Source organism: Mesorhizobium sp. B2-4-14 (assembly GCF_006442155.1).
Taxonomy (GTDB): Bacteria; Pseudomonadota; Alphaproteobacteria; order Rhizobiales; family Rhizobiaceae; genus Mesorhizobium.
Map to the genome: position 1 here is coordinate 56,496 of NZ_VFVA01000009.1, position 57,443 is coordinate 113,938.

Annotated in this window: 48 protein-coding genes and 1 tRNA gene (2 of these 49 cut by a window edge); 26 read left to right on the forward strand and 23 right to left on the reverse strand. The window is 62.6% G+C overall.

Annotation, left to right across the window (positions count from 1 at the left end; translation table 11 throughout):
- The 3 genes in view from cysD to cysQ are tightly spaced (at most 10 nt apart) and all read left to right on the forward strand, a layout consistent with a single transcriptional unit that may run on beyond the window.
- Nucleotides 1-579, forward strand: the 3' portion of a protein-coding gene (cysD, locus tag FJ938_RS10640) for a sulfate adenylyltransferase subunit CysD (RefSeq protein WP_140610036.1). The gene continues 327 nt to the left of window position 1, outside the view; only the last 579 of its 906 coding nucleotides appear in the window; its start codon lies off the left edge, out of view; its stop codon occupies nt 577-579.
- Between the two features lie 2 nt (nt 580-581).
- Nucleotides 582-2,519 (forward strand): sulfate adenylyltransferase subunit CysN, encoded by a 1,938-nt coding sequence (gene cysN / locus FJ938_RS10645; protein ID WP_181168692.1) that lies wholly within the window; start codon nt 582-584, stop codon nt 2,517-2,519.
- 10 nt (nt 2,520-2,529) lie between these two features.
- Nucleotides 2,530-3,327, forward strand: coding sequence for a 3'(2'),5'-bisphosphate nucleotidase CysQ (gene cysQ, locus FJ938_RS10650; protein ID WP_181169062.1), 798 nt, complete (start codon nt 2,530-2,532; stop codon nt 3,325-3,327).
- A 3-nt stretch (nt 3,328-3,330) separates the two neighbouring features.
- Here the strand turns inward: cysQ and FJ938_RS10655 are convergent, their stop codons facing one another.
- From FJ938_RS10655 to FJ938_RS10670, 4 genes are all read right to left on the reverse strand, one after another.
- Nucleotides 3,331-4,473 (reverse strand): DegT/DnrJ/EryC1/StrS aminotransferase family protein, encoded by a 1,143-nt coding sequence (locus tag FJ938_RS10655; RefSeq protein ID WP_140693481.1) that lies wholly within the window; start codon nt 4,471-4,473, stop codon nt 3,331-3,333.
- Between the two features lie 227 nt (nt 4,474-4,700).
- On the reverse strand, nt 4,701-5,624 hold the full coding sequence (locus tag FJ938_RS10660; protein ID WP_140610033.1) for a carbohydrate kinase: 924 nt from the start codon (nt 5,622-5,624) through the stop codon (nt 4,701-4,703).
- Nucleotides 5,621-6,067 carry an RbsD/FucU domain-containing protein gene (locus tag FJ938_RS10665; RefSeq protein ID WP_140610032.1) on the reverse strand — a complete coding sequence of 149 codons (447 nt, stop codon included), beginning with the start codon at nt 6,065-6,067 and terminating at the stop codon, nt 5,621-5,623. The genes FJ938_RS10660 and FJ938_RS10665 overlap by 4 nt, the downstream gene beginning before the upstream one ends.
- On the reverse strand, nt 6,068-7,294 hold the full coding sequence (locus FJ938_RS10670; RefSeq protein ID WP_140610031.1) for an ROK family transcriptional regulator: 1,227 nt from the start codon (nt 7,292-7,294) through the stop codon (nt 6,068-6,070).
- Between the two features lie 269 nt (nt 7,295-7,563).
- On the opposite strand from FJ938_RS10670, the gene FJ938_RS10675 reads away from it, so the two are divergent.
- The 10 genes from FJ938_RS10675 to FJ938_RS10725 all read left to right on the forward strand — a co-directional run bounded on the left by FJ938_RS10675 (nt 7,564) and on the right by FJ938_RS10725 (nt 23,769).
- Nucleotides 7,564-8,541 carry a sugar ABC transporter substrate-binding protein gene (locus tag FJ938_RS10675; RefSeq protein ID WP_181165605.1) on the forward strand — a complete coding sequence of 326 codons (978 nt, stop codon included), beginning with the start codon at nt 7,564-7,566 and terminating at the stop codon, nt 8,539-8,541.
- 95 nt (nt 8,542-8,636) lie between these two features.
- Nucleotides 8,637-9,719, forward strand: a complete 1,083-nt coding sequence (locus FJ938_RS10680; protein WP_140610030.1) for an ABC transporter permease — start codon at nt 8,637-8,639, stop codon at nt 9,717-9,719.
- The gene (locus tag FJ938_RS10685; RefSeq protein ID WP_181168693.1) at nt 9,695-10,501 is read left to right on the forward strand and encodes an ATP-binding cassette domain-containing protein; all 807 of its coding nucleotides are present in this window, start codon (nt 9,695-9,697) and stop codon (nt 10,499-10,501) included. Before FJ938_RS10680 ends, FJ938_RS10685 begins: the two co-directional genes overlap by 25 nt.
- Nucleotides 10,502-10,634: 133 nt before the next feature.
- Nucleotides 10,635-13,097: a glycogen/starch/alpha-glucan phosphorylase gene (locus FJ938_RS10690; protein WP_140610028.1), complete on the forward strand. Its 2,463-nt coding sequence runs from the start codon at nt 10,635-10,637 to the stop codon at nt 13,095-13,097.
- A 106-nt stretch (nt 13,098-13,203) separates the two neighbouring features.
- Nucleotides 13,204-15,417, forward strand: a complete 2,214-nt coding sequence (glgB, locus tag FJ938_RS10695) for a 1,4-alpha-glucan branching protein GlgB (RefSeq protein WP_140610027.1) — start codon at nt 13,204-13,206, stop codon at nt 15,415-15,417.
- Between the two features lie 20 nt (nt 15,418-15,437).
- Complete coding sequence (gene glgC / locus FJ938_RS10700; protein WP_140610026.1) at nt 15,438-16,703, forward strand: glucose-1-phosphate adenylyltransferase; 1,266 nt, start codon at nt 15,438-15,440, stop codon at nt 16,701-16,703.
- A gap of 100 nt (nt 16,704-16,803) precedes the next feature.
- Nucleotides 16,804-18,249 carry a glycogen synthase GlgA gene (glgA, locus tag FJ938_RS10705; protein WP_140610025.1) on the forward strand — a complete coding sequence of 482 codons (1,446 nt, stop codon included), beginning with the start codon at nt 16,804-16,806 and terminating at the stop codon, nt 18,247-18,249.
- A gap of 3 nt (nt 18,250-18,252) precedes the next feature.
- The gene (locus FJ938_RS10710) at nt 18,253-19,881 is read left to right on the forward strand and encodes an alpha-D-glucose phosphate-specific phosphoglucomutase (RefSeq protein WP_140693487.1); all 1,629 of its coding nucleotides are present in this window, start codon (nt 18,253-18,255) and stop codon (nt 19,879-19,881) included.
- Nucleotides 19,882-20,134: 253 nt separating this feature from the next.
- Complete coding sequence (gene glgX, locus FJ938_RS10720) at nt 20,135-22,135, forward strand: glycogen debranching protein GlgX (protein ID WP_140693490.1); 2,001 nt, start codon at nt 20,135-20,137, stop codon at nt 22,133-22,135.
- On the forward strand, nt 22,135-23,769 hold the full coding sequence (locus FJ938_RS10725; RefSeq protein WP_140693493.1) for an alpha-glucosidase family protein: 1,635 nt from the start codon (nt 22,135-22,137) through the stop codon (nt 23,767-23,769). Before glgX ends, FJ938_RS10725 begins: the two co-directional genes overlap by 1 nt.
- A 45-nt stretch (nt 23,770-23,814) precedes the next feature.
- On the opposite strand, the gene FJ938_RS10730 is transcribed toward FJ938_RS10725, so the two are convergent.
- Both FJ938_RS10730 and FJ938_RS10735 read right to left on the reverse strand, forming a co-directional pair.
- Nucleotides 23,815-25,572, reverse strand: a complete 1,758-nt coding sequence (locus FJ938_RS10730) for a TadG family pilus assembly protein (protein WP_140693496.1) — start codon at nt 25,570-25,572, stop codon at nt 23,815-23,817.
- On the reverse strand, nt 25,573-26,019 hold the full coding sequence (locus FJ938_RS10735) for a TadE/TadG family type IV pilus assembly protein (RefSeq protein WP_140693665.1): 447 nt from the start codon (nt 26,017-26,019) through the stop codon (nt 25,573-25,575).
- A gap of 286 nt (nt 26,020-26,305) precedes the next feature.
- Between FJ938_RS10735 and FJ938_RS10740 the strand changes: the two genes are divergently transcribed.
- The 4 genes from FJ938_RS10740 (at nt 26,306) to FJ938_RS10755 (ending at nt 31,741) form a co-directional block, all read left to right on the forward strand.
- Entirely contained in the window at nt 26,306-27,898 is a 1,593-nt protein-coding gene (locus FJ938_RS10740) for a peptide ABC transporter substrate-binding protein (RefSeq protein WP_140610020.1), read from the forward strand.
- A 168-nt stretch (nt 27,899-28,066) separates the two neighbouring features.
- Nucleotides 28,067-28,990, forward strand: coding sequence for an ABC transporter permease subunit (locus FJ938_RS10745; RefSeq protein ID WP_140693499.1), 924 nt, complete (start codon nt 28,067-28,069; stop codon nt 28,988-28,990).
- The gene (locus FJ938_RS10750; RefSeq protein WP_140693501.1) at nt 28,983-30,104 is read left to right on the forward strand and encodes an ABC transporter permease subunit; all 1,122 of its coding nucleotides are present in this window, start codon (nt 28,983-28,985) and stop codon (nt 30,102-30,104) included. The genes FJ938_RS10745 and FJ938_RS10750 overlap by 8 nt, the downstream gene beginning before the upstream one ends.
- A 17-nt stretch (nt 30,105-30,121) precedes the next feature.
- Complete coding sequence (locus FJ938_RS10755; protein WP_140693504.1) at nt 30,122-31,741, forward strand: ABC transporter ATP-binding protein; 1,620 nt, start codon at nt 30,122-30,124, stop codon at nt 31,739-31,741.
- A 40-nt stretch (nt 31,742-31,781) separates the two neighbouring features.
- Here the strand turns inward: FJ938_RS10755 and FJ938_RS29685 are convergent, their stop codons facing one another.
- From FJ938_RS29685 to FJ938_RS10770, 3 genes are all read right to left on the reverse strand, one after another.
- Entirely contained in the window at nt 31,782-32,126 is a 345-nt protein-coding gene (locus FJ938_RS29685) for a hypothetical protein (protein WP_140610016.1), read from the reverse strand.
- Between the two features lie 180 nt (nt 32,127-32,306).
- A complete protein-coding gene (locus tag FJ938_RS10765; RefSeq protein ID WP_140693507.1) occupies nt 32,307-32,747 on the reverse strand; it encodes a hypothetical protein in 441 nt (146 codons plus the stop codon).
- Nucleotides 32,748-32,751: 4 nt separating this feature from the next.
- Nucleotides 32,752-32,967, reverse strand: coding sequence for a hypothetical protein (locus tag FJ938_RS10770; protein WP_140693668.1), 216 nt, complete (start codon nt 32,965-32,967; stop codon nt 32,752-32,754).
- A 415-nt stretch (nt 32,968-33,382) separates the two neighbouring features.
- Here FJ938_RS10770 and FJ938_RS10775 point away from each other — a divergent pair.
- Nucleotides 33,383-33,459, forward strand: a tRNA-Pro gene (locus tag FJ938_RS10775).
- A gap of 132 nt (nt 33,460-33,591) precedes the next feature.
- Here the strand turns inward: FJ938_RS10775 and betB are convergent.
- From betB to betI, 5 genes are all read right to left on the reverse strand, one after another.
- Nucleotides 33,592-35,055 carry a betaine-aldehyde dehydrogenase gene (gene betB / locus FJ938_RS10780; RefSeq protein ID WP_140693670.1) on the reverse strand — a complete coding sequence of 488 codons (1,464 nt, stop codon included), beginning with the start codon at nt 35,053-35,055 and terminating at the stop codon, nt 33,592-33,594.
- Nucleotides 35,056-35,204: 149 nt separating this feature from the next.
- The gene (gene betA, locus FJ938_RS10785) at nt 35,205-36,857 is read right to left on the reverse strand and encodes a choline dehydrogenase (RefSeq protein ID WP_140693510.1); all 1,653 of its coding nucleotides are present in this window, start codon (nt 36,855-36,857) and stop codon (nt 35,205-35,207) included.
- 3 nt (nt 36,858-36,860) lie between these two features.
- Nucleotides 36,861-37,871 (reverse strand): threonine/serine dehydratase, encoded by a 1,011-nt coding sequence (locus FJ938_RS10790; RefSeq protein ID WP_181169057.1) that lies wholly within the window; start codon nt 37,869-37,871, stop codon nt 36,861-36,863.
- The gene (gene betC, locus FJ938_RS10795; protein WP_140693517.1) at nt 37,868-39,397 is read right to left on the reverse strand and encodes a choline-sulfatase; all 1,530 of its coding nucleotides are present in this window, start codon (nt 39,395-39,397) and stop codon (nt 37,868-37,870) included. The genes FJ938_RS10790 and betC overlap by 4 nt, the downstream gene beginning before the upstream one ends.
- On the reverse strand, nt 39,394-39,984 hold the full coding sequence (gene betI / locus FJ938_RS10800) for a transcriptional regulator BetI (protein ID WP_140693520.1): 591 nt from the start codon (nt 39,982-39,984) through the stop codon (nt 39,394-39,396). Before betI ends, betC begins: the two co-directional genes overlap by 4 nt.
- A 200-nt stretch (nt 39,985-40,184) precedes the next feature.
- Between betI and FJ938_RS10805 the strand changes: the two genes are divergently transcribed.
- Complete coding sequence (locus FJ938_RS10805; RefSeq protein WP_140613456.1) at nt 40,185-41,351, forward strand: acetyl-CoA acetyltransferase; 1,167 nt, start codon at nt 40,185-40,187, stop codon at nt 41,349-41,351.
- 28 nt (nt 41,352-41,379) lie between these two features.
- Nucleotides 41,380-42,384, forward strand: coding sequence for an asparaginase (locus FJ938_RS10810; RefSeq protein ID WP_140693523.1), 1,005 nt, complete (start codon nt 41,380-41,382; stop codon nt 42,382-42,384).
- Between the two features lie 9 nt (nt 42,385-42,393).
- Here FJ938_RS10810 and FJ938_RS10815 read toward each other — a convergent pair whose 3' ends face one another.
- Complete coding sequence (locus FJ938_RS10815; RefSeq protein WP_140693525.1) at nt 42,394-43,746, reverse strand: TIGR03808 family TAT-translocated repetitive protein; 1,353 nt, start codon at nt 43,744-43,746, stop codon at nt 42,394-42,396.
- 116 nt (nt 43,747-43,862) lie between these two features.
- On the opposite strand from FJ938_RS10815, the gene greA reads away from it, so the two are divergent.
- Complete coding sequence (gene greA, locus FJ938_RS10820; RefSeq protein WP_140693528.1) at nt 43,863-44,336, forward strand: transcription elongation factor GreA; 474 nt, start codon at nt 43,863-43,865, stop codon at nt 44,334-44,336.
- On the opposite strand, the gene FJ938_RS10825 is transcribed toward greA, so the two are convergent.
- The 4 genes from FJ938_RS10825 to FJ938_RS10840 form a co-directional block, all read right to left on the reverse strand.
- Complete coding sequence (locus tag FJ938_RS10825; protein WP_140693530.1) at nt 44,333-44,719, reverse strand: type II toxin-antitoxin system death-on-curing family toxin; 387 nt, start codon at nt 44,717-44,719, stop codon at nt 44,333-44,335. The genes greA and FJ938_RS10825 overlap by 4 nt on opposite strands.
- Complete coding sequence (locus tag FJ938_RS10830; RefSeq protein WP_140693533.1) at nt 44,716-44,946, reverse strand: AbrB/MazE/SpoVT family DNA-binding domain-containing protein; 231 nt, start codon at nt 44,944-44,946, stop codon at nt 44,716-44,718. Before FJ938_RS10830 ends, FJ938_RS10825 begins: the two co-directional genes overlap by 4 nt.
- Before the next feature lie 71 nt (nt 44,947-45,017).
- Complete coding sequence (gene scpA, locus FJ938_RS10835; RefSeq protein WP_140693536.1) at nt 45,018-47,141, reverse strand: methylmalonyl-CoA mutase; 2,124 nt, start codon at nt 47,139-47,141, stop codon at nt 45,018-45,020.
- Entirely contained in the window at nt 47,138-48,580 is a 1,443-nt protein-coding gene (locus FJ938_RS10840) for a methylmalonyl-CoA mutase subunit beta (protein ID WP_140693538.1), read from the reverse strand. Before FJ938_RS10840 ends, scpA begins: the two co-directional genes overlap by 4 nt.
- Nucleotides 48,581-48,854: 274 nt before the next feature.
- Between FJ938_RS10840 and FJ938_RS10845 the strand changes: the two genes are divergently transcribed.
- Nucleotides 48,855-50,393 carry a helicase HerA-like C-terminal domain-containing protein gene (locus tag FJ938_RS10845; protein ID WP_140693540.1) on the forward strand — a complete coding sequence of 513 codons (1,539 nt, stop codon included), beginning with the start codon at nt 48,855-48,857 and terminating at the stop codon, nt 50,391-50,393.
- A gap of 87 nt (nt 50,394-50,480) precedes the next feature.
- On the opposite strand, the gene FJ938_RS10850 is transcribed toward FJ938_RS10845, so the two are convergent.
- Together FJ938_RS10850 and FJ938_RS10855 are read right to left on the reverse strand one after the other, a co-directional pair.
- Entirely contained in the window at nt 50,481-51,305 is an 825-nt protein-coding gene (locus FJ938_RS10850) for a L,D-transpeptidase (RefSeq protein WP_140693542.1), read from the reverse strand.
- Between the two features lie 174 nt (nt 51,306-51,479).
- Nucleotides 51,480-52,139: a haloacid dehalogenase type II gene (locus FJ938_RS10855; RefSeq protein ID WP_140693545.1), complete on the reverse strand. Its 660-nt coding sequence runs from the start codon at nt 52,137-52,139 to the stop codon at nt 51,480-51,482.
- A 155-nt stretch (nt 52,140-52,294) separates the two neighbouring features.
- Between FJ938_RS10855 and FJ938_RS10860 the strand changes: the two genes are divergently transcribed.
- The 4 genes from FJ938_RS10860 to FJ938_RS10875 all read left to right on the forward strand — a co-directional run bounded on the left by FJ938_RS10860 (nt 52,295) and on the right by FJ938_RS10875 (nt 55,580).
- Complete coding sequence (locus FJ938_RS10860) at nt 52,295-53,173, forward strand: branched-chain amino acid aminotransferase (RefSeq protein ID WP_140693547.1); 879 nt, start codon at nt 52,295-52,297, stop codon at nt 53,171-53,173.
- Between the two features lie 172 nt (nt 53,174-53,345).
- The gene (locus FJ938_RS10865; RefSeq protein WP_140693549.1) at nt 53,346-53,948 is read left to right on the forward strand and encodes a superoxide dismutase; all 603 of its coding nucleotides are present in this window, start codon (nt 53,346-53,348) and stop codon (nt 53,946-53,948) included.
- 234 nt (nt 53,949-54,182) lie between these two features.
- Nucleotides 54,183-54,620 carry a cytochrome c gene (locus FJ938_RS10870; protein ID WP_140693551.1) on the forward strand — a complete coding sequence of 146 codons (438 nt, stop codon included), beginning with the start codon at nt 54,183-54,185 and terminating at the stop codon, nt 54,618-54,620.
- A 9-nt stretch (nt 54,621-54,629) separates the two neighbouring features.
- Nucleotides 54,630-55,580: a cytochrome c gene (locus tag FJ938_RS10875; RefSeq protein WP_140693554.1), complete on the forward strand. Its 951-nt coding sequence runs from the start codon at nt 54,630-54,632 to the stop codon at nt 55,578-55,580.
- 98 nt (nt 55,581-55,678) lie between these two features.
- On the opposite strand, the gene FJ938_RS10880 is transcribed toward FJ938_RS10875, so the two are convergent.
- Nucleotides 55,679-56,080, reverse strand: a complete 402-nt coding sequence (locus tag FJ938_RS10880) for an SET domain-containing protein-lysine N-methyltransferase (RefSeq protein WP_140611246.1) — start codon at nt 56,078-56,080, stop codon at nt 55,679-55,681.
- A 216-nt stretch (nt 56,081-56,296) separates the two neighbouring features.
- Nucleotides 56,297-57,443 carry the 3' portion of a S9 family peptidase gene (locus FJ938_RS10885; protein WP_140693556.1) on the reverse strand. The gene runs 977 nt beyond the window's last position, so the window shows 1,147 of its 2,124 coding nt (coding positions 978-2,124); the start codon falls outside the window, past its right edge; it ends in the stop codon at nt 56,297-56,299.

Here is a 57,443-nt window from a genome sequence, read left to right on the forward strand (position 1 = left end):
ACCCATGTCATGAAGACGGTGGCGCTGCGCCAGGCGCTCGACAAATACGGTTTCGATGCCGCCTTCGGCGGTGCCCGCCGCGACGAGGAAAAGTCGCGCGCCAAGGAGCGCATCTTCTCGTTCCGCAATGCCCAGCATGTCTGGGATCCGAAGAACCAGCGGCCCGAAATGTGGAAGATATTCAACACCCGCATCGCCTCGGGTGAATCGATCCGCGTCTTTCCGCTGTCGAACTGGACCGAGCTCGATATCTGGCAGTACATCCTGCAGGAGAACATCCCGATCGTGCCGCTCTATTTCGCCAAGCAACGGCCGGTGGTGGAACGCGACGGCATGCTGATCCTCAAGGACGACGAGCGCATGAAACTGCGTCCCGGCGAGATCGTGGAGGACCGGCTCGTGCGTTTCCGCACTTTGGGCTGCTATCCGTTGACCGGCGCCATCGAATCCGATGCCGACACGCTCGAAGCCATCGTTGGTGAGATGCTGACCGCACGCACTTCCGAACGCCAGGGTCGCCTGATCGACCGTGATGAGGCGGGTTCCATGGAAAAGAAGAAGCGCGAGGGGTATTTCTGACCATGCGCCACATCATGGCCAAGAGCCTCGCCCCCACCGACAGCGTTCGCGATTACCTTGCGGCGCAAGAAAAGAAGTCGCTGCTGCGCTTCCTCACCTGCGGTTCGGTCGATGACGGCAAGTCGACGCTGATCGGTCGCCTTTTGTCTGATACCAAGCAGATTTTCGAGGATCAGCTCGCCGCGCTCGAGCGCGATTCGCGCAAGCATGGCACCACCGGCGACGACATCGACTTCGCGCTGCTGGTCGATGGTCTCGAGGCTGAACGCGAGCAAGGCATCACCATCGACGTCGCCTATCGTTTCTTTGCCACGCCCAGGCGCAAGTTCATCGTCGCAGACACGCCCGGCCACGAACAATATACGCGCAACATGGCGACAGGCGCTTCGACCGCCGACCTGGCGATCGTGCTGATCGATGCGCGACAAGGGGTGTTGCGCCAGACCAGGCGCCATTCGATCATCGCCTCGTTGCTCGGCATCCGCCACATCGTGCTTGCCGTCAACAAGATCGATCTCGTCGATTTCGACCAGTTGGTCTTCGACCGGATCGTCGAAGACTACCGGCAGTTCTCACGCGATCTCGGCTTCCAGACCATCGTGCCGATCCCGATGTCGGCTCGCTACGGGGACAATGTCAGCAGCCGCTCTGAAAACATGAAATGGTATTCCGGCCCGACGCTGATCGAGCACCTCGAGACCGTCTCGGTCGAGGAGGCGACCGTCGAGTTGCCGTTCCGTTTCCCGGTCCAGTACGTCAATCGCCCGAATCTCGACTTCCGTGGCTTTGCCGGCACGATTGCTTCAGGTTCGGTCTCGCAGGGCGATGAGATCGTCGTCGCTAAATCCGGCAAATCCTCGCATGTCAAGCGCATCGTCGCTCATGGCGGCGATCTCAAACACGCAGTCGCCGGTCAGGCCATCACGCTTGTTCTTGACGACGAGGTCGAGGTTTCCAGAGGCAACATGCTGGTTTCGCCGGCAGCCCGGCCACAGGTCGCCGATCAGTTCGCCGCCAACATCGTCTGGTTTGACGAGCATGCGCTGTTGCCGGGCCGCTCCTACATCCTGCGCACCGAAACCGACCAGACCAGCGCCACTGTCACCGACCTGAAATACCGCATCAACGTCAACGACTTCGCCCATGAGGCGGCCAAGTCGCTTGAGATGAATGAAGTCGGCATCTGCAACATCTCGGCGCGGGCGCCGATCGCCTTCGATCCTTTCGCCGAGAACCGCACCACCGGCGCCTTCATCCTGATCGATCGCATCAGCAACGCCACCGTCGGTGCCGGCATGATCGTGCACTCGCTGCGCCGTGCTGAAAACATCCACTGGCAATCGCTCGATGTCGGCAAGCGTGTGCGTGCCGACATGAAGAACCAGCGGCCTGCTGTGTTCTGGTTCACCGGGCTTTCGGGCTCCGGCAAGTCGACCATCGCCAACCTGTTCGAGAAGAAGCTGTTCGCCACCGGCCGGCACACCTATATCCTGGATGGCGACAATGTCCGTCACGGTCTCAACCGCGATCTCGGCTTTACCGATGCCGACCGCGTCGAGAACATCCGCCGCGTCGCCGAAGTGGCCAGGCTGATGGCTGATGCCGGATTGATCGTCATTGTCTCCTTCATTTCGCCGTTCAGCGCCGAGCGGCGAATGGCGCGCGAGCTGATGGCCGATGGCGAGTTCATCGAAGTGTTTGTCGACACACCCTTCGAGGAATGCGCCAGGCGGGATCCAAAGGGCCTCTACGCCCGTGCGCTGAATGGCGAGATCAAGAATTTCACCGGTGTCGATTCGCCATACGAGGCGCCGGAAAAACCGGAAATCCATCTGAAGACGCTCGGCAAATCGGCGGAAGAGATGGTAGATGCCCTGGAACACTGGCTGAATGAGCGTGACATTGCCGAAGATCAATACGACAACGGCGGCGGCATCTGACGACAGGTCGATGCTCGAAATCTTCGAGCATCTGGCGCTGGCGGCTGGACGCGAGGTCATGCGTGTGTTTCACGCCGGTTGCGCGGTGGACCGGAAATCGGACTCCTCGCCGGTGACGGAGGCCGATCGCGAAAGCGAGAAGATCATTCTCGCCGGGCTGCGCGCCGCATTCCCCGACATTCCGTGCGTGGCTGAAGAGGAAGCGGCCGCCGGCGTCATGCCTGCCGATCTTGGCAAGGCCTTCTTCCTCATCGATCCGCTCGACGGCACCAAGGAATTCGTCAATCGCCGCACCGACTTCACCGTCAACATCGCGCTTGTCCGTCGTGGCGTGCCGGAAGTCGGCGTCGTCTTCGCCCCCTGCAGCGGCCGTTTCTTTTCCGGCCGGCCGGGCAGGGCGGAAGCTCTCGAAATCGATGGCGACTTCCAGATCGTCGCTCGACGGCCGATTTCGGTGAGAACGGCCGCGACGCCGCTGGCCGTGGTTGCCAGCCGCTCCCACAACACGCCGGAAACCGAAGCCTATATTCGCGACCTTGGTGCCGCCGAGATCGTTTCGGTCGGATCTTCCTTGAAATTCTGCCTTCTCGCGAGCGCCGAGGCGGATGTCTATCCGCGTTTCGGCCGCACCATGGAATGGGACACCGCTGCAGGCGACGCGGTGCTTCGCGCGGCGGGCGGCACGACGTGCACACTGGACGGCAAGCCTCTGGCCTATGGCAAACGCGATCAGGTCGACGACGAGGATTTCGCCAATCCGCATTTCATCGCCAGCGGCAGGGCAGGGAGCAGCCCCGCCTGTGACTAACGGTTACTCGGCCGCGGCCTGCGCCGAGTTCGAACCGATATAGTTGCGGATCGTCTCTATGATTCGGTCCTGGTCGGCTTCGCTCAAATAGGGGTGCATCGGCAGGCACAGGATACGCTTCGGCAATTCCTCCGAAACGGCAAGACCCGTCGGCGTGCGCGGATAGTCGCGATAGGCGACCTGCTCATGCAGCGGCTTGACGTAGTAGATGACCGACGGGATGCCCTTTTCGCTCAGATGCGCCTTCAGCCCGTCGCGCTTCGGGGTTTCGATGGCGTACTGCGCCCACGCCGAGCGGCTGCCGTCGAGATTGCGGGCGGCGGTGACAATGTCGCCGAGGCCTTCGGCATAGCGATTTGCCACAATTTGGCGCGCGACCATTTCATCTTCCAGAATGGCCAGCTTCTCGATAAGGATCGCCGCCTGCAGCGTGTCGAGGCGAGAATTGATGCCGACACGGACATTGTCATACTGCGTCTCGCCCTTGCCGTGGAAGGCAAAGGAACGCAGCTTGTCGGCCAGTGCGTCATCGTCGGTGAACATCGCGCCGCCGTCGCCAAAGCAGCCGAGCGGCTTGGCTGGATAGAAGCTGGTCGAGCCGACATGGCCGAAGGCACCACACATCTTGCCGTCAAGCGACCCGCCCATCGACTGGGCGGCGTCCTCGATCACCATCAAGCCTTCGCGGTTGGCGATAGCCATTATGGCTTCGTAGTCGGCGGCTAGGCCGAACAGGTCGACAGGGATGATCGCCTTCGGCTTCAGCCGGCCTTCCTTCTTGATCATCGCGATCGCGGCTTCGAGGCTGGCGATGTCGATGTTGTAGGTCTTGGCGTCAACGTCGACGAACACAGGCTCCGCCTTGGCCAGCGCCACCACTTCAGCCGTGGCGGCGAAAGTGAAGCTCGGCACGAATACGGCATCGCCCGGACCGATGCCAGCGGCAAACAGCGGCAGCAGCAGCGCGTCGGTGCCGTTGGCGCAGGCCACGACATGCTTGGTGCCAATATAGGCGGCAAGCTTCTTCTCGAACTCCGCGACCTGGGGGCCGAGAATGTAGCGGCCGTCCTCGACGACATGGTCGATCGCGGCTTTCAGCCGGTCGCGGATTCGTTCGCGCTGCGCGCCAAGATCGATGAACTGCATGTCGGCCTCAAAGCTGCCAATAAACCGGCCTGCTGGTAACAGACTTGGCACGGCTGAAAAAGCCGGCCGAGGGCAAGGCGAATTGCGCCAGTGTCGCAGCTCGTTACCGCCTTTTGCCGGCGCATAACGCCCAAAAGCCGGAAATCCGGCCTTCATGGCGCATTTGGAGCGTTCTCTGTCGCGCTTTTCCAGCCTATGGAAACATAAAGTGATCGGCTGGGGGCGTATCAGCCGATCTCGTGCCGCCAGGGTGGATTGGCGCCGGCGCGCGACACTGTCACCGCCGCCGCCTTGGCGCCGAGCGACAGTGCCTTGCGGATGGCGTCTTGTGGAAGCTCGCCTATGGCCGCCTTTGACAGCAATCCCTGCTCGTGTAGGGAGGCGAGAATGCCGGCGTTGAATGTGTCGCCGGCGCCGACCGTATCGACCACCGTGACCCTCTCCGGCATCACGGTGACGGCATGATCCCTGCTGTAGCCGACGGCGCCTTCGCTGCCATGCGTGACGACGATGAGCTTCGGTCCGCGATCGAGCCAGTTGCGCACGACGTCTTCATGCGAACCGGCTTCGCCGAACCAATGGAGGTCTTCGTCCGAGAGCTTTACGATGTCGGCCATCGCCATCATGGCGCGGATACGTCTGAGGTGCTTGGCCTTGTCCGGGATGAAATTAGGCCGGATGTTGGGGTCGAGCATCATGACGCGATGGCCATGCTCGCGCTTCATGAATTCCTCATAGGCGGATCCAGCAGGCTCCGAGATCAGGCTGATGGCGCCGAACAGCATCGCCTCGATCTCGGACCCGAGCTGCGGCAGGTCGTCGATGGTCAGCATGCGCCCGGCGGTGTTCTCGTCATAGAAGGTGTAGGTCGCCTGGCCATTGTTCAGTTTTACGAAGGCCAGCGTCGTCGGTCTCGGCGACGTGTGGGCATAGGTGGAACTGACCTTGCTCGCTCCCAGCGCGTCCCGGAATTGGCCGCCGAAAAGATCCGATGACAGGCCAGAGAAGAAGCCGGCCGGCGCACCGAGCCGGCCAAGCGCGATCGCAGTGTTGAACACCGCACCGCCGACATAGGGAGCAAAGGCCGGCTCCCCTTCCGTCGTGGTGCGCGGCAGCATGTCGATCAGGGCTTCGCCGCAGCAGAGGATCATGGCTTCTTGGTCTCCGGCGGATAGATCACGCCCTTACGGATGATGATGTTGGCGTAAAGTCGCGGCTCGCTTGTCGCGACGATAGCGTGCGCCGATTTGACCCGTGCATAGAAGTCGGCGCCGGCCAGCGCAACCACCTTGCGGCCCGGCACGCGTTTGGCACAGATCGCCTCCATCTCATGATGGACGGGGTCGGCGAGTGACGGATCGCCCTTCACCGAGGCGCGAAACAACGCCTCCGGGACGACGTCGTCGACCGGCAGGATGCTCAGGATCGCGTCGAGCATCGGAATGAGGGGATGACCGTCGGCCCGGACGAGGCGTCTTGCCTGCTCCTCGGCCGGATAGTTTCCATCGACCAGGGCGATCTCGTCGCCATGCCCCATGGCGCGCAGGGTCGCCAGGAGTTCCGGACCGAGTAGCGCCGGTATTCCGATCAGCATTCAGGCGCTCCTGGAAATCGTGGTCGAACCGACGAGGAAACGCTCCGAAAGCGGCAGGCTGGCACCACCAAGGGCCCGAGCGTGGATGCCGACTGTTCCCTCGCGGACGGCTGGAAGCCTCAATCCTTCGCCGTCAACAGTGCCGATGGCTTCGATGACGGCATCGACCAGCCGCCGCCGTACGGTGAGCGGCATCCAGCCGTCGATCACCGCCGCCTCGAAATCGATGACGGAAGAGGCCGCCACGATGGCGTAGGCCAGCGCCCGCGAGGCGCTGGCGATCCAATCGTCGAGCTCGACGCCGATCTCGCCCCAGTCTTCCGGAGACGTCCACAGATGTGAAGCTTCGACACCGCGGGCGTTGAGCGCCTTTTCCAGCATGGTGATCGATGCGATGTCGATCAACTGGGTTGGCTTGCCCTCGGGGCCTGGCACCGGCATGGAGCCCAGCGCGCCGGCATTGCCGGTAGGGCCACCATAGAGGCGTCCATTCAGCACGATGCCGCCGCCGGCAAAGGCGCCGATATAGAAATAGACGAAGTCGCGGGCGGCTCCTGCCTGGCCGAAGACGAGTTCGGCGCCACAAGCCGAGGTGGCGTCGTTTTGAAGGTAGACGGGAAATTCGCACTGCAACTGGATCTCGGCCCTGATGTCGCGGTGGCGCCATTCATCCATCACGTCCCGGGGCGCGTTGGCCCTATCGGCCCAGTTCCACAATTCGAACGGCATGGCGATGCCGAGCCCGGCAATGCGCTTGTTCTGAGCCGGGCTGAGTTCTGCGCGCATCTTTTCCATGCCCGAGGTGACGAATTCCACTGTCTCGCGCGGCGCCGGGTAGCGGTAGGAGTGCTGCAACATCGAACGGACATTGCCGAGGAAATCAATCAGCACGAGTTCGGCGCTGCGCCGGCCGATCTTCAGGCCTATGAAATACGCACCTTCCGGATTGAGCGCCATCGGAATGGACGGTTGGCCGATCTTGCCGCGCAACGGCGCCTGACGCACGAGAAGATTGTCGTCTTCAAGTTCCCGCATGATGACTGAAACGGTCTGAGCCGAAAGTCCGGTCATACGGGCGATGTCGGATTTGGCGAGGCTGCCATGCTGGCGCACCAGCGAAAGCACGAGCCGCTCATTGTGGTCCCGCATCCCGCTCTGATTGGTGCCTCGGTGAAGCCGACTCTCGGCTGCCTCGGGCGAACCGTGCCTCGCACTGCCGGTCTCCACCCTGGTCCTCCCGTTAATTCCCCTCGGGGCTTTGGGCCAGAATGAGCGGTCAAGGCAAGTGTGTCAATAATAAATAAGAGTGATTTAATTATTGACAGCCAGCGCGGTCTGGTGTCTGCTAAAGCCGGCATCCACGCTGGGATGGTTTGTTTGGATGCTTGTATGGATGCCGGTTGGCCGGCACCCGAAATGGTTCCACTGGGAGGACAATCGTGACCGACAAAAGAGTATTGAAAGCAACAGTTTTTGCCGCCGCCGCGCTCGGCGTGATGGCGTTTGCACCGGCCGCGTTCGCTGCCAATGTCAGCGCTTGCCTGATCACCAAGACCGACACCAATCCCTTCTTTGTCAAGATGAAGGAAGGCGCCACGGCGAAGGCCAAGGAAATCGGCGTCGATCTCAAAGCCTATGCCGGCAAGGCCGAAGGCGACAATGAAGGCCAGGTCGCGGCGATCGAATCCTGCATCGCCGATGGCGCCAAGGGTATTCTGATCACCGCCACCGACACGGCCGCTATCGTGCCGGCGGTCAAGAAGGCGCGAGACGCCGGACTTCTCGTGATCGCGCTGGACACGCAGCTTGAGCCCGCCGATGCCGCGGATGCGACGTTTGCAACCGACAATTTCAAAGCCGGCGAACTCATCGGCTCATGGGCAAAAGCGACTTTGGGCGATAAGGCCAAGGATGCCCATATCGCCTATATGGACCTGATTGCCAGCCAGCCATCGGTCGACGTGCAGCGTGACCAGGGCTTCATGAAGGGCTTCGGTATCGACGTCAACGATCCCAAGAAGATCGGTGACGAAAAGGATCCGCGCAATGTCTGCCACGATCTATCTGGCGGCAATGAGGATGGCGGCCATACCGCCATGGAGAACTGCCTGCAGAAAGACCCGAACATCAACGTCGTCTATACCATCAATGAACCCGCCGCCGCGGGCGCCTACCAGGCGTTGAAGGCGGTTGGCAAGGAGAAGGACGTGTTGATCGTTTCGATCGACGGCGGCTGCCCGGGCGTCAAGAATGTGGCGGAAGGTATTATCGGCGCCACCTCCCAGCAATATCCCTTGCTGATGGCCTCGCTTGGCATCGAGGCGATCAAGGCTTTCGCCGACACCGGCAAGAAGCCTGAACCGTCGCCCGGCTTGAACTTCTACAATACCGGTGTGACGCTGATCACCGACAAGCCCGCTGCCGGCGTCGATTCCATCGACACCAAGGCAGGTCTCGCCAAGTGCTGGGGTTGATTTGATCGCCTGATCGGCTCATTTTCGAAAAGACCATAAGAAAAAATAGTGTGGGGCGGCTCCTGCCGCTCCACACATAAGGCGGGGAGGCCGAGTTGAGCATCGAGACAACCAAAGTCAGCGGACCACAGGAGTTCGAAAAGGCGTTGGCCGCAAGCGACGGCAGCGTCGCTTCCTTCGACACGCATTCGCGCACCCCGCTGGAAAGCATCCAGCACAGGCTCCACAAAAGCCCGGCAATGGTGCCCCTGATCATCCTCGTGCTTTCGGTGATCCTGTTCGGCGTCGTTGTCGGTGGCCGCTTCTTCTCCCCCTTCACGCTGACGCTGATCCTGCAGCAGGTGGCGATAACCGGTATGGTCGGCATCGCCCAGACGTTGGTGGTGCTGACCGCCGGCATCGACCTGTCGGTTGGTGCCATCATGGTCCTGAGTTCTGTCGTCATGGGCCAGTTTGCCATGCACTACGGTGTCCCGGCACCCGTGGCCGTCGCCGTCGGGCTGCTTGTCGGCGCGCTTTGCGGCCTGGTCAATGGCGTCCTCATTGCCAGGGTGAAACTGCCGCCCTTCATCGTGACGCTCGGCACCTGGTCGATCTACGCTGCCATCAACTTCATCTATTCGGGCAACGAGACCATCCGCAGCCAGGACCTCGAGGCAACGGCGCCATTGCTGCAATTCTTCGGCAACTCGTTCAAGGTCGGCGGCGCCGTCTTCACCTACGGCGTGCTTCTGATGCTGATCATGGCGGCGATCGCCTGGTACGTGCTCAACCAGACTGCCTGGGGCCGGCATGTCTACGCGGTGGGTGACGACCCGGAGGCAGCCGAACTGTCGGGTGTCCGTGTCGACCGGATGCTGCTCGTGGTCTACACGCTGACGGGCATCATTTGCGCCATTGCCGGCTGGGCGCTGATCGGGCGCATCGGCTCGGTCTCGCCTCAGGCCGGCCAGTTCGAGAACATCAATTCGATCACGGCGGTGGTGATCGGCGGTACCTCGCTGTTTGGCGGACGCGGCTCCATCCTCGGCACCATCTTCGGTGCTCTGATCGTCGGCGTGTTCGCACTGGGATTGCGGTTGTGGGGAACGGATCCCCAATGGACGCAATTGTCGGTCGGCGCCCTTATCATCGTCGCGGTCGGCATCGACCAATGGATCAGGAAGATCTCGGCATGACCCAGGCTCAGGAACCCATCCTCACCGCGCGCGGCCTGACCAAGCGTTACGGTCGCGTCACTGCCCTCGACAGCGCCGACTTCGATCTCTACCCCGGAGAAATCCTCGCCGTGATCGGCGACAACGGCGCCGGGAAGTCGTCTCTCATCAAGGCCATTTCCGGTGCGGTGACGCCGGATGAGGGAGAGATCCGGCTCGAGGGCAAACCGATTGCCTTCAAGTCGCCGATGGAAGCCCGCGAAGCGGGTATCGAAACCGTCTACCAGAACCTGGCTCTGTCGCCGGCACTGTCCATCGCCGACAACATGTTTCTTGGCCGCGAAATCCGCAAGCCGGGTTTCCTTGGCCGATGGCTTCGCATGCTCGACCGTCCGGTGATGGAAAAGCGCGCGCGCGACAAACTGACCGAACTCGGTCTGATGACGATCCAGAACATCAGCCAGGCGGTGGAGACGCTGTCTGGTGGCCAACGTCAGGGCGTTGCCGTGGCACGCGCCGCCGCCTTCGGCTCGAAGATGGTCATCATGGACGAGCCGACCGCGGCGCTCGGTGTCAAGGAGAGCCGCCGCGTGCTCGAACTGATCCTCGACGTCAAGAAACGCGGCCTTCCGATCGTGCTCATTTCACACAATATGCCGCATGTCTTCGAGGTCGCCGACCGTATCCACATCCATCGGCTGGGCCGTCGCCTGGCCGTCATCGACCCCAAACAATACACGATGTCCGATGCGGTAGCCTTCATGACCGGGGCCAAGGCACCGCCGGAGGTCCTGGCGGCCTGATCTTGCCAATTGCCGCAGGGGCATTCAACCCGGCAATGGTTTAAATCGATTGAAGACATGCTGCAATGCACTAAGATAGGCTGGGAGAAACTGTGAAAGCCGGTATGATCAGGCCAACTGAACGAGAGGCGATATGACATCCGCCATGACGATCGAAGCCCCCGCTCTCGACAATCCCGATCCCAGAACGCTCGCCGAAGAAGTCTTGATGTCCCTCAAATACAGGGTCGGCAAGGACACCACAGTCGCGACCCAGTACGACTGGCTGACCGCCTCGATCAAGGTCGTGCGCGACCGCATCGTCGACCACTGGATGCAGGCGACGAAAGAGGCCTACGACCAGCGGGAAAAGCGCGTCTACTACCTGTCGCTGGAGTTCCTTATCGGCCGCCTGATGCGCGACGCCTTTTCCAATCTCGGCCTGATGGAGAACATGCGCGAGGCACTGACCTCGCTCGGCGTCGACCTCGACGTGATTGCGGCGTTGGAGCCGGATGCGGCGCTCGGCAATGGCGGCCTTGGCCGGCTCGCCGCCTGCTTCATGGAAAGCATGGCCACGGTCGACATTCCCGCGCATGGCTACGGCATCCGCTACGCCAACGGCATGTTCCGCCAGGAGATACACGATGGCTGGCAGGTCGAGCTGCCCGAGACCTGGCTCGACCACGGCAACCCCTGGGAATTCGAGCGGCGCGAACGCTCCTTCGAGGTCGGCTTCGGCGGTTCGGTGGAATCCATCACCACCAAGGACGGTCGGCTCGAACGCCATGTCTGGAAGCCGACCGAGCACGTGCTCGCCGTCGCCTACGACACGCCCGTGGTCGGCTGGCGGGGAAACCGCGTCAACACGTTGCGGCTGTGGTCGGGCATGCCGGTCGATCCGATCCTGCTCGACAAGTTCAATGCCGGCGATCACATCGGCGCGCTCGCCGAAAGCAACAAGGCCGACGCTTTGTCGCGCGTGCTCTATCCCGCCGATTCCCACAAGGCCGGGCAGGAGCTCAGGCTGCGGCAGGAGTATTTCTTCTCGACCGCCTCGCTGCAGGACATCGTGCAGCGGCATCTGAGCCAGTATGGCGACCTGAAGTCACTGCCCGACAAGGCGGCGATCCACCTCAACGACACCCACCCGGCGATCGCGGTGCCTGAGCTGATGCGGCTCCTGATGGATGTCCACGGCATGGACTTCGACCTTGCCTGGGACATCACCAAGCGCACCTTCGGCTACACCAACCACACGCTGCTGCCGGAGGCGCTGGAGAGCTGGCCGGTGCCGCTGTTCGAGCGGCTTTTGCCGCGCCACATGCAGATCGTTTATGCCATCAACGCCGAGATGTTGCTCGAAGCCCGCGCGACCAACCAATTTTCGGGCGAGCAGATCAGCCGCATCTCGCTGATCCAGGAGAATGGCGACCGCCGCGTGCGCATGGGCAACCTGGCCTTTGTCGGCTCGCACTCGATCAACGGCGTCTCGGCGCTGCATACCGAGTTGATGAAGGAAACGGTCTTCGCCGATCTCCACAGGCTCTACCCTGATCGCATCAACAACAAGACCAACGGCATCACGCCGCGGCGCTGGTTGATCCAGTGCAATCCCGGGCTGACATCGCTCGCCCGCGAAACGATCGGTGACCGTTTTCTCGACGACATAGATGCCATCAAAGGGCTCGAGGCCTTTGCCGACGACAGCGCGTTTCGCGACAAATTCGCCGCCGTCAAGCGGCAGAACAAGGTGCGGCTGGCCAATCTCGTCGCCGATCGGCTCGGCATCAAGGTCGATCCCTCGGCACTGTTCGACATCCAGGTCAAGCGCATCCACGAATACAAGCGCCAGCTTCTGAACATCCTCGAGGCGATCGCGCTCTTCGACCAGATCCGCTCGCATCCCGAGCGCGACTGGATGCCACGCGTGAAATTCTTCGGCGGCAAGGCCGCGCCCAGCTATCACAACGCCAAGCTGATCATCAAACTCGCCAACGACGTCGCCAGGGTCATCAATCGCGATCCGGCCGTTCGTGGTTTGCTGAAGGTGGTGTTCGTGCCGAACTACAATGTCAGCCTGGCCGAGATCATGATGCCGGCGGCCGACCTGTCCGAGCAGATTTCGACCGCGGGCATGGAAGCGTCGGGCACTGGCAACATGAAGTTCGCGCTCAACGGCGCGCTGACCATCGGTACGCTCGATGGCGCCAATGTCGAGATCAAGGAGTGCGTCGGCGACGACAACATCTTCATCTTCGGCCTCACCACGGCAGAGGTCGCCGAGCGACGTAACAATGGCTACAACCCGCGCGGCATCATCGAGGCTTCCTCCGAACTGGCGCAGGCGGTCGCGGCCGTCTCGTCGGGCGTCTTCTCGCCCGATGATCCCAATCGCTACCGCGATCTCATCAACGGTCTCTACGACAGCGACTGGTTCATGGTCGCGGCGGATTTCGACGCCTATGCCGCTTGCCAGCGCGACGTCGATGCGGTCTGGCGCAACAGCCCCGATTGGAACGCCCGGGCAATCCGTAACGTCGCGCGCATGGGCTGGTTCTCATCCGATCGCACCATCCGCCAATACGCGAAAGAAATCTGGAACGTGCCTGTCTGATGTGATTGCATGAGACTACGAACAATGTGGTCCGGGATGTGAGTTGAGTGCCGAACTCACGTCACCGGAAGACAAAAACATGGTGCCCTGGGAGGGACACTGCCTGATGAGGAAGCCGAGCGCGACCGCTGCGACAAGCGGGCCGGACGGACTGGCGCCAGCCGGCGATGTTGCGGCGATTGTCGCCGGCACGCATGGCGATCCGTTTGCGGTGCTTGGTGTCCATGAGATCGGCAAGGGCCTGTTTGCCCGCTGCTTCGTCCCGCATGCAGAACTCGTCACCGCCTACACGCTGACCGGCATCAAGGCAGGCGAACTGTCCAGGCGAGACGATGCCGGCTTCTTCGAGGGCAAGCTGTCGATCAAGAAGCGGCAGCCGCTGCGCTATCACGCCAGGAACGCCGGCGGCGACTGGTGGCTGACCGATCCCTATTCGTTCGGCCCGGTGCTGGGGCCGATGGACGACTATTATATCGCCGAGGGGTCGCATCTCAGGCTGTTCGACAAGCTTGGCGCGCATATCATCGAGCACGAGGGCGCCACCGGGGTGCACTTCGCCGTCTGGGCTCCAAACGCTCGGCGCGTGTCGGTGGTCGGCGATTTCAACGACTGGGACGGCCGCCGGCATTCGATGCGCGACCGTCGCGACACCGGCATCTGGGAGGTGTTCATTCCCGATATCGGCGCCGGGCGACCCTACAAATACGAGATCATCGGGCCCGATGGCGTGCGGTTGCCGCTCAAGGCCGACCCGTTCGCCTTCAAGTCCGAACTGCGCCCGGCGACGGCGTCGGTGACCGCGGTGGCGCCGTCGCATTCATGGGGTGACGAGGCGCACCGCACTTTCTGGCGCAATGCCGATCCGCGCCGTGAAGCGATCTCGATCTATGAGGTCCATGCCGGCTCCTGGCAGCGTCGCGACGACGGCACGTTCCTGTCATGGGATGAATTGGCCGACCGGCTGATCCCCTATGTGGTCGAGACCGGCTTCACCCATATCGAGTTCATGCCGATCTCCGAACATCCCTATGATCCGTCCTGGGGCTATCAGACGACTGGCCTCTACGCGCCGTCGGCGCGTTTTGGCGATCCGGACGGCTTTGCCCGCTTCGTCGATGGCGCCCACCGCGCCGGCGTCGGCGTGATCCTCGACTGGGTGCCGGCGCATTTCCCTGTCGACGAGCACGGCCTGGTCCATTTCGACGGCACCGCGCTCTATGAGCATGCCGACCCGCGCAAGGGCTTTCATCCCGACTGGAACACCGCGATCTACAATTTCGGCCGTCGCGAGGTGATATCGTTCCTGGTCAACAACGCGCTGTTCTGGGCCGAAAAATATCATGTCGACGGCCTGCGCGTCGATGCGGTCGCCTCGATGCTCTACCTCGACTATTCGCGCAAGCAGGGCGAATGGATCCCCAACGAGAAGGGCGGCCGCGAGAACCTGGAGGCGGTCAGCTTCCTGCAGAAGATGAACAAGGAGCTCTACGGCCACCATCCCGGCGTCATGACCATCGCCGAGGAATCGACCTCATGGCCGAAGGTCTCGGCGCCGGTCCATGAGGGCGGGCTGGGCTTCGGCTTCAAGTGGAACATGGGCTTCATGCACGACACGCTGGAGTATTTTTCCAAGGAGCCGATTTTCCGCAAGCACCACCACAACGACCTGACCTTCGGCCTGGTCTATGCCTTCTCGGAAAATTTCGTGCTGCCGCTCTCGCATGACGAGGTCGTGCATGGCAAAGGCACGCTCTTGGGCAAGATGGCCGGCGACGACTGGCAGAAATTCGCGACCTTGCGCGCCTACTATGGTTTCATGTGGGGCTATCCCGGCAAGAAGCTCTTGTTCATGGGTCAGGAATTCGCGCAGCGCCGCGAATGGAGCGAGGCGCGCGCGCTCGACTGGAACCTGCTGGATTTCCGCCCGCATCGCGGCGTCTGGCAGACGGTGCGCGATCTCAACTATCTCTACCGTTCACGACCGGCGCTGCATGGCCGGGACTGCGAGCCGGAGGGCTTTTCCTGGCTGATCGTCGACGACAGCCAGAATTCGGTTTTTGCCTGGGCACGCAACGCGCCTGACGGCAACCCGGTGGCTGTCATCTCCAACTTCACGCCGGTGCCGCGTGACAATTATCGCGTGCCGCTGCCGAAGGCCGGCAAGTGGCGCGAGATCATCAACACCGACGCTTCCGAATATGGCGGCTCCGGCATGGGCAATGGCGGCATGGTCGTCGCCGGCGGGGAGGGGGCTGGCGTGTCGGCGACGATGCTTTTGCCGCCGCTGTCGACGATCATGCTCGAACATGTTCCAGACTGAGTAAACGGGGAGGGTAAAACATGGCAGAAACGAAACGGACCCAGCCGCTGGCTCGCGACGCGATGGCCTACGTGTTGGCTGGCGGACGTGGCAGCCGTCTCAAGGAACTGACCGACCGGCGCGCCAAGCCGGCGGTCTATTTCGGCGGCAAGACGCGCATCATCGACTTCGCGCTCTCCAACGCGCTCAACTCCGGCATTCGCCGCCTCGGCGTGGCCACGCAGTACAAGGCCCATTCGCTGATCCGCCACCTGCAGCGGGGCTGGAACTTCCTGCGGCCCGAACGAAACGAGAGTTTCGACATCCTGCCGGCGAGCCAGCGCGTGTCGGAAACGCAATGGTATGAGGGCACGGCTGACGCCGTCTACCAGAACATCGACATCATCGAGGCCTACGGGCCCGAATACATGGTCATTCTCGCCGGCGACCACATCTACAAGATGGACTATGAGATGATGCTGCGCCAGCACGTCGACGCCAATGCCGACGTCACCGTCGGCTGCCTCGAAGTGCCGCGTATGGAAGCGACCGGTTTCGGCGTCATGCATGTCGACGCCAAGGACAACATCATCGCCTTCGTAGAAAAGCCCGCTGATCCGCCGGGCATTCCCGGTAACCCTGAATTCGCCCTGGCCTCGATGGGCATCTACGTCTTCAACACCAAGTTCCTGATGGAGCAGCTGCGCCGCGACGCCGCCGAGCCGGGTTCGAGCCGCGACTTCGGCAAGGACATCATCCCCTATATCGTTGAGCACGGTAAGGCGATCGCGCACCGCTTCACCAAGTCGTGCGTGCGCTCGACCGCCGAGAACGAAGCCTACTGGCGCGATGTGGGAACGGTCGACGCCTATTGGGAAGCCAATATCGACCTGACCGACGTGACGCCGGAGCTCGACCTCTACGATCGCGACTGGCCGATCTGGACCTATGCCGAGTTGAAGCCGCCGGCAAAATTCGTCCATGACGAGGACGGCAGGCGCGGTTCGGCCGTGTCGTCGCTGGTCTCGGGCGATTGCATCGTCTCCGGCGCGTCGCTGAAGAAAAGCCTGATCTTCACCGGCGCGCGCATCAACTCCTATTCGACGTTGGAAGAGGTCGTCATGCTGCCCGACGTTCATGTCGGCCGGAACGCAAAGTTGAAGCGCGTCGTCATCGACCACGGTGTAAGGATACCGGAGGGGCTGGTGGTCGGCGAGGATCCCGTGCTCGACGCCAAGCGCTTCCGCGTCTCGGAAAAGGGCATCTGCCTGATCACGCAGGACATGATCAACAAACTGGGGCTCTAGAGAAATTCCAGGAAAAGTGTGAAACGGTTTTCCGCCCTGATTGCTTGGAAACCCGGAATTTTGCTTGGAAACGAAGAGTTGGACAGGATCGGAAAGACGCATGCAGGTTCTGTCGGTCACGCCCGAGATCTTTCCGCTGATCAAGACCGGCGGGCTTGCCGACGTGACCGGCGCGCTGCCCATCGCGCTGGCGGCCAAGGGCGTGACCATGCGCACGCTCATTCCAGGCTTTCCCGCGGTGATGGAAGCCTTCAAGAAACGTAAGGCCGTTTACCAATATCCGCTGCTGCAGGGCGGCAAGGCTTCGGTGCATGCCGTCCAACTCGCAGGGCTCGATCTTTTCGTGCTCGACGCGCCGCACCTGTTCGACCGTCCCGGCGGTCCCTACGGCAACGCCTCGGGCGCGGACTGGCCGGACAATTGGCGGCGCTTCGCGGCGCTGAGCCAAGCCGGCGCCGATATCGCCGGTGGCGCCATCTCCGGTTACCTGCCCGACATCGTCCATGCCCATGACTGGCAGTCGGCGATGACGCTTGCCTATATGCGCTACGGCAAGGCGGTCGGCACGCCGTCGATGATAACCGTGCACAATCTCGCCTTCCAGGGGCAGTTCGGCGCCGGCATTTTCGGGGAACTTGGCTTGCCGGCAGCGGCGATGGCACTTGACGGCGTCGAATATTATGGCGGCGTCGGCTTCCTCAAGGCCGGCCTGCAGGCCGCCTGGGCGATCACCACGGTGAGCCCGACCTATGCGCAGGAGATCCGCTCGCCGGAGTTCGGCATGGGCCTCGACGGTCTGATCAACATGCGCTCCAGCGATCTCTACGGCATCGTCAACGGCATCGACACCGCGATCTGGAACCCGGAAACCGACAAGCATCTGGTATCGGATTATACGGCTGGAACGCTCGAGGCGCGCGCGCCCAACAGAGCCGCCGTCGAGGAGCGGTTTGGCCTCGATCGCGACGACAGCCCGATCGTCTGCGTCGTCAGCCGACTGACCTGGCAGAAGGGCATGGACATATTGGCGACGGTGGTCGACGGCATCGTCGCGACCGGCGCGCGGCTGGCCGTACTGGGCTCAGGCGATGCCGGTCTCGAAGGCGCTCTGCTTGCCGCCGCGGCGCGCCACCGCGGCCGTATCGGCGTGGTCGTCGGCTATGACGAAGGGCTGTCGCACACCATGCAGGGCGGCTGCGATGCCATCATCATTCCATCGCGCTTCGAGCCCTGCGGACTGACGCAGCTCTACGGCCTGCGCTATGGCTGTGTGCCCGTGGTCGCCCGCACCGGCGGTCTCGCCGACACCATCATCGATGCCAATGAAGCTGCGATGGCTGCCGGCGTGGCGACCGGGTTCCAGTTTGCTCCCAACAATGGCGGCGCGATGCTGCACGCCATCCGCCGCCTGGCGGACGCCCACGCCAATCCCGCGGCTTTCGAAACCATCCAGCGCCAAGGCATGAAGAGCGATGTGTCATGGGATCGAAGCGCGGAAAAATACGTTGAACTCTATCGCCTTCTGCTTTCGAAAAGGGTTGCTTGAAGCATGATACGTACCGTCCCCACCAAACCCTATTCCGACCAGAAACCCGGCACGTCGGGCCTGCGCAAGAAGGTGCCTGTCTTCCAGCAGGAGCACTATGCCGAGAACTTCATCCAGTCGATCTTCGACGCGCTCGACGGCTTCAAGGGCAAGACCCTGGTGATCGGCGGCGATGGCCGCTATTACAACCGCGAGGTCATTCAGAAGGCCATCGCCATGGCCGCCGCCAACGGCTTCGGCAAGGTGATGGTCGGGCAGGGCGGCATATTGTCGACGCCGGCCGCCTCGCATGTCATCCGCAAATACAAGACCTTCGGCGGCATCATCCTGTCGGCCAGCCACAATCCCGGCGGCCCGCATGAGGATTTCGGCATCAAGTACAATGCCGGCAATGGCGGTCCGGCGCCGGAAAAGCTGACCGACGCCATCTTCGAAAAGACCAAGGCGATATCGAGCTTCAAGATCGCCGACATCGATACGATCGACATCGACACGATCGGCACGGTCACGGCCGCCGGCATGACGGTCGAGATCATCGATCCTGTCACCGACTATGCCGAGTTGATGGAAAGCCTCTTCGACTTCGACGCGCTGCGCAAACTGTTCAAGTCGGGCTTCCGCATGCGTTTCGACGCCATGCATGCGGTGACGGGCCCCTATGCCAAGGAGATCCTCGAACACAGGCTCGGCGCGCCCAACGGCACCTGCCGCAACTTCAAGCCGCTTCCGGATTTCGGCGGCCACCACCCGGACCCGAACCTCGTCCATGCCAAGCATCTCTATGATGAGATGATGGGACCGGACGCGCCCGATTTCGGTGCCGCTTCCGATGGCGACGGCGACCGTAACCTGATCATCGGGAAGGGCATTTTCGTCACCCCGTCCGATTCGGTGGCGATGCTGGCCGCCAACGCCCGCCTGGCGCCGGGCTATAAGGACGGGCTGAAGGGCATCGCCCGTTCGATGCCGACCAGTGGCGCGGCCGATCGCGTCGCCCACAAGCTCGGCATCGGCATCTATGAGACGCCGACCGGTTGGAAGTTCTTTGGCAATCTGCTCGATGCCGGCATGGCGACGATCTGCGGCGAGGAGAGTGCCGGGACCGGCTCCAACCATGTCCGTGAAAAGGACGGCCTATGGGCGGTGCTGTTGTGGCTCAACATCCTTGCCGCGCGCGGCGAGAGCTGCAAGCAGATCGTCACCGAGCACTGGGCGACTTATGGGCGCAACTACTATTCGCGCCACGATTATGAGGAGGTCGAGAGCGACCGGGCCAACGCGCTGGTCGACGAACTGCGCGCCAAGCTCGCTTCGCTGCCCGGCACCAGCGTGCGTGGCCTGAAGATCGCCAATGCCGACGACTTCGCCTATCACGACCCGGTCGATGGCTCGACCAGCGAGCACCAGGGCATCAGGGTGCTGTTCGAAAGCGGCTCCCGCGTCGTCTTCCGGCTTTCCGGCACCGGTACCTCGGGCGCGACGATCCGCGTCTACGTCGAGCGCTACGAGCCGGACAAGGCGAGGCACGACCTTGACACGCAGGTCGCGCTCGCCGACCTCATCGCCGCCGCCGACGACATCGCCGGGATCAAGAGCCACACCGGCCGCAACAAGCCGAGCGTGATTACTTGAGGGTGCCGCTACGCGCCCATAGCTCTCGCAAAGCGCCAGGTGAGACAATGACGGGCGTAGGGCGCTATACCCCCCTCTGGCCTGCCGGCCATCTCCCCCTCAAGGGGGGAGATTGGCGGTTTCAGTGTCTCGTTCCTCCTGCTGCGTTGGCCGTTGTTGAAAGCAGTGCGGCAGTGCGATCTCCCCCCTTGAGGGGGAGATGTCCGGCAGGGCAGAGGGGGGTGTCTCGCGCTAACCTGAGCTATATTTTCCAGTGACCCAGCTTGGCGCAACCGTCACCCGCGACGGCATCCGCTTCGCCGCATGGTCCTCATCGGCCCGCCGCCTCTGGGTTTCGATCTTCGACGAGCAGGGAAACCGTGAACTCGACAGGCTGGAGCTGAAGCCGGAAGACGAGGGGGTGCATGCGCTTTTTGTCTCTGGCGTTGCCGCGGGCACGCGCTACGGCTTCCGTGCCGATGGCGACTATGCGCCAGAGCGGGGGCTTTGGTTCGACCCTGACAAGCTGCTGACCGATCCCTATGCTGTCGAGACCGACCGACCCTATGCCTATCACTGGCGGCTTGCAGCGCGGCGCAACGAAGGCGCCGACACCGCGCCGCTGATGCCCAAGACCGTGGCGAAAGCCTTGCCCACGGCTATGCCCATCCTGCCGCCGCTGTTTCGTCCGGGTGGCCTGATCTACGAAGTGCCGGTGCGCGCCTTCACCAAGCTGCACCCGGAGGTGCCGGAGGCGCAGCGCGGCACCGTCGCGGCGCTCGCCCACCCGGCTGTCATCGAGCACCTGCAAAGGCTCGGCGTCTCCGCGGTCGAACTGATGCCGGTGACGGCGTCGATCGACGAGCGGCATCTGCCGCCGCTTGGGCTCAGCAACGCCTGGGGCTACAACCCCGTGACCTTCATGGCGCTCGACCCGCGCCTGGCGCCCGGCGGCCTGGCGGAATTGCGCGACACCGTCGCGGCGCTGCGTCAGGCCGGCATCGGCACCATTCTCGATCTTGTCTTCAACCATACGGGTGAAAGCGACCGGCTGGGTCCGACGCTGTCGCTGCGCGGGCTCGACAATCAGGCCTACTACCGGCACCAGCCGGATGGCAGGCTGGTCAACGACACCGGCACCGGCAACACGGTTGCGTGCGACCGTCCGGTGGTGCGGCAGATGGTGCTCGACACGCTTCGCCATTTCGTCCGCCAGGCCGGCGTCGATGGTTTTCGCTTCGACCTGGCGCCGGTGCTGGGGCGCGTCGACGGCGCGTTCGATCCCGCATCGCCGTTGCTCGGGGCGATCGCCGGAGATCCCGTCCTGGCCGATCGCGTGCTGGTCGCCGAACCCTGGGACATCGGTCCCGACGGCTACCAGCTCGGCAATTTTCCGGCGCGCTATCTGGAATGGAACGATCGTTATCGCGACGATGTCAGGCACTTTTGGCGTGGCGATGCCGGTGCGGTTGGACCGCTGGCGACGCGGCTTGCCGGCTCGTCCGATATTTTTGGCAGGACCGGCCAGCCAACCGGCCGCGCGGTCAATTTCATCGCCGCCCATGACGGCATGACACTGGCCGACATCGTCGCCTATGAGCGCAAGCACAACGCAGCCAATGGCGAGCAGAACCGCGACGGCCACAACGACAACCTGTCCTGGAACAATGGCGTCGAGGGCGAGACCGACAATGCGGCGATCACCAGGGCGCGCTTCGACGACCAGTGCGCGCTGCTTGCCACGCTTTTTGCCTCGCGCGGCACCATCATGCTCACCGCCGGCGACGAATTCGGCCGCACCCAGAAGGGCAACAACAACGCCTACGCGCAGGACAACGCCATCACCTGGCTCGACTGGGCAGGCCGCGACCAGGCGTTGGAACAATACATCTCGGCGCTCGCGGCGCTGCGCCGTACTGTCCCGGCGTTGTCGGACACGCATTTCCTGACAGGAGAGCCGGCCGGTGGTTCAGGCGTTCCCGATGTCGCCTGGCTGACCGAAACCGGCGTGGCGCTTTCCGAGGCGGATTGGAGCGATCCCGCCCGACACCGCCTCGTCATGCTGCTGGGCAGTCCCGAGGACGGCCGCTTTGCCGTCATGATCAACGGCGATCGCCGCCAATGCGTCTTCACCTTGCCTGCGCGCGACGGGTTCCAATGGCTGCCGGCGATGGAAACGCAGACAATCGACCTCGCGCGGCCGCTGCCGGGCCGCGGCGTCGGTTTCATGATTGAGCGTCGGACCGCAATGGGCCGCGCCGGGGAGGTTTCGTGATGGTCGATGATAGTGCCGGGCAGGGGGCCGAATGGTGGCGGGGCTGCGTCATCTATCAGGTTTATCCGCGCTCCTTCCAGGACACGACCGGTGACGGCAGCGGCGATCTCAGGGGCACCACGGCGAGGCTTGCCCATATCGCCTCGCTCGGTGTCGATGCCGTCTGGCTATCACCCTTCTTCAAGTCGCCGATGGCCGACATGGGCTATGACGTATCGGACTATCGCGACGTCGATCCGATGTTCGGCACGCTGGAGGATTTTGACGGGTTGGTCGCCGAAGCGCACCGTCTGGGCCTGAAGATCATCATCGATCAGGTGCTGTCGCACTCATCCGACAGGCACGAATGGTTTGTCGAAAGCCGAGCCAGCCGCAACAATCCCAAGGCAGACTGGTACGTCTGGGCCGATACGAAACCCGATGGCAACGCGCCCAACAACTGGCTGTCCGTCTTCGGCGGGCCGGCCTGGGAGTGGGATTCGACCCGCCGGCAATATTACATGCACAATTTCCTCGCCTCGCAGCCCGACCTGAATTTCCACAATCCGGATGTCCAGGATGCGCTTTTGGACACGGTGCGCTTCTGGCTGGAGCGTGGCGTCGACGGTTTCCGGCTCGATACGGTCAATTATTACGTCCATGACCGCTGGCTGCGCAGCAACCCGCCTCTGGCGTCGAGCGTCGCCGGCACCAATGGCGAGACCAACACCTATCTCTATCAGGAGCATCTGTTCGACAAGTCGCAGCCGGAAAACCTTGCCTTCCTCAGGCGCTTCAGGGCGCTGCTCGACGAGTATCAGGGCCGCGCCGCTGTCGGTGAAATCGGCGATGAAGGACGCTCGCTGCAGACGCTCGCCGCCTACACATCCGGCGGCGACAAGCTGCAGATGTGCTACACTTTCGACCTGCTCGGTCCGCAGTTTTCGGTCGCGCATGTGCGCGGCTGTGTCGAGGCTTTTGAAAGCGCGGTTGCCGATGGCTGGGTCTGCTGGGCGTTCTCCAATCATGATGTGGTGCGCCATGTCAGCCGCTGGACACGGGCGGGCGGCGATCCCGACATGGTGGCCAGGTTCTCGATCCTGTTGCTGTGCAGCCTGCGCGGCTCGATCTGCCTCTACCAGGGCGAGGAACTTGGCCTCGAAGAGGCGGAGCTTGCCTATGAGGATCTGCGCGATCCCGTTGGAATCCGCTTCTGGCCCGGTGCGAAGGGCAGGGATGGTTGTCGCACGCCGATGGTCTGGGAGGCTGGCGCCGGCAATGCTGGTTTCTCCACTGGCAAGCCCTGGTTGCCGGTGCCGGCAAGCCATCGTGCCCGTGCGGTCGATGTGCAGAACCGCGAGGAGCAATCGGTGCTGTCCGCCTACCGGTCAGCGCTCGCTTTGCGCAAACGGCATCCGGCGCTGGTCGGCGGTTCGATCCGTTTTCTTGACGCAGAGGGCGACGTGCTCGCCTTCATCCGCGAAGGCGGTGGTGAGAAATTGCTCGGTGTCTTCAATTTCGCCGGGGAGCCAGCGAATTGGCCGGTGCCATCGGATATCGGAATTGTTACCGCTGTCTTGGGCGGCGCCACAAACGTTGAGCACAACGCGCTCGCGCTGCCGGCGCTCGGCTGTTTCCTCGGTCGGCTTGACTGATCGCGGTTCGACCGTCTTTCAAGCGACCCGCTTGGCCGAAAAGCTCTACTGAACGAGCACCGCCCGCCCGCAGGTCGCTCCGGTGACGCGCACGTCGGCCTGGCCGACACCGACACCCAGTGCCGAAAGCACATTGTAAAGCAAGTCGTCGACGGGCGCTGTCACGATGTTAAGCAAAGCCGCCACCGCCGGCTTGACCGTTCCGAGCAGGGCGGTCGCATCGATCCCGAGACCAAGCAGATTGGCCGAAAGCGACAGGTTGTTGACCAGTGACGTGGTGAGCGACTGCGAGATGTTGCGCGTCGAAACGGTCTTGATCGTCTTGTTGGCGATGTCGGTCGCGTTGAAGGTCAGGGTCTGCGGGCTGTTGTTGGTGATCGCGGTCGCGGCCGACCCCATCACCTGGATCGGCGGTATCAACAGCAGCTTCACATCGGCGATGTCCGCATCCGTGAAGGTCTGCGGATGGCTGAAGTCGGCAAAACCAGAGGGGTTGTTGCTGTTGGCCAGGTTCAACTGGGCAATGCCAGGGTGTGCGGCGATGGAGACGTTGATGCTGGAAGGCCCTGTCGGACAGGTGATATCGGTCAGCTTGGCTTCGGCATAGGCGACTTCCACATTGAGCGGCAGATTGACGGCGACCAGGTTGATGCCGCCGGCGAGGCCGGGCGTGCCGATGCCGACGGAGGCCGTGAGTTTGATGCGCGTCTGGGCGGTCCGCACGATAGTGCCGATGCCGCCGACCGCGAGCCAGGGCGAGGATTGCGCCGGCTCTCCAATGGCAATGCTGAGCTTGGTGGAGAGCAGCCCCGGTATGGTGGCGCCGAGATCGACCGCGGCCTGGTTGGTGCCGTTCGCGAGTACGGCCGCGGCGGTCAGCATTCCCATGGCGCTTGCGTCGATCCCAAGGCCGGACGGCTGTTGCCCGAGGCCGAGGCTGCCGACGGAACCAAGGTCGACAAGGCTGCTGAGCGGGATCTTGACGGTACCAGTCGATTTGGAGGCGATGATCTGCAACGCGACCTTGGCGGTATTGCCGAGGCCAGGAACACTGGCCATGGCGGTGGCGATCTGGCCGACGGTCGCTTTCGAGGCCAGGACGTCGGAGTAGGTGCCGGCCGTGATGTTCAGTTGTGTGGCGAGCGCACTGACGAAGGAAAGCACGCTGACATCGGCCGAAATCAGCCCATTATAGTCCATGACGCTGAGCGAGATGTTGCCGCCGAGAAGTCCGCTCAAAAGAGCGTTGAGGATGCCGCCGTTGACGCTGAGCAGTCGGGATCCGACCGAGAATGTCGCCTGCGGCGTCATGCTGGCGGTGGCTTGGGTGCCGATGACCGGAGTGGGCAAAAGCGAGCTGGCGAAGTAGCGGGCGGGGATTTTCGTCAACGTGACGCGCACTGCATTATAGGGTGTCACGCCGGCCTGGAAGCGCTGGCCGACATTGGCGGTTGACGAGGCATATCGGCCTTGCGTGACCGTCACCACTGTCTTATCGACAGCCGGGGGAATGGTCTGGCCCGAAGCTTGAACGACGATACCTGGCATGCCGTTGTCGGTGAGCGTGGTGACGACCGCCGTGTTGACATTGTTGATGTTCGAGGCGGCGGTGATCGCCGCCAGGTCGACCATCGCCTGGGCTTGCCGGCGCTCGGTGTAGATTGAGGCCTCATCGATGGCCACCGCGGCCAGCGCCAGCGCGACCGGTGCGCTCAATGCCGTCATGACGGCGAAGTTCGCCTTCTTGTCGGCAAGCATATGCTGGGAAAGCCGCACCACCTTCGTGCGCCGACGCAACGGCATTCAGATACCCCCAACTCTGATCGTTGACTGGCGCGTGATCGTGGTCCCCGGCATGGCTATGCCCGGGAAGAGATTCCAGATCGGCAGGTTGCGTGCATCGTACTGGATGGACACCACGAACTGGCTCCCGTCGGCGGTGCTGTCATTGGCCTGGTAGGTCAGCTTGCTGGCATCGACGAAGGGATAGCCGCCGGCGTTGTTTGTCAGGAAGCTGGCCACGAGCGTCTGCCGCTCGGTCTGGTTCAACCCGGCGATGGCCGTCCGGGCGGCGTCGGCCGCGATCTGCTGGATTGAGTTGGCGGCCCCGAAATAGATGCCGTATGCAACCATCCCGAGCAGGAGAAGGATAAAGAGCGGTGATAGCACAGCGAACTCGACTGCCGAGGTCCCCGAAGCATCTGTTCGGAACTCGCGCCATCTGACCTTGGAAATAAGCTTCTCAACCATGGTGCCGAGCATGCCAAATTTCGCATGCAGAAAGCGAAAACTCAGGGTACAACCGGCGGCTGCGCACGATTGAAAAAGCCATTTCTAATTTAGAGGTTGCTTCTGTGATTGCGGGGATTGACTTAGGGTCAATCAGTACTCGGTTGAAAAGAGCTTACCTCCTGTCTAGTCTCCTGCCACCAGCTGCCGGAGGGAACCGGCGGCACGCTCAAAGGAGCCAGGCATCGGTTCCGGGGCGTCAACACACGAAAAGGCGCGCGACGGCAGCGCCGATAGGGAGAACTTCATGCTGAAAAACATGCTGAAGGCGACAGTTTTCGCCACGACCATGGCAGTGACCGCCGGCACGTTCTACACGCCGGCATTCGCCGAAATTGTCTACAACCGAGGCACCGCTGCCGAATCCGAATCCGTCGACCCGCACAAGACCTCGACGGTCTACGAAGCCAATGTCTTGCGCGACCTGTTCCAGGGCCTCGTCATGCAGGATGAGAAGGCCAATGTCATCCCAGGCGCCGCCGAGAGCTGGACGGTATCGGATGACGGCACCGTCTACACCTTCAAGCTGCGCAAGGACGGCATGTGGTCGGATGGCAGCCCGGTGACTGCCGAGGACTTCGTCTATGCCTTCCGCAGGCTGGAGGATCCGGCCACCGGCGCCGAATATGCTTCCATGCTCTATCCCATCAAGAATGCCGAGGAGGTCAACACCAAGAAGGGCAAGCCTGAGGATATGGGCGCCAAGGCGATTGACGCAAATACGCTGGAAGTGACGCTGAAGGCGCCGACGCCCTACTTCCTGGAGATGCTGACCCACCAGGCGACCTATCCGGTCAGCAAGGCCTCCATCGAAAAGCTCGGCGCCGACTGGATCAAGCCGGGCAAGCTGGTGTCGAACGGCGCCTACACGCTGGCGGAATGGGTCCCTAACGACCACATGAAGCTGGTCAAGAATCCGAAATTCTGGGACGCGGGCAGCGTCAAGATCGACGTCGTCAACTACATTCCGACCGAAGACCGTTCTTCGGCGATGAAGCGCTTCGAGGCTGGCGAACTCGACAGCTACGACGATCTGCCGACCGAACAGCTCGCCGACCTGAAAACCAAGTTCGGCGACCAGATCCATGTCGGGCCGTATCTCGGCACCTACTATTATGCGATCAAGACCGACAAGGCGCCGTGGAACAACCCCGAGCTGCGCAACGCCATCTCGATGGCGATCGACCGTGACTTCATCGCCGAAAAGGTCTGGCAGAATTCGATGCTGCCCGGCTATTCGATGGTGCCTCCCGGCATTGAGGGCTACACGCCGGCAATGGCCAAATATGCCGACATGCCGCAGATCGATCGTGAGGACGCGGCCAAGAAAATCCTCGAGAAGCTCGGCTATACGCCCGAACATCCGCTGAAGATGGAGATCCGCTACAACACCTCGGAGAACCACAAGAACACTGCCGTCGCCATTCAGGAGCAGTTGAAGCCCCTCGGCGTCGACGTCACCTTGCTCAACACCGACACCAAGACCCACTATTCCTTCCTGGAGCAGAAGGGCGACTATGACGTGGCGCGCGCCGCCTGGATCGCCGACTACAAGGATCCGGAAACCTTCCTCGGCATCTCGCGCAAGGCGAGCGGCAACAACTATTCGAGCTACAACAGCCCGCAATACGAGGCTGCCATGGACAAGGCAGCCGCTGCCGGCGGCAAGCCTGAAGAACGCATGAAGGATCTCGCTGAAGCCGAGCGCATCCTCGTCGACGACGTCGGCCAGATTCCGCTGCTCTACTATAGCTACCACGACATCGTTTCCACGAAGCTGCACGGCTTTGTCGACAATGTGATGGACGTTCACCCGTCCCGCTTCATCAGCAAGGACTGACCTCCCAGGCCAAACCCGCCGCGCCCTTGAGTGGCGCGGCGGTGCTGGTTTGCCATCGCATCGGCCCGGGAACCGGAATCGCTTTTCGGAAAGTTCGGTGCGTAGATTTGAAAGCCGGAGTACAATCATCCCGTTGGACGGATGTGTTCCGGATCAAGCGGGGCACCGATGCTGCGATATGTATTCCGGCGGCTCTTGACCGCCATTCCGACGCTGTTCGTTATCGTGACGATGGCGTTCTTTCTGATGCGGGTTGCGCCGGGCGGGCCATTCAACCAGGAGCGGGGACTGAGCCCCGAGATCAGGGCTAACCTTGAAGCCCAGTATGGTCTCAACGACCCGCTCTGGCTGCAATATGCGCATTATCTCGGCAATCTGCTGCGCGGTAATTTCGGCCCGAGCTACAACATGCCGGACTTCACCGTCACCGAATTGTTTGCCAAGGGCCTGCCCATTTCCGTCCAGCTCGGTGCCTCGGCGCTGATCCTGGCGCTGCTGCTCGGCAGCCTGCTCGGCACCATTGCCGCGCTCAACCAGAACAAGCTTGGCGACTATGCGGTGATTGCGTTGGCGACAGCCGGCAGCACCATTCCGACCTTCGTCATCGCGCCGGTGATCCAGCTCCTGTTCGGGCTGACCTGGAAGCTGTTGCCGATCGGCGGTTGGGGCGATGGCGCCTTCATCAACAAGGTCGGCCCGGTGCTGACGCTTGCCTTGCCGCAGATTGCCATCGTTGCCCGCCTCATGCGGGGTTCGATGATTGAATCGCTGCGGTCCCACCATATCCGAACCGCCCGCGCGCTCGGCCTTTCCGACTGGTCGGTGGTGGTCAAGCACGCGCTGCGCGGTGCCATCCTGCCGATCGTCTCCTTCACCGGGCCGGCGGCGGCAGCGCTGCTGACCGGCTCGGTCATTGTCGAGACCATCTTCTCCATTCCCGGCGTCGGCCGTTATTTCGTCGATGCCGCGCTCAACCGCGACTACACGCTGGTGATGGGGACGGTGGTGGTGATCGCCATCTTCACCATCGTCTTCAACCTGATCGTCGATGTCATGTACGCGGTCGTCGACCCAAGGGTGCGCTATGACTGACATCGCAGCCACAGCTCCCGTCGTGGTCGGCCGCTCGCTCTGGGGCGATGCCTGGGCGCGCCTGAAGGCCAATCGCGCCGCCATGTTCAGCCTCTACTACCTCGTTTTTATCGCCGCCATCAGCGTGTTCGGCCCCTGGTTCGTGCCGCACCAGTATACGACCATCTATGCCGACTATGTGCGCACGCCGCCGAGTCTTACGGCCTACCCGAAGGCCGATATGATCGAGACGGCCCTCAACGACGCGATCAAGCGCATGCGGGTCGACATCAAGGAATGGAAGCAGGATGGGGAGCGCGTCACGGTCACCGTCACCTCCACCAAACCCATCGATGATCGCAACATCCGCTACCTCGACCGCTCCGATGCCTTCGACGACACCAAGATCGAGAGCAAGTCGCCCGACGGCCTCGAAGTGGTGATGAGCACGTCGGTGAAGCAGCAATATTTTCTGTTCGGCACCGACAATACCGGCCGCGATCTTCTCTCGCGCACACTGATGGCCGGCCGCATATCGCTGGCCATCGGCCTGCTTGCTGGTGTCGTGGCGGTGGTGATCGGGGTGGTCTACGGCGCCACGGCCGGCTTTGCAGGGGGCAAGGTCGACGAGGTCATGATGCGCATCGTCGACGTGCTCTATTCCTTGCCGTTCATTTTCTTCGTCATCATGCTGGTGGTGTTCTTCGGCCGCAATTTCGTGCTGATGTTCCTGGCGGTCGGTGCGGTGCTGTGGCTCGATATGGCACGCATCGTGCGTGGCCAGGCATTGTCGATCCGACGTCAGGAATATGTCCAGGCGGCGGAGGCGATGGGCGTCGGCCACCGCGGCATCCTGCTACGCCATGTCATCCCCAATCTGCTTGGTCCGGTGGTGATCTACATGACGCTGCTGGTGCCACAGGTCATTATCCTGGAAAGCTTCCTGTCATTCCTCGGCCTTGGCATCCAGGAGCCGATGACCAGCTGGGGCGTGCTGATCTCGGTCGGTGCCAAGAACATCGGCACCGCCAACTGGCTGCTCCTGTTCCCCGCCTTCTTCCTCGTCTCGACGCTGTTCGCCCTGAATTTCGTCGGCGACGGTCTGCGCGATGCGCTCGACCCAAGGGATCGATAAAGATGGGGATCGCTGAGATGACCGCTCCTGAAACGATCCTCAGCGTCAAGGACCTGCGCGTCCGCTTTCGCACGCTGGATGGCGCCGTCGAGGCGGTGAAGGGCATCAACATTCATGTCAACGCGGGTGAGACCGTTGCCGTGGTCGGCGAATCCGGCTCCGGGAAAAGTCAGACCATGATGGCGGCGATGAGCTTGCTGGCCTCCAATGGCGAGGCGTCAGGCAGTGTCGACTATCGCGGCCGCAACCTGCTGACACTGAGCAAATCCGAGCTGAATAAGGTCAGGGGCCGCAAGATCAGCATGATCTTCCAGGAGCCGATGACCTCGCTCGATCCGCTCTATTCGATCGGCAACCAGTTGATCGAGCCGATCCGGCGGCATCGGGGCCTGAATGCCGCCGAGGCGCATGAGGAGGCGCTGAAGCTGCTGCGGCTGGTGCATATTCCGGATCCCGAGCGGCGGATGAAATCCTATCCGCACGAAATGTCCGGTGGTCAGCGCCAGCGCGTGATGATCGCCATGGCGCTCGCCAACGACCCCGACATATTGATCGCCGACGAGCCGACGACGGCCCTCGACGTGACCATCCAGGCACAGATACTGATGCTTCTGGCCGAGTTGCAGCGCAAGCTTGGCATGGCGATCGTCTTCATCACCCATGACCTTGGCATCGTCCGGCGCTTCGCCGACCGGGTCTATGTCATGCGCCAGGGCGAGGTTGTCGAGGAAGGCGAGGCGGAGGCGATCTTCGTCAACCCGCAGCATGCCTATACCAAGATGCTGCTGGCGGCCGAACCGACAGGCACCAAGGCGCCTCCGCCCGCCAATGCGCCGGTGGTCCTTGAAGGCAGGAATGTCGAAGTCACATTCAAGATCGGCGGCGGGTTTCTGGCTGGTGAACCGCTGATGCTGCGTGCGGTCGATCACATTTCGATCCGGCTGCAGCGCAACCAGACCATCGGCATCGTCGGAGAATCCGGCTCGGGCAAGTCGACGCTCGGCCGCGCCTTGCTGCGGCTGCTGCCGAGCGATGGTTTGATCCGTTTTGGCGATCGCGACATTTCCACCGCCGACCGGCAGGCGATGCGGCCGCTGCGGCGTCAGATGCAACTCGTTTTCCAGGATCCATTCGGCTCGCTATCGCCGCGCATGACAGTCGGCCAGGTCATTACCGAAGGCCTGCTGGTGCATGAGCCGAACCTTTCGGGCAAACAGCGCGACCAGCGCGCGGTCGAGGCCTTGCGCGAGGTCGGCCTCGATCCGAACGCCCGCAACCGCTACCCGCATGAATTCTCTGGCGGGCAGCGGCAACGCATCGCCATTGCCCGCGCCATGATCCTGAAGCCCAAAATGGTCGTACTGGATGAACCGACCTCGGCGCTCGATCGCTCGGTGCAGAAACAGATCGTCGAACTATTGCGCAAGCTGCAGGCGGACCATGAACTGTCCTACCTGTTCATCAGCCACGATCTCGCCGTGGTGCGCGCCATGGCCGACTACATCATCGTCATGAAGCAAGGCAAGATCGTCGAAGAAGGGCCGACCGAGGCGATCTTCGGCAATCCGCAAGCGCCCTACACGCAGACGCTGATGAACGCCGCGATTGATGTCACACGGTTCCGGTTGAGTGCGTGAGACTTCGCGCCAGGTAAAGGCAATCATCACGGCTGTGCGCTCAGCCAGCTGACCTATGGCACCTGCGCGCCCGCGCAGCGACAATGGCATCATGTTGCTGCTTCAGCCGTTCGATCCTGGCCGTCTCGCGGTTAGCGATCGCCGTCTTCACGCGCGAGCCACCCAAAAGCCAGCGTGGGACACTGCTGTTGGCGACCTTGCCGCGCGTGATCGCGGTTTGCGAGATCGCGCTGGCGGTGCTTCCCAGCGCGCTGTTGAGTTCGGTGCAGCTCATGCTGTCGTATTTCGCTGGGTTGCCGGTCCCGCCGATCGACGAGCAGCCAGTAGCAAGAAGCACCGCAACCAAAACAGTCGGTGCCGATGCTGCCGTTGAAGCCAAGTTCATGTCCGCATCCGGCTCGCCGTCTTACCGGCCCCTCATATCCATCGAACTACCTAGGGCCGATGCCCATTTCGTCAAAGCCTTGCGCCCCGCCGGGCATGGTCGCCGCCTGCTCCGGTCCGTGATGCGTGAACCGTCGACCCGCCCACGGCGGCTGGCCAGTGCATCAATCTTTTGAGATTTTTATGCCGCCTCGGCGACGAAGCTGTCCAAGGGCGCGCAACCGCCGAGCACGGCCTGGGCGATGTCGGTCTCGGTTTCATCGACATGCGCCGTCACCAAAACAATCCCCTCGGCTGCGCTCCGATCATCCGGTTTTTTGGCAGTCGGGACGAATGCTCCAAGCAGCGCGCCAGCGCCACCGCCGCAGAGCGCGCCAATCATTGCAGTTGCAGATAATCCGGCCGGAAGCGAACTGACGCCGTAGACGGCGACAGCACTCAGGCAAGCCAGCACCCCGGCGACAGCGCCAAGGATGACGGCCGGCGTCCTTAGGATCCCGATCTCGTCGTGGTAGGGGCCGATAATGGCAATGCGTACGCAAGGAATGCCCGCCGCCACCAGATCGCCGGCGACCCGTGCCGCTTCGGCATGGGAATCAAAAAGCCTGCTGATTGTCCGCATGGTCTCAGGGCGTTCCCTTGTCGGCCAGCGTGTCGGTAACGAAAGAAGCCGCGATCAGATCGTCGCCATCGATCCGGCCGTGGCCGTCCTCGATCACGGCTGCGACCTTCTGAAAGGTCCTCATTTCACCTTCGGTAATCCGGGCCTCCCGCATCCTGTTTCTGAGCCCGGCCACGCGCATTCCCAAGGCATGGGATCTTGCAGTCTCACGGTTCGACATGTTCATCCAATTCCGCTCTTCTGATCGTGTGATCGTGTCCGCGCCCACCAACGAACTGGGACGGAGTGCAAATGTTCCTGGGGCTGGGCTTCGGTCGGTTGGTAGCAGGACCTAAGTCTGACCGCAAAACCCTATGGCCCCGTCAGGCGCACCGCCCGGAACAGCCACCGGTTGCCCTCGTTGTCCGCTGCAGAATCGTCGGAGGAAGCTGACCAGAAAAGTGTTGGCGCGTTGGTTGCTCGCACCGGTCTTCGCAATGGCCATCACCGCCATGGTGATTGGCATAGTCCTCGGCTGACCGTCCAGGCACAGCTCCGCACCCGAGGGCGACGAAAGCTGGCGAAATGCGACAGAAGCGCTGCCATTGCCGCTTGCAGGAATGAAGTGTGGCGGCTATAAGCCCGCGGTCTGGTCACGGAGTGTAGCGCAGTCTGGTAGCGCACCTCGTTCGGGACGAGGGGGTCGCAGGTTCAAATCCTGCCACTCCGACCAGAAAGAACAAGCACTTAGGCATCCCGGCTGTGGCGCCCACCTTATTTCCCTGGCGAAAACAAGGGCTAAGAGGACTCGCTTCGCCGCCCACCCGGCCTCGGGTTTTGCGAGACGGACAAGGCGTAGCACCGCTCAATACGGGCTCGCCACATCCCCCATCTCGACATAGACAGCCTTCAGCTGCGAATAAAGCGCCAGTGCCGCCAGCGAGTTCTCGCGGCCGATGCCGGACTGCTTGAAGCCACCGAAAGGGATTTCCACCGGCGTCAGATTGTAGGCATTGATCCAGCAGGTGCCGGCCTGAAGCTCGGCGATGACGCGATGGGCGCGCGGCAGGTCGCGCGTGAACACGCCTGCGGCCAATCCGAATTCGGTGTCGTTGGCGCGGTCGATCACCTCGTCCTCGCCATCGAATTTCAGCACGCTCATCACAGGCCCGAAGATTTCCTCGCGCGCGATGCGCATCGTGTCGGTGACACCCGTAAATACCGTCGGCTCGACAAAGAAGCCGCCCTGGAAGCCTTGCAAGGAAGGCACGTTGCCACCGCAGGCGAGTGCAGCGCCGTCCTGCTTGCCGGCCTCGATATAGCCAACCACCTTCTCATGCTGCGCCCTGGATACCAGCGGACCCATCTGGGTCTCCGGGTCGAGCGGGTCGCCGATGCGGATTTTCTTCGTCCGCTCGACCAATCGCTCGACGAAGCGGTCGTGAATGCCGCTTTGCACGAAGACGCGCGTGCCGTTGGAGCAGATCTGGCCGGTCGAATAGAAATTGCCGAGCATGGCGCCGCCGATGGCGTTCTCGATGTCGGCGTCGTCGAAGACGATCAGCGGCGACTTGCCCCCAAGCTCCATCGTTGCGTGCTTCATCTTCGAACCGGCTGATGACAACACCTTTCGGCCGGTCGGCACCGAGCCCGTCACCGAGACCTTGGCGACGACATCGTGGCCGACGAGCCCGGCGCCGACGTCGCCATAGCCCTGCACCACATTGAACAGCCCATCGGGCAGGCCGGCCTCGCTGTAGATCTCGGCCAGCGCCAACGCCGAAAGAGGGGTGTTCTCCGACGGCTTGAACACCATGGCGTTGCCCATGGCCAGCGCCGGCGCCGATTTCCAGCCGGCGATCTGGATCGGGTAGTTCCAGGCGCCGATGCCGACGCAGACGCCGAGCGCCTCGCGCCGCGTATAGGCAAAGGGACCGCCAAGATCGACGGCCTCACCATTATAGGCGGCGACCGCGCCGCCGAAATATTCAAGGCAGTCCGCCGCCGAAGGCGCGTCCGCCACAAGCGTCTCCTGGATCGCCTTCCCGGTGTCCAACGTTTCGATGCGGGCGAGATCTGCGTTGCGGGCGCGCAAAATGTCGGCGGCGCGGCGCAGGATGCGGCCGCGCTCGACCGGCTTCAGCCGCGCCCAGGCCGGCTGTGCGGCCCGTGCGGCCTCGATCGCGAGTTCCAGCACGTTCGGCGTCGCCGAACGCAGCATCGCGATGGTCTCGCCCGTTGCCGGATAGATGACCGGCAACGGCGCGCCCTGCTCGTCGTCGATATAGCGTCCGTTGACATAGTGCGATGCCGTGGGCTGGGCGCGCATGGGAGTCTCCACATTGTCTTCGCCGCAGCGCCGCGCGTCCTCCTGGACGCGCAAAGGACGCTGCAGCACCTTATTTCTGGGCATGAACTTTCCAGAAATCGTATCCGATTTCGGGATCATGCGCCGGAGGAATGTCCCGGGATCATGCTCTATCTGTCCGACACCTGCCAGCGCGGATTGATCCATGGCTCCTGGTTGGAGGGCGCCAGCGGCGTGCGGCCGAGAATGTGGTCGGAGGCCTTCTCGCCGGTCATGATCGACGGCGCGTTGAGGTTGCCGTTGGTGACACGCGGGAAGATCGAGGAATCGGCGACGCGCAAGCCCTCGACACCGATGACCCGGCATTCCGGATCGACGACACTCATTGCGTCGTCGGCTCGCCCCATCTTGCAGGTGCCGCAGGGGTGGTAGGCGCTCTCGGCATGGTCGCGGATGAACACGTCGAGATCGTCGTCCGACTGCACATGGCTGCCCGGCGAGATTTCTTCGCCGCGATAGGCGTCGAACGCCTTCTGGCCGAAGATCTGTCGCGTCAGCCGGATGCAGTGGCGGAACTCGGCCCAGTCGTCCGGATGCGACATGTAGTTGAAGTGGATCAGCGGCTTCGATTTTGGATCCGGCGAGCGCAGCGTCACCGAGCCGCGTGATTTCGACCGCATCGGTCCGACATGGGCCTGGAAGCCATGCGACTTCGCCGCCGCCTTGCCGTCATACCGAACCGCCGCCGGGATGAAGTGGTACTGGATATCGGGGTAGTCGACGCCGGCGCGCGAGCGCACGAATGCCGCCGCCTCGAAATGGTTGGTGGCCCCGAGGCCTGATTTGAAGAACAGCCACTGCGCCCCGATCATCGCCTTGGAGAACGGGTTGAGCACCGAATTCAGCGTGATCGGCTTGGTCGATTCCTGCTGGATGTACAGCTCCAGATGATCCTGCAGGTTGCGGCCGACGCCGGGCCGGTCGGCCACGACGGCAATGCCGTTTTCGCGTAAATGGTCGGCCGGGCCGATGCCGGACAGCATCAGGATCTTGGGCGAGTTGATCGACGAGGCGGCGACGATCACCTCACGTCGCGCCTTAACGACCTGAATCTGCTTGTGAGCCTCGATCTCGACGCCGATGGCGCGTTGATTCTCGATGATCACCCGCCGGGCAAAACCTTTGACCAGACTCACGTTTTTACGCCTGAGCGCCGGCTTCAGATAGGCTGATGCCGCCGACCAGCGCCGACCGCCCAGAATGGTCTGCTCCATCGCGCCGAAGCCTTCCTGCTTGGCACCATTGTAGTCGTCGGTCAGTTCGAACCCGGCCTGACGGCCCGCCTCGACGAAGGCACCATAGAGCGGATTGCGCCGCGAGCCGCGCTGCACATGCAGCGGCCCACCATGTCCGCGCCAGCCGTCCTCGCCTCCGTCGGAATCTTCCATGCGCTTGAAATAGGGAAGCACGTCGGCAAAGCCCCAGCCGGCCGCCCCCTGTTCGGCCCAATGATCGAAGTCGCGGGCATGGCCGCGCACATAGACCATCCCGTTAATAGAGGACGAACCGCCGATCACCTTGCCGCGCGGCGTCGCCAGCACACGGCCGCCGAGATGGGATTCAGGTTCGCTGGCGAAGCCCCAGTCATAGAGGCTCATGTTGAGCGGGATCGACAGCGCCGACGGCATCTGGATCAGCGGCCCGATATCGCTGCCGCCGAATTCGATGACGATGACCGAATGCTTGCCGTCTTCCGACAGGCGATAGGCCATGGCCGAGCCGGCGGAGCCGGAGCCGATGATGACGAAATCCGCTTCAAGCATCGTTCATGTCAGCCCATTATTCATATGCGTGATGAAATCGGCGAGCGAGACGTTGCCGCCGGTTGCGACCACAAGAACGGTCTTGCCCTTCACATCCACCTTGCCGCCGAGCAGTGCGGCCAGCGATGCCGCGCCTGACGGCTCCAGCACCAGCTTCATCCGCTCGAAGGCGATCCGCATTGCCTGCCGCACCGATTGATCGTCCACCGTGATGCCCCGCACGCCCGCGGTCTTGACCGCCGCGAAGGGCGCGTCGCCTGGACGTCGCGACATAAGCCCGTCGCAGATCGATTTCGGGCCGATCGGCATCGTCTCGATGCTGCCATGCGCCAGGGAGGCACCCATGCCGTTGAAACCTTCCGGCTCGACGCCGATGATCTCGGTAGCCGGCGACAAATAGTGGAAGGCAAGCGAAACGCCGCCGATCAGCCCGCCACCGCCGACCGAGCAGAACAACAGATCGGCGCTGGCATCCTTGGCGGCAAGCTGGTCGAGCGCCTCGAGGCCAGCGCCCGCCTGGCCGGCGACGATCTCGGGATCGTCGAACGGATGCAGGAGAGCCACGCCTTCGGTCTCGGCAATTTCGCGCGCCTTGGCGGCGGCGACCTCCTCACGGGCGCGCTCGCCATGGTCGGTGAGCACGACTCGCGCGCCGTAACCCGCCGTGGCGTCACGCTTGGCGGCCGGCGCGTCGATCGGCATGACGATGGTGACGGGAATGCCGAGCGCCTGGCCAGCGGCGGCCAGCCCCTGCGCGAAATTGCCGGAAGAATAGGCGACGACGCCCCTCTTCGCCTCGTCGGCCGACAGCCGCTTCAGCCGCCAATAGGCGCCGCGTATCTTGAAGGATCCGGCCCATTGCAGCGATTCCGGTTTGACGAAGACACGGGCCGCACCTGTCTCGCGCGCCAGTGCCACCGATTCCAGCAGCGGCGTGATCTGCGTCGCCCGGGACGTGACGGCATAGGCCTGTTTGAGATGGTCGAGGGTAGGAACGAGAAGGTCTGCCATCATTCGCCTCGCGGAAACCGTTTCTGCTCTTCGAGCACGTTGAGATCCATGTGGTTTCGCATGTAACGTTCCGATGCCTTTTGCAGCGGCTGGAATTCCCAGGGGTAGTGCGTGCCGTTGCGCAGCGCCGGATAGACCATCCAGCGCCGCGCCTGGCTGGCGCGCACGGCGGCATCGAACGCCACCATGTCCCAGCGCGCGCGGACTTTTTCCATGAACGCTGCCGACAGATCGGCATGCGCCGGATCGGCGGCGAGATTGGTCAATTCATGTGGATCGGATTCGATATCATAGAGTTGGGGCGGATCGATCTCGCAATGGACGAACTTGTAACGGCCATCGCGGATCGCCACCAACGGCGCGTTGGAGCCTTCGGCGGCGTATTCCATCAGCACTGGTGCGGTGCGCTGCTTGCCATCCAGCAGCGGCAGCAGCGACTGGCCATCGGTCCATGGCGCGATCGCGCTCATGTCGATGCCGGCGAGGTCGCAGAGCGTCGGCGTCACATCGAGATTGGAGACCGGCGTGTCGATCCGGCCGGCCGGCACGCCCTTGCCAGCGATCATCAGCGGCACCCGCGCCGAGCCCTCGAAGAAGCACATCTTGAACCAAAGCCCGCGCTCCCCAAGCATATCGCCGTGGTCCGAGCAGAACAGGATGATTGTGTCGTCGAGCATGCGCGTGCGCTCCAGCACCGACAGCAACTCGCCGACCTTGTCGTCGAGATAGGAGATGTTGGCGAAATAGCCGCGACGGGAGCGGCGGATCTGCTCGGCAGTGATGTCGAAACTGTCGTAGTCGCAGGCCTTGTACAGCCGCTTCGAATGCGGGTCCTGGCTGTCATAGGGAATGAAGGCCACTTCGGGCTCGAGCGCCGCGCAATCCTCATAAAGATCCCAATATTGCCGCCGCGCTACATAGGGATCGTGCGGATGCGTGAAGGAAACCGTCAGGCACCAGGGCCGGTGCGCGGCGCCGTCGGAGACGCGGGCGAAATCATAGAGCTTCTGCACAGCGTGGAAAGCGACCTCGTCGTCATACTCCATCTGGTTCGAGATCTCGGCGACGCCGGCACCGGTCACCGAGCCCAGATTGTGGTACCACCAGTCGATGCGCTCGCCGGGCTTGCGATAATCCGGCGTCCAGCCAAAATCAGCCGGGTAGATATCGGTCGTCAGCCGCTCCTCGAAGCCGTGCAACTGGTCGGGGCCGACAAAATGCATTTTGCCCGACAGCACCGTGTGATAGCCGTCGGAGCGCAGGTGATGCGCGAAGGTCGGGATGGACGAGGCGAACTCGGCAGCATTGTCATAGACCTCGGTGCGCGACGGCAACTGGCCGCTCATGAACGAGGCCCGGCCCGGCGCACAGAGCGGCGAGGCCGTGTAGTTATTCGCAAAGCGCGCCGCGCGTGCGGCCAGCGCTCTCAGATGCGGTGCATGCAGGAAGTCCGCCGGGCCATCGGGAAACAAGGTCCCGTTGAGTTGATCGACCATGACGATCAGGAAATTGGGTCGCTTCGCTGTCACTGTTTTCGTCGCTCGCCGAGTTTGGTTTCAAGATAGTCCTCGACCAGCGCGATCGCGGTCGCGGCGTCGGGCACGCCGTCCTTCAGCGCACGCCTGATGTACAGCCCGTCGATCATCGCCGCTGTCGCTTCGGCGGCACGGTCGGCCTCGGCCCTGGGCAGGATGCCGGTTAGCCCGCTCATGAGATTCGAATGCAGCCGTCGCGCATAGACCCTGAGCAACCGCCGCAGCGAGGACGATTTCTGTGCCTCGACGTAGAAGGCGAGCCATGCGGCGATGGTTTCCGGCTGGAACTGGATGTCGGAAAAGTTGACGGCGACCACGGCCGAGACGCGTTCGCGCGGGGATGCTGCGGATTGCAGCGCGCCACGCATATCGATGGTCAGTTCGGCCAGGATGTGCCGCATCGTCGCGAACAGCAGCTCGTCCTTGGCACCGAAATAGTGATGGGCAAGGGCCGAGGAAACGCCCGCGCGTCCGGCAATCTCGGACATGGTCACATCAAGCGAGCCGCGCTCGCCGATCGCCGAGATCGTCGCATCGATGAGCGCCTTGCGGCGCAGTGGCTCCATTCCGACTTTCGGCATCTCGCTAGGTTCCTCTGAAGCAGGATTATTTTTTATTGACGGATCAATCAACAAAAAAATCGTCGCAGGCTCAACCTGCACCAAGCGATTGTCTGGTTCCGGCCCTTCACGGCGGAGGCCGGAATGTTTATATTTGAACAATAAAGGCGAAGTGCGCCATAGGCCCACATGCTAGGCTGGCGCCAAGGATGGAGACCGCCATGACCGCATGCATCGTCGGCTGGGCGCACTCGCGTTTCGGCAAGCTTGAGGGCGAAACGCTCGAAAACCTCATCGTCAAGGTCGCGACGGACGCGCTCGACCATGCCGGAATCGGCCCGGACGATGTCGACGAGATCGTGCTTGGCCATTTCAACGCCGGCTTTTCAGCGCAGGACTTCACCGCAAGCCTGGTGCTGCAGGCCGATGACCGGCTGCGCTTCAAGCCGGCGACGCGCGTCGAGAATGCCTGCGCGACGGGATCGGCGGCGGTCCGGCAAGGTATTCGTGCCATCGATGCCAACGCGGCCCGCATCGTGCTGGTGGTTGGCGCCGAGCAGATGACGACGACGCCCGGGCCCGAAATCGGCAAGAACCTGCTGAAAGCTTCCTATCTGCCCGAGGACGGCGAAACGCCGGCCGGGTTCGCCGGCGTCTTCGGCAAGATCGCGCAGGCCTATTTCCAGCGCTATGGCGACCAGTCGGACGCGCTCGCCATGATTGCCGCCAAGAACCACAAGAACGGTGTCGACAACCCCTATGCCCAGATGCGCAAGGATTTCGGCTATGATTTCTGCCGGCAGGAAAGCGAGAAAAACCCCTTTGTCGCAGGCCCGCTGAAGCGCACCGACTGCTCGCTGGTCTCCGACGGCGCCGCCGCCCTTGTCCTGGCCGACACGGCAACGGCTTTGAAGATGCGCCGTGCGGTTGCCTTCCGCGCCAACGAACATGTGCAGGATTTCCTGCCGATGTCGAAGCGCGACATCCTGGCCTTCGAAGGTTGTGAGCAGGCCTGGACCCGCGCGCTGAAGAACGCCGGCGTGACGCTTGACGATCTGTCCTTCGTCGAGACGCATGACTGTTTCACGATCGCCGAACTGATCGAGTATGAGGCGATGGGCCTGGCGAAGCCCGGTGAGGGCGCCAAACTGGCGCTTGACGGTACGACGGCAAAGGACGGCCGCTTGCCGGTCAATCCCTCCGGCGGGCTGAAGGCCAAGGGTCATCCGATCGGCGCCACCGGTGTGTCCATGCATGTCTTGACCGCCATGCAGCTTGTCGGTGAAGCCGGCGGCATCCAGGTGCCGGGCGCAAAGCTTGGCGGCATCTTCAACATGGGTGGCGCGGCGGTCGCCAACTACGTTTCCATTCTCGACCGGATCAGGTAAACCGCCCCTGCATTCGCGGGAGGTTACATTGGCAAATCCGGTTCTGATCGAGGTTCTGCGCGGCTCGATCGTCGAGAGCGCCCATCGTGGTGCCGTCGCGGTCTTCGATGCCGACGGCAAGTCGGTCTGGGAAATCGGCGACACCTCGAAGCCGGTGTTTCCACGCTCGGCGGTCAAAGCCATCCAAGCCTTGCCGCTGGTCGAAACCGGTGCTGCCGATGCTTATGGTTTCGGCAACCGCGAACTGGCGCTGGCCTGTGCCTCGCATTCGGGCGAGCCAGCGCATGTCGAACTGGCGCGGGCCATGCTGGCCAAGGCCGGGTTGGACAAATCAGCGCTCGAATGCGGCGCGCATTGGCCGTCGAACCATGACGCGGAGATCGCTCTTGCCCGTACCGGCGATATACCGAACGCGCTGCACAACAACTGTTCGGGCAAGCATTCCGGCTTCCTCTGCACCTGCGTCCACTCAGGCATCGCCCACCGCGGCTACGTCAAGGCGGGGCACGCCTTGCAGGAGATGGTGCGCGACGCGATGCAATCGGTCACCGGCGCAGTCCACGATCCGGATGAGCGGGCGACCGATGGCTGCTCGATCCCGACCTATGCCGTACCGCTCAGGAGTTTCGCGCTCGGCTTTGCCCGCATGGCCACCACAAATGGTTTTGGTCCCGAGCGGGCCAAGGCGGCAAAGCGGCTGCTGGGCGCCTGCATGGCGGAGCCCTTCTTCGTTGCAGGCACCGGCCGCGCGGATCTGGCGCTCATGGAAGCCGCACCGGGCCGGATCTTTGCGAAAGGCGGCGCCGAAGGGGTCCACTGCAGCGCGATACCCGAACTTGGCCTCGGCATAGCAATCAAATGCGATGATGGCGCCGGCCGCGCCGGCGAAGCCATGGCTGCCGCCGTCCTTGCCCGATTGTTGCGTACGGACGAGGCCTTGGCGGCAAAGCTAGACGGAATGGCAAACGCGCCTATCGAAAGTCGGGTCGGGGCCAAGGTCGGGGCACTGCGGCCGACACAAGCCTTGAATTGAAAGCAGCGATCAACTGACCCGGTTGCGCTCGACGGTCAGATGCGCGAAGCCGCTGTTGCTCAACTGGGTGAGGTCGGCCGTCACCGGTTCCGCCCAGCGCTGCCCGACGACGGCGCCGTTCAACGTGCCGTCAATGACGTTGTCGGAGATGACGGCCGTGCCCGCACCTTCGACCACGCTTACGGCAATGCCGGTGCCTGCCTTGCGGATGATGTTGCCGGTGGCCACGACATTGCGCAGGTATGGGCCCCAGCCGATCGACATGCCGTAGAGCGGTGCGTTCTCGATGACGTTGTTGGAAGCGACAGTGTCGGCCTCGACGGCTATACCGACGCCGAAGCCGGGCGGATCGGCCGGGTAGGGGCCGGTGGTCGACAGATTGCGCACGATGTTGCCCGAGCAGACGCCCATGCGGCCGCCTTCGTTGAAGTTGACGATCGAGATGCCGTTGGCCGCGCCGTCGACGATATTGTTGCTGATGACGGCGCCCTCGAATGAGAATTCGGAATAGACCGCTGTCTCGCCCGAGCGCGAGCAGGTGTTGTCCGATATCTGCAGGTTGCTCGAGCTGTTGGCCCTGATAGCCGAAAAGGCGCAATCCGAAACCACATTGCCCGAGATGACGACATTGCCGGCGCGAAAGGCGTTGATGCCGTTTCCGTTCTGGCCGGTCCCGCCGCTGCGAGCGCCAATGCGTTCGACGCGGTTGCCGGTGACCATGGTGCCGTCTTCCGCCGCCTGCCAGCGGTGCACGAGGATGCCGCCATTGCCGCAGTCCGATACGGTGTTGCCGGTAATCGCTAGGCCGCTGGCCTCGACCGAATAGATGCCGGCATCGGCGGCGCCCGATACGTCCGACCGTTCGATGCGGCCCGCTGCGTGTTCCAGCGCCAGTCCATTCTTGCCGCTCCCGGTTATCTGGCAATTGTCGACGACGAGATGGCCGACCCGGCGCAGATCGAGCAGCCCTTGCGCGTAGTCGCCCATCGACCGGTTCGCGCCGTCGAAAACCAGCCCGCTCAGTTCGATATGGTCGGCCTGCTCGGCCATGAAGAGGTGGCCGTCGCCGCCATAGACGATCCGCGTGGCACCCGGCACGCCGGAAAGGCGCACGCGGCCGGGCAGCGAGAGGTTGGAAACAACATAGGTGCCGGGCGGCAGGAACACCGGCATGTCGCGGCCGTTCGCGTCGCGAAGCAGCTTGGCAAAGGCCTTGCTCTGATCATCGAAGGTGCCGGCTTGTACGCCCAGTTCGGTGGCATTGATGGAACCGGTAAGGCTCGCGGCTGCGGCCTTGCCGAGCGAGAGGCCGATGACGGCAAAGCCGGCGGTCTGCGTCAGCAGCGTTCGTCTGTTCAACATCGGCACAGAATCCCAGTGTTCAGTCCTGACACCGCAGGAATCGTGCCAGACGCCCAGGTGCCTGTTCTCAGCAGCAATGGCTTGTCGCGCAGGCATTCGGCGCCTAAGTTCAGCAAATGAGCAGAGCTTTTACCCGCGAAGAAGACAGCGAGAATGCCATTGCTGGTGTCGGTGAGCGACCGATCAGCCCGCACCGCAATCTGGTGACCGAGCGTGGCCTTGCGCAGATCGAGGACAATCTGGCCGACTTGCGCGATGTGCTGGCGAAGGCCGAGAGGCGGGGCGACCGCGAGCGCATCGCGGTGGTGTCACGCGACCTGCGCTATTGGACCGCGCGGCGGGAGAGCGCCGAGCTTTCCACACCGGAGCCCGGCAGCGACGTCGTTCGCTTCGGCATGGGTGTCACGCTGGAAGGCGATGACGGCAAGAAGGTGCACTGGAAGATCGTCGGCGAAGACGAAGCGGATCCGTCGAAGGGCAGCATTTCGCATGTTTCGCCGATGGCGATCGCCCTGTTCGGCAAGAAGGTTGGCGACGTGGCTGCTGTAAACGGCAAGGAATGGGAAATCGTCAAGCTCTCGGACAGCTAGCCTTCGAGCTTGACGACATGGTCGCGGAAGAACGCCGCGGCGCCGGCCTCGTCGATCTCACCCGCGGCAACCATCAACACCATCTGGATGATGTCCTCCTGGTCCGCTTCGACGCTTAATCCGTTGAAATAGAGAAACAAGTCAGCTGTGGCAAAAGCCGTGCGCTTATTGCCATCAACGAACGGATGGTTCTTCGCAACGCCGAAAAGATAGGCTGCCGCAAGTTCACAAAGATCGGGCTCGCCATAGGCCTCTTTCTGCTGAGGTCTGGCGAGGGCTGATTCCAGCATACCTTCGTCGCGAATGCCCGATGCACCGCCATGAAGGCGCAACTGCTCGGCATGCATTGCCTCCACGAACTCTCGCGAATGATGTTCAGTCATTTGGCGAGAGCGCGATAGGCAACTTCGTACTTCTTCATTCGTTCGCGCGCGATCTTCATCTTACGCTCGAACTCCTCGGCAGAGTCTTTCAAGCGACGTAAACGAAGCTCCTGCCCTTCTTGGACGATGACCACGTTGTCGCCTGTCTTCAAATTCAACCGATCGAGTAGTTCTTTCGGCAGGATCAGGCCATCGGAATTGCCAATTTTGCGAATAGTGGTGTTCATGACGAAATATCCCGTTGCAACCGGGATTATAACGAGGCCTATTGGGTGTTGCAACAAAAATTATAACTACTCTAGCCTTCGGCCAACAACCTGTCCATCAACCGATCCGCCGCCTCCGGAATAACGGTTCCCGGCGGAAAGATTTCCGCGGCACCAGCTTGCAGCACCGCGTCATAATCCTGTGGCGGGATAACGCCGCCGGCCACGATCAGCATGTCGCCGCGGCCTAGCTTCTTTAGCGCGTCGCGCAATTCGGGGATCAGCGTCAGGTGCCCTGCCGCCAGCGACGAGGCGCCGATGATATGGACGTCATGCTCGACCGCCAGCTTGGCGATCTCCTCCGGCGTCTGGAACATCGCGCCGACGGTGACGTCAAAGCCGAGGTCGGCGAAGGCGGTGGCGATCACCTTCTGGCCGCGATCGTGGCCGTCCTGTCCCAGCTTGGCAACGAGAATGCGCGGCTTGCCGCCGGTCCTTTTCTCGAAAGCGCCAAGCTTGTCCTGCAGCCCATCGACCACGGGACTGTCGCCAAGCGCCTTGCGATAGACGCCGGATATGGTCTGCACGGTGGCGACGTGCCGGCCAAAGGCTCTTTCCAGGGCATACGAGATTTCGCCGACCGTGGCATTGGCGCGCGCGGCGCGGATGGCGAATTCCAAGAGGTTCTCATTGCCTTGCGCGGCACGGGTCAGTGCGTCGAGCGCGCTTTCCACGGCGGCGACATCGCGTGTGCCCTTCAGATGCTGCAACTTAGACAATTGCCGGGCTCTCACCTCGGCGTTGTCGATCTTCAGCACATCGACCTCGATGTCGGTCTCCGGGCGATGCGCGTTGACCCCGACCAGCATCTGCTCGCCGGAATCGATGCGCGCCTGCGTGCGTGCGGCCGCTTCCTCGATGCGCAGCTTCGGAATGCCCTGTTCGGTCGCGGCGGCCATGCCGCCAAGGCTCTCGACCTCCTCGATATGGGTCATCGCGCGCGCCGCCAGGTCATGGGTGAGCCGTTCGAGGTAGGCCGATCCGCCCCACGGATCGATGATGCGCGTGGTGCCGGATTCCTTCTGCAGGATGAGCTGCGTGTTGCGGGCGATGCGGGCCGAATGGTCGGTCGGCAGCGCCATCGCCTCGTCGAAGGAGTTGGTGTGCAGCGACTGCGTGTGGCCCTGCGTTGCCGCCATCGCCTCGATCATGGTCCGGATGATGTTGTTGTAGGGATCCTGCGCCGTCAGCGACCAGCCGGACGTCTGGCAATGGGTGCGCAGCGACAGCGAGCGCTCGTCCTTCGGCGCGAAATTCTTCTCCATCAAGGTCGCCCACAGCAGGCGCGCGGCTCTGAGCTTGGCCACTTCCATGAAGAAATTCATGCCGATCGCCCAGAAGAAGGACAGGCGTGGCGCGAAGCGGTCGATATCGAGGCCCGCCGCCACGCCGGCGCGAGCATATTCGATACCATCGGCGATCGTATAGGCAAGCTCCAGGTCGGCGGTCGCGCCGGCCTCTTGCATGTGGTAGCCGGAGATCGATATCGAATTGAACTTCGGCATGTTCTTTGACGTGTAGGAGAAGATGTCCGAAACGATCCGCATCGACGGTTTCGGCGGATAGATGTAGGTGTTGCGGACCATGAACTCCTTCAGAATGTCGTTCTGAATGGTCCCGGCCAGATCCTTCTGCGCAACGCCCTGTTCTTCCGCCGCGACGATATAAAGCGCCATGATCGGCAGTACCGCCCCGTTCATCGTCATCGACACGGTCATGTCGCCGAGCGGAATGCCGTCGAACAATTGCCGCATGTCGAGGATGGAATCGATGGCGACGCCCGCCATGCCGACGTCGCTTGCGACGCGCGTATGGTCGCTGTCATAGCCCCGATGCGTGGCGAGATCGAAGGCAACCGACAGGCCCTTCTGGCCGGCGGCAAGATTGCGCCGGTAAAAGGCGTTGGACTCCTCCGCCGTCGAAAAGCCGGCATATTGCCGGATCGTCCAGGGCTGCTGGACATACATGGTCGGGTAGGGCCCGCGCACGAAGGGCGGCAGGCCCGGATAGGTATCGAGATGCGGCAGGCCCTTGAGGTCGCCCTGGCTGTACAGATGTTTGACGACAAGACCTTCGGGCGTCATCCGCTGGCCCTTGACCTCTTCCGATGCGCGGCGCGGCGGCGCCCAGCCGATCTGACTGAAATCCGGAATCAAGATGCGGCCCCGATGGATTGGTCGATGCGGACCGGAAACAGCGGTTCGCAAAGCACGACGCCTTCAGTGAAGGCAGGGCGCCGTTCGGCGTCGAGCGTCTCGACTGGACGCTCGCTTTTCAGCGGATAGAGCGTGGTGCCGATGATCGCCCGCTCGCCCACCTTGAAGGCGGCTGCGCGCCGAGCGGCCGCCGTGCGGACGCGTTGCTGGATATGTCCTTGCTGAAGGCTGGACAGCACCCCCCCCTCGGCCTCGATCGCCTGCAATTCCACCCATGCCGCAGCGCAAAGATCTGATGTCAGCGCTTCCACCGCGCCGGAACCATAGGCGGGATCGGCGACATGATCGACATGGCTTTCATTGGCCATGATTAGTTGCGCGTTGCGCGCGACACGGCGGGCAAAAGGCGCCGGCAGACCGTGCGCGATGGTATGCGGCAGGATGGAGATCGAATCGGCTCCCCCCGCCGCCGCCGCGAAGCAGCCGATCGTCGTGCGCAGGATGTTGGTCTCCGGGTCCAACGCCGTCATCATGCGGAATGATGTCTCGGCATGGATATTGGCCGTGGAATTGGGAATCGAGCAGGCTTCCTGCACCCGTGCCCAAAGCCTGCGCAAGGCCCGCACCTTGGCCATCGACAGGAACTGGTCCTGGTCGACACTCAGCGCGAAGCCGATATGAGGTGCCGCATAGATGAGCGGCTGCCGGGCTTTTTCGAACATCCTCAGATATGAGACCGCCGAAGCCAGCATGATGCCGAGTTCCTGCGCTTCCGTGGCACCGGCATTGTGGAAGACGCGCCCGTCCGCTTCCAGAAGCACACCGGGAACGTCCATCGAGAAGAAATGCGCCAGCGATTGCGGCATCGATTCCTGCAATGCCTCGATCGACATGCGCAATCTGCCGGTCCCGGCAAGGATCGCGGCCGGATCGATGCCGAAGGAGAGGTTGAGCGTCGCCGGATCGGAGCGGCGCTTGCTCAGGAACGCCACCAGCCAGTCGGCCATGGGGCGGCTCCAGGGATGGGTGTCGATGCGGATCTGGACCTGGTTGAGAGGCACGCCCTCCAGCACCGTTTCAAGCGCCTGCGCAGTCCTGGGCAGGCCGTAGCCGAACGCGTTCGGGGCGCCTTCGAAGACTAGCGACAGTCCGGTCGCGCCCTGCGCGATATCATCCAGGACCTGGGCCTTGGCACGATCGACATCTGGGTCGTCGACGCGCTGGCTGACGATCCAGGGCGATCGGGGATTCGCGCGTATGATCGGTTCAGCTCCGGTCGCACGCTCGTGGAGCGGCTCGACGCGGATGTTGTCGTCGGTGTGCGAAACCAGCTTTTCCTCGAAGGACGCCCCGGCCAACGCCTTTTGCGCCAAGGTCAGCCATCGCTGGCGTTCGGCATCCGCCGGTTCAACATCCCTGGTCAAGGCTCCAGCGCCCATCCATCTTCCTCTTTTATGTGGCCGCACCAGCCCGGAGCAATTCAGTCTACGGTCACCGGTCGGTTATCGCAATGCGCGACCAAGGTCTGAATTCGATCCATCGGATATAGGTCGGCTTGTGTGGACGACCCATGAACGATTGCCAAACACCAGCAAAATCCGCAAGCACGAAAAAACCGATCGCGACGATTGGCATTGTCGCTCCGCGACGGCCTCACTATACCTTCGGGCAAAGGCTGGCCTTTAGACACATCAGTTTGCGGAGACCCGGTATATGGCTGACGACACCAGTATTTTCATCGGCGCCAGCCGCAAGCCCGACGACAGCTATCAGCGTGCCGAAAATCTGCTGCTGCAATACGGGAATCGTCACGGCCTGGTGACCGGTGCCACCGGCACTGGCAAGACCGTCACCTTGCAGATCCTGGCCGAAGGATTTTCGAATGCCGGCGTGCCGGTGTTTTGCGCCGACATCAAGGGCGACCTGTCCGGCATCGCCATGATGGGCACGGCACAGGATTTCCTGGTCAAGCGCGCCGCGCAGGTCAAGCTCGATCCATACGATTTCCAGGAGTTCCCCGTCATCTTCTGGGACCTGTTCGGTGAGCAGGGTCACCCCATCCGCGCGACCATTTCGGAAATGGGGCCGCTGCTCCTGTCACGGCTGATGAACCTGAGCGATGCGCAGGAAGGCATCATGAACATTGCCTTCCGCATTGCCGATGAAGACGGCCTGCTGCTCCTCGACCTCAAGGACCTGCAGGCGCTGCTGGCCAACATCGCCGAGCGCGCCGACGAGATCAGCGCCCGCTACGGCAATGTCACCAAGCCATCGGTTGGGGCCATTCAGCGCACGCTCCTGGTGCTGGAACAGCAGGGCGCGGCGAACTTCTTCGGCGAGCCGGCGTTGCGGATTTCCAACATCATGCGCACCACGCGTGACGGCCGCGGCGCCATAAGCGTGCTGGCCGCCGACAAGCTGATGATGAACCCGCGCCTCTACGCGACCTTCCTGCTGTGGCTGATGTCGGAGCTGTTCGAGGAACTGCCGGAAGTCGGCGACCCCGACAAGCCGAAGCTGGTCTTCTTCTTCGACGAGGCGCATCTGCTGTTCGACGAGGCGCCAAAGGTGCTGATCGACCGCGTGGAACAGGTGGTGCGTTTGATCCGTTCGAAGGGCGTCGGCGTCTATTTCGTCACGCAGAACCCCCTGGATATCCCCGACAAGGTGCTGGCCCAGCTCGGCAACCGTGTCCAGCACGCACTGCGCGCCTATACACCGCGTGAACAGCAGGCGGTGAGGACGGCGGCCGAAACGTTCCGTCCCAATCCCGATTTCGACTGCGCCACCGCCATCACCCAGCTCGCCACCGGCGAAGCGCTGGTCTCGACGCTGGAGGCCAAGGGCGTTCCATCCATGGTGCAGCGCACGCTGATCCGTCCGCCGTCCTCGCGCCTTGGCCCGATCACGCCGGACGAGCGCCGCCAGCTGATCGCGGAGAGCCCGGTCGCCGGCCAGTACGACCAGGTCGTCGACCGCGAGTCGGCCTTCGAAATCCTGCAGAAGAAAGCCAGGGAGGCGCAGGATGCCGAACAGCAGGCGGGCAGCGGTGGCTCGCGCTGGACCATTCCAGGGTTTGGCGATGATGATGCCGCGCCGCGGTCCGGCGGCAGGCGCGCGCCGGCGCCGCGCCCCTCCAATCGTCAGACGGTGGCGGAGGCCGCGATCAAGTCGGTGGTGCGCTCGGTCGGCTCGTCGGTTGGACGCGCCATCGTACGCGGGATTCTGGGCAGTCTTTCAAGAGGCCGCTGAGCCCCGCACCAATCAGCAAAGCTGGCTTATAGCGCCGCGAGTTCGTTCGGACGCGCGGCGCCATGCATTTCGGTGGGCGCGACCGAATTAGAAAATCGCGTCGGTTACCGCTTTCACCGGTCCAAGAAGCACCGACCCCGCCGGCACGCCGGCGTCGATCGGGATGGCCTTGCGGTTCCCAGTCGCCACCATCGGCTGGCGGGCGTCGCTGGTCACGATGACCGGGGTCTTCTGGGGCACGCGGTCGTAGAGGTCGATGATGTCCTGGTTCATCAGGCGCACGCAGCCCGACGACACCGATTTGCCGATCGAGCGCCATTCCGGCGAGCCGTGCAGGCGATAGAGCGTGTCCACATTGCCCTGGAAGAGATAGAGCGCACGCGCACCGAGCGGGTTCTTCAGACCGCCGGGCATGCCGCCATTGTCGGCGCTGTACTGCTTCAATTCCGGCTGCCGGGCGATCATTTCATCCGGCGGCGTCCATTTCGGCCATTTCTGCTTCCACTGGACGACGGCGTCGCCCGACCATTCGAAGCCGGCGCGGCCGAGACCGACGCCGTAGCGGATGGCTTGCCCGCCCGGACGGACCAGATAGAGGAAATGGCCCGTCGTATCGACGACGATGGTTCCCGGCTTCTGGCCGGTCGGGTCGGGAACGATCTGGCGCAGGAACTGCGGATCGATCTTGTCGACAGGGATGGCCGGAAGATCGAAGCCGCCATCGCTGACGGCCGCGTACATCGACGCATAGTCGGCCAGAGGCGGCTCGACATAGGCTGGCGGGGGAGGCTGAACCGGCCCAGGCCCGGTGGTGGCGCACGCGGAAACCGCGATCGAGGCTGCGCCCAGCGCTGCGGCGTTGAGGAAGCCGCGACGGCTCAGGCGATAGGATTCGATTTCGGTTATGGACATGGCTGCCTTCTTTAAGACTCAAATTCCAACAAAGCGTGAATTCGCTTGCCGCTACGCGGGTGCCTGACAACACCTGAGGCGATAGGCGGTTCCGATTCTGGCCCGAACGTGGACAAACAAAGGCGAAGCTGTGACTGCGCTGCCACTGTGGCGCCAGGGTCACAGGCAGTTGGCTTAAGCTGTGACAAGGGCTTCAAGGGACGGCAGTATCAAGGTCGGCGGAAAGTCCCGGTATTCTTCGGGCTGATTGGAACGGTTGATCCAAACCGTGCGGAAACCGAATTTGGTGGCGCCCGCGATATCCCAGCGATTGGAGGATTGGAAGGAAACCGCGCCGGGGTAGAGCCGCCAGCCGGTGGCGACCATGTCATAGACCGCCGGATCGGTCTTGAAGCGCCGCACCGCATCGACGGAATAGATCTCGTCCAGAACCTGGTCTAGCGCGGCGGACTTGACCGCCGCTTCCAGCATTTCGGGCGAGCCGTTGGAGAGGATCGCCAGCCTGGCACCCGAAGCCTTGAGCGCTTTCAGCACAGCCGGCACTTCCGGGTAGCAGTCCAGCCGCCAATAGGCTTCCAGCAACCTGACCTTGAGGCTTGGATCGGCCGAAGGGACCTTGCGCAACGCGAAGTCGAGCGACTGTTCGGTCAACTGCCAGAAATCGGCATAGGCGCCCATCAGTGTGCGCACCCAGGAATATTCGAGCTGCTTGGCGCGCCAGATTTCGGACAGGAGTTGACCGTCCGGGCCGATTTGATCGGCATGGCGGCGCACGGCGGCATGCACGTCGAACAGCGTGCCATAGGCGTCGAAAACATAGGCGGCATATTGCATGCCAACAGTTTTGAGACGCGGCGCGGCAAGGCGCAAGTCTTGATTGCATCGCGCCGTCGCTGGCCTCAACAAAACTCCTTGATGCTGGTTGACGGCGCCGGCCAAAGCATCTTCCAATGGCTGTCACACGAGATTGATCCGAACGGGACAACGCGATGACACTGGCGGCAGCAGCGCAATCCGCGACATGGACTTTCATTGATGGCGACTGGCACGAAGGCAATGTCGCCATTCTTGGCCCGCGCAGCCATGCCATGTGGCTGGGCACCAGCGTGTTCGACGGGGCTCGCTGGTTCGAAGGTGTGGCGCCCGACCTCGACCTCCACGCCAGGAGGGTGAACGCCTCGGCGATCGCTCTCGGCCTCAAGCCGAACATGACGCCCGAACAGATCGTCGAGCTGACCTGGGACGGATTGAAGAAGTTCGATGGCAAGACGGCGGTCTATATCAGGCCGATGTATTGGGCTGAGCATGGCGGCTACATGGGCGTGCCGGCCGATCCCGCATCGACCCGCTTCTGCCTTTGCCTCTACGAATCGCCGATGATCGCGCCGACCGGCTTTTCCGTGACGGTGTCGCCGTTCCGGCGTCCGACCATCGAAACGATGCCGACCAACGCCAAGGCTGGTTGCCTCTATCCCAACAATGGCCGTGCCATCCTCGAAGCCAAGATGCGCGGCTTCGACAATGCGCTGGTGCTGGACATGCTGGGCAACGTCGCCGAGACCGGCAGCTCCAACATCTTCCTGGTCAAGGATGGCCACGTGCTGACGCCGGCGCCGAACGGCACCTTCCTGTCCGGCATCACGCGCTCGCGGACGATGACGTTGCTCGGCGACTATGGCTTCAGGACCACCGAAAAGGCGCTGTCGGTGCGCGATTTCCTCGAAGCCGACGAGATCTTTTCGACCGGCAACCATTCCAAAGTGGTGCCGGTCACGCGCATCGAGGATCGCAACCTGCAACCCGGGCCGGTAGCCAAGAAAGCGCGCGAACTCTATTGGGATTGGGCGCATTCAACGCCGGCCAGCTGATCCCGTCCGGCGTTTTGTCGCAACGCGGTTTCGTTTCTGGAAACCGTGTGACAGTTCGCCGGAACCCGCCTAGAAAGAGCGTCCGACGCTTCATTTCGGAGTTGTCCGAGCCCGATCCAGACCTATCTTGATCCGGTATCCATACCGGATTTTCATCGAGGGAGTACCGTCCATGGCTTTTGAATTGCCCGCTCTGCCTTACGACTACGAGGCCCTGCAGCCCTACATGTCGAAAGAGACGTTGGAATATCACCACGACAAGCACCACAAGGCCTATGTCGACAACGGCAACAAACTGGCCGCGGAAGCCGGCATGGGCGACCTGTCGGTCGAAGAGGTGGTGAAGCAATCGTTCGGTAAGAACGCCGGCCTCTTCAACAATGCCGCGCAGCACTACAACCATATCCATTTCTGGAAGTGGATGAAGAAAGGCGGCGGCGGCAACAAGCTGCCTGGGGCCCTGCAGAAGACGGTCGACAGCGACCTCGGCGGCTACGACAAGTTCAAGGCCGACTTCATCGCGGCCGGCACGACGCAGTTCGGTTCGGGCTGGGCCTGGGTTTCGGTCAAGGACGGCAAGCTGGCGATCTCGAAGACGCCGAACGGCGAGAACCCGCTCGTTCACGGCGCCTCGCCGATCCTCGGCGTCGATGTCTGGGAACACTCCTACTACATCGACTATCGCAACGCGCGGCCGAAATATCTTGAGGCCTTCGTCGATAGCCTGATCAACTGGGATCACGTTCTCGAGCTCTACGAAAAGGCCCGCGCATGACCCCGAAAATCGGACACGATTTATGCGCAGCATCCTTGGCGCGCCAAGGGCGCGCGGTGCTGTAACAGCCTGATCGATCTTCGGAAAAGCCCCGGCAGCCCGGGGCTTTTTTTTCTGCCTCGAGATCCGCGCCAGCAAGGGTCTGGAAAAGTCATCAGGAGGCAAAGGGAATATTCCGTTCGCCACATCCGTTTACGTCGTGTCCCCAAATGCCTTCATCACGGAGCCAATTGAATGAGAAAGCTTATCGTCGCCATTTCCACGCTCGCAGTTGCCGGCTCGGCCGCATTTGCGGACCCGATCCTCGATCGGCAAGCTCTGATGAAGGAACGCGGAAAGATCGTCGGCGGCCTCTCGAAAGTGGTCAAGGGTGAGGAGCCTTTTGATGCCGCTGCCGTACTGACGCAACTGCAAGCCCTGCAGGCGAATGCGGAAAAGTTCGAGGTCGGTGCCCTGTTTCCGGCGGGCAGCGACGCGGGCGATACCACGGCGGCGCCGAAAATCTGGGAAGACATGGCAGGCTTCAAGGCCGCGGAAGACAAATATCTCGCCGACGTCAAGGCGGCAACCGCCGCCACGCCTGCCGATATCGATACATTGAAGACGAAATTCGGCGCCATCGCGTCCAATTGCGGCGCCTGCCACCAGAGCTATCGGGTGAAAAAAGGCTGATAGCGGGCAATGCCCTTCGTCAAAAAACTCGTCGGCGTGCTCATTGCCCTGGGCGGCGTCGGCGCGGTTGCCGGATGGGTCCTCTCGGCGCCCGTGACCCTGGACACGCAGACCCTGGCCAAGCTCGGGCCTGGCGATGCGGCCAGAGGCAAGCGCATCTTCTATGCCGGCGGCTGCACCTCCTGCCATGCAAAGCCGGGTTCACGGGGCGATGCGCGGCTTCAGCTCGTGGGCGGTCTTGAACTGAAGACGGCGTTCGGCATTTTCGTGCCCCCCAACATCTCGCAAGATTCCAAGGACGGTATCGGTGCCTGGTCGTTCGAGGATTTCGCCAATGCGATGCTCAAAGGGGTGTCGCCGTCTGGCGAGCATTTTTATCCGGCCTTTCCCTATGCGTCCTACGCACGCATGAAGTCATCGGACATTGCCGATCTCTATGCTTTCCTGAAGACACTGCCTGCGGTCGCCGGCAAGGCGCCGGGCAATTCGCTCGCTTTCCCCTTCAACATCCGTCGCGGCATCGGCCTGTGGAAACGGCTCTATCTCAGTGACCAGCCGGTCGTTGCCTTGCCCGATGGTGCGCCTGACCCGGTGGTGGCCGGCCGCTACCTGGTCGAAGGGCCGGGCCATTGCGGTGAATGCCACACGCCGCGCGACTTCGCGGGCGGCATCAGGAAAAGTGAATGGCTGGCCGGTGCCGTGGCCGCCGAAGGCAGCGGCGTCGTCCCGAACATCACATCGGGCGAGGGCGGTATCGACAAGTGGTCGGAGGCCGACATTGCCAACTACCTCGAAACCGGTTTCACGCCCAGTTTTGATTCCGTAGGCGGCGCGATGGTCGATGTACAACGCAACATGGCCGAGCTGACAGCGGGGAATCGTGCGGCGATCGCGGCCTACCTCAAGGCGATACCGCCGCATCCAAATGGCTACCCGGCGCGCAAGAAAGCCACGAACTAAAGCGGTTCATCGTTTCAAGGAACGCCGACCCGCTCGATCTCTCTTTTGACGCAATTCCGGACAGAAAACCGCTTCACACCTTCCTGGGATTGCTTTAGCTAGTTGTCGGATGACGGATGGCGGTCGCCCAGGAAATCGAAGCCCGCCTCGAAGAAATGGTTGTAGTTGCAGGTCAGTTCTTCGCCGGCCGCGATGTCGCGCAGGGCAAAACTCTCCTCGGGCGAGGAGACGTCGCAGTTCGGCTCGTCGGCATGGTTCATGTAGCGAGCGTCGTCGGCTTCGAAGACGATGTAGTTCGGATCGCGCCGGTCTGGATAGGCGTAGCGGTCGAGATAGCTCTTCACCGGCCCGCTTTCGCCTTCATAGGTCTCGACCGCAATGATCCGGTCGAACCTTGGATCCAGTTTCCAGATCAACGTGCCGCGGGCAATAGGGTTCTTGGCAAAAACGCCGATGCCCTGGATGGGCGATTTGTCGAGATACACGTCGACGAGCAGCATAATGGACCCTTGTGCGAGGCGGGCGTCTTGGCCCGGAGAAAACGTGCCTTGGGTAGCGCGAGGCCGCCGCGATTGCGAGCGGAAATGAGCAATGCGGAATTCAAAAAGCCATGATCGCCATCGTTGCGCGTGCGATCGTCAGCAGCGTGGCTGGACTCGGAATAAGGACAAAGCCGAGCAAAAGGACGATGTAAGCTGTCAATGCGGACGGATCGGTCATCGAAGCGTTTGCTCGGCAAGCTGCGCCTTCCCGGTCACCTTCAGCGTGAAGGAATAGGTATAGGCGATCTCCTCCAGGCGGGAAAAGCGGCCCGACGCACCGGCATGGCCGGAATCCATATTGATCTTGAACAGCACCGGATTGTCGCCGCTCTTGCGGTCGCGCAGCCGCGCCACCCATTTGGCCGGCTCCCAATAGGTAACGCGGGGATCGGTGAGGCCGGCGAGCGCCAGGATCGGCGGATAGTCGAGCGCGGCGACATTGTCGTAAGGCGAGTAGGCGGCGATCGTCCGGTAGTCGTCGGCTGACGCGATCGGATTGCCCCATTCCGGCCATTCCGGCGGCGTCAGCGGTAGCGTCGCGTCCAGCATGGTGGTGAGAACGTCGACGAAGGGAACTTCGGCGACGATGCCGCCAAAGCAATCCGGCGCCATGTTGGCGATGGCGCCCATCAGCATGCCGCCGGCCGAGCCGCCTTGCGCGACGATGCGGTCGTGCGCCGTATAGCGCTCGGCAACGAGGTGGCGCGCACAGGCGATGAAATCGGTGAAGGTGTTCATCTTGTGCGCCCGCTTGCCGTCATCGTACCAGCTGTAACCCTTGTCCTTGCCGCCGCGGACATGGGCAATGGCAAAGACCAGGCCGCGGTCGACCAGCGAGAACCAGTTGGTGTTGAAGGCTGCCGGCACGGTGACGCCGTAGGAGCCGTAACCATAGAGCAGGCAAGGTGCCGATCCATCCAGCGGTGTGTCGCGGTGATGCAGAAGCGAGATCGGCACCAGTTCGCCGTCGGCGGCGGGTGCCATCAGTCGTCTGGTGACGTAATGGTCCGGGTCGTGCCCGGACGGCACGTCCTGCGTCTTGAGCAGCACACGCTCGCGGGTGCGCATGTTGTAGTCGAACACCTGCGACGGCGTCGTCATCGACGAATAGGAAAAGCGCATGATTTCGGTGTCGTATTCATAGGAACCCGAAAGACCGAGCGAAAACGCCTCCTCGTCGAAGGAAATCAGGTGCTCCTCGCCGCTCGCGCGATCGCGCACGACGATGCGCGGCAGGCCCTCCTTGCGCTCGAGCCGGACCATATGATCCGTAAAGCCGATCACCGACAGGATCAGCCGGCCTGGCTCATGCGGCACCAGC

What these genes read in the sequence shown, in the direction of transcription:
- cysN (WP_181168692.1), top strand. Translation starts at nt 582, where the DNA reads ATGCGCCACATCATGGCCAAGAGCCTCGCCCCCACCGACAGCGTTCGC.
- cysQ (WP_181169062.1), top strand. Translation starts at nt 2,530, where the DNA reads ATGCTCGAAATCTTCGAGCATCTGGCGCTGGCGGCTGGACGCGAGGTC.
- FJ938_RS10655 (WP_140693481.1), bottom strand. Translation starts at nt 4,473, where the DNA reads ATGCAGTTCATCGATCTTGGCGCGCAGCGCGAACGAATCCGCGACCGG.
- FJ938_RS10660 (WP_140610033.1), bottom strand. Translation starts at nt 5,624, where the DNA reads ATGATCCTCTGCTGCGGCGAAGCCCTGATCGACATGCTGCCGCGCACC.
- FJ938_RS10665 (WP_140610032.1), bottom strand. Translation starts at nt 6,067, where the DNA reads ATGCTGATCGGAATACCGGCGCTACTCGGTCCGGAACTCCTGGCGACC.
- FJ938_RS10675 (WP_181165605.1), top strand. Translation starts at nt 7,564, where the DNA reads ATGGCGTTTGCACCGGCCGCGTTCGCTGCCAATGTCAGCGCTTGCCTG.
- FJ938_RS10685 (WP_181168693.1), top strand. Translation starts at nt 9,695, where the DNA reads ATGGATCAGGAAGATCTCGGCATGACCCAGGCTCAGGAACCCATCCTC.
- FJ938_RS10690 (WP_140610028.1), top strand. Translation starts at nt 10,635, where the DNA reads ATGACATCCGCCATGACGATCGAAGCCCCCGCTCTCGACAATCCCGAT.
- glgB (WP_140610027.1), top strand. Translation starts at nt 13,204, where the DNA reads ATGAGGAAGCCGAGCGCGACCGCTGCGACAAGCGGGCCGGACGGACTG.
- glgC (WP_140610026.1), top strand. Translation starts at nt 15,438, where the DNA reads ATGGCAGAAACGAAACGGACCCAGCCGCTGGCTCGCGACGCGATGGCC.
- glgA (WP_140610025.1), top strand. Translation starts at nt 16,804, where the DNA reads ATGCAGGTTCTGTCGGTCACGCCCGAGATCTTTCCGCTGATCAAGACC.
- FJ938_RS10710 (WP_140693487.1), top strand. Translation starts at nt 18,253, where the DNA reads ATGATACGTACCGTCCCCACCAAACCCTATTCCGACCAGAAACCCGGC.
- FJ938_RS10725 (WP_140693493.1), top strand. Translation starts at nt 22,135, where the DNA reads ATGGTCGATGATAGTGCCGGGCAGGGGGCCGAATGGTGGCGGGGCTGC.
- FJ938_RS10730 (WP_140693496.1), bottom strand. Translation starts at nt 25,572, where the DNA reads ATGCCGTTGCGTCGGCGCACGAAGGTGGTGCGGCTTTCCCAGCATATG.
- FJ938_RS10735 (WP_140693665.1), bottom strand. Translation starts at nt 26,019, where the DNA reads ATGGTTGAGAAGCTTATTTCCAAGGTCAGATGGCGCGAGTTCCGAACA.
- FJ938_RS10740 (WP_140610020.1), top strand. Translation starts at nt 26,306, where the DNA reads ATGCTGAAAAACATGCTGAAGGCGACAGTTTTCGCCACGACCATGGCA.
- FJ938_RS10745 (WP_140693499.1), top strand. Translation starts at nt 28,067, where the DNA reads ATGCTGCGATATGTATTCCGGCGGCTCTTGACCGCCATTCCGACGCTG.
- FJ938_RS10750 (WP_140693501.1), top strand. Translation starts at nt 28,983, where the DNA reads ATGACTGACATCGCAGCCACAGCTCCCGTCGTGGTCGGCCGCTCGCTC.
- FJ938_RS10755 (WP_140693504.1), top strand. Translation starts at nt 30,122, where the DNA reads ATGACCGCTCCTGAAACGATCCTCAGCGTCAAGGACCTGCGCGTCCGC.
- FJ938_RS29685 (WP_140610016.1), bottom strand. Translation starts at nt 32,126, where the DNA reads ATGAACTTGGCTTCAACGGCAGCATCGGCACCGACTGTTTTGGTTGCG.
- FJ938_RS10765 (WP_140693507.1), bottom strand. Translation starts at nt 32,747, where the DNA reads ATGCGGACAATCAGCAGGCTTTTTGATTCCCATGCCGAAGCGGCACGG.
- FJ938_RS10770 (WP_140693668.1), bottom strand. Translation starts at nt 32,967, where the DNA reads ATGTCGAACCGTGAGACTGCAAGATCCCATGCCTTGGGAATGCGCGTG.
- betB (WP_140693670.1), bottom strand. Translation starts at nt 35,055, where the DNA reads ATGCGCGCCCAGCCCACGGCATCGCACTATGTCAACGGACGCTATATC.
- betA (WP_140693510.1), bottom strand. Translation starts at nt 36,857, where the DNA reads ATGCTTGAAGCGGATTTCGTCATCATCGGCTCCGGCTCCGCCGGCTCG.
- FJ938_RS10790 (WP_181169057.1), bottom strand. Translation starts at nt 37,871, where the DNA reads ATGATGGCAGACCTTCTCGTTCCTACCCTCGACCATCTCAAACAGGCC.
- betI (WP_140693520.1), bottom strand. Translation starts at nt 39,984, where the DNA reads ATGCCGAAAGTCGGAATGGAGCCACTGCGCCGCAAGGCGCTCATCGAT.
- FJ938_RS10805 (WP_140613456.1), top strand. Translation starts at nt 40,185, where the DNA reads ATGACCGCATGCATCGTCGGCTGGGCGCACTCGCGTTTCGGCAAGCTT.
- FJ938_RS10815 (WP_140693525.1), bottom strand. Translation starts at nt 43,746, where the DNA reads ATGTTGAACAGACGAACGCTGCTGACGCAGACCGCCGGCTTTGCCGTC.
- greA (WP_140693528.1), top strand. Translation starts at nt 43,863, where the DNA reads ATGAGCAGAGCTTTTACCCGCGAAGAAGACAGCGAGAATGCCATTGCT.
- FJ938_RS10825 (WP_140693530.1), bottom strand. Translation starts at nt 44,719, where the DNA reads ATGACTGAACATCATTCGCGAGAGTTCGTGGAGGCAATGCATGCCGAG.
- FJ938_RS10830 (WP_140693533.1), bottom strand. Translation starts at nt 44,946, where the DNA reads ATGAACACCACTATTCGCAAAATTGGCAATTCCGATGGCCTGATCCTG.
- FJ938_RS10840 (WP_140693538.1), bottom strand. Translation starts at nt 48,580, where the DNA reads ATGGGCGCTGGAGCCTTGACCAGGGATGTTGAACCGGCGGATGCCGAA.
- FJ938_RS10845 (WP_140693540.1), top strand. Translation starts at nt 48,855, where the DNA reads ATGGCTGACGACACCAGTATTTTCATCGGCGCCAGCCGCAAGCCCGAC.
- FJ938_RS10850 (WP_140693542.1), bottom strand. Translation starts at nt 51,305, where the DNA reads ATGTCCATAACCGAAATCGAATCCTATCGCCTGAGCCGTCGCGGCTTC.
- FJ938_RS10855 (WP_140693545.1), bottom strand. Translation starts at nt 52,139, where the DNA reads ATGCAATATGCCGCCTATGTTTTCGACGCCTATGGCACGCTGTTCGAC.
- FJ938_RS10860 (WP_140693547.1), top strand. Translation starts at nt 52,295, where the DNA reads ATGACACTGGCGGCAGCAGCGCAATCCGCGACATGGACTTTCATTGAT.
- FJ938_RS10865 (WP_140693549.1), top strand. Translation starts at nt 53,346, where the DNA reads ATGGCTTTTGAATTGCCCGCTCTGCCTTACGACTACGAGGCCCTGCAG.
- FJ938_RS10870 (WP_140693551.1), top strand. Translation starts at nt 54,183, where the DNA reads ATGAGAAAGCTTATCGTCGCCATTTCCACGCTCGCAGTTGCCGGCTCG.
- FJ938_RS10875 (WP_140693554.1), top strand. Translation starts at nt 54,630, where the DNA reads ATGCCCTTCGTCAAAAAACTCGTCGGCGTGCTCATTGCCCTGGGCGGC.
- FJ938_RS10880 (WP_140611246.1), bottom strand. Translation starts at nt 56,080, where the DNA reads ATGCTGCTCGTCGACGTGTATCTCGACAAATCGCCCATCCAGGGCATC.